This window comes from Pseudomonas sp. JAI111 (genome assembly GCF_024809425.1).
Taxonomy (GTDB): Bacteria; Pseudomonadota; Gammaproteobacteria; order Pseudomonadales; family Pseudomonadaceae; genus Aquipseudomonas.
Map to the genome: position 1 here is coordinate 519,045 of NZ_JANUCB010000003.1, position 57,671 is coordinate 576,715.

50 protein-coding genes (2 of these 50 cut by a window edge) are annotated in these 57,671 nt (G+C 59.2%); 16 read left to right on the top strand and 34 right to left on the bottom strand.

Annotated features, from left to right (window positions below; all coding sequences use genetic code 11):
• From tssM to HNR03_RS13415, 20 genes are all read right to left on the bottom strand, one after another.
• A protein-coding gene (tssM, locus tag HNR03_RS13320) for a type VI secretion system membrane subunit TssM (RefSeq protein WP_259154052.1) crosses the window boundary here: on the bottom strand, positions 1-3,104 show its 5' portion. 436 nt of this gene lie to the left of the window's left edge; 3,104 of the gene's 3,540 nt are visible here — the first part of the coding sequence; its start codon is at positions 3,102-3,104; its stop codon lies off the left edge, out of view.
• A gap of 13 nt (positions 3,105-3,117) precedes the next feature.
• The gene (gene icmH, locus HNR03_RS13325) at positions 3,118-3,993 is read right to left on the bottom strand and encodes a type IVB secretion system protein IcmH/DotU (RefSeq protein WP_208670851.1); all 876 of its coding nucleotides are present in this window, start codon (positions 3,991-3,993) and stop codon (positions 3,118-3,120) included.
• A 5-nt stretch (positions 3,994-3,998) separates the two neighbouring features.
• Positions 3,999-5,330: a type VI secretion system baseplate subunit TssK gene (gene tssK / locus HNR03_RS13330; protein ID WP_222589044.1), complete on the bottom strand. Its 1,332-nt coding sequence runs from the start codon at positions 5,328-5,330 to the stop codon at positions 3,999-4,001.
• 2 nt (positions 5,331-5,332) lie between these two features.
• On the bottom strand, positions 5,333-5,833 hold the full coding sequence (gene tssJ / locus HNR03_RS13335; RefSeq protein WP_090177940.1) for a type VI secretion system lipoprotein TssJ: 501 nt from the start codon (positions 5,831-5,833) through the stop codon (positions 5,333-5,335).
• A 5-nt stretch (positions 5,834-5,838) separates the two neighbouring features.
• Positions 5,839-7,035: a type VI secretion system-associated FHA domain protein TagH gene (gene tagH / locus HNR03_RS13340; RefSeq protein WP_259154054.1), complete on the bottom strand. Its 1,197-nt coding sequence runs from the start codon at positions 7,033-7,035 to the stop codon at positions 5,839-5,841.
• 17 nt (positions 7,036-7,052) lie between these two features.
• Positions 7,053-7,193 carry a hypothetical protein gene (locus HNR03_RS13345; protein ID WP_007894589.1) on the bottom strand — a complete coding sequence of 47 codons (141 nt, stop codon included), beginning with the start codon at positions 7,191-7,193 and terminating at the stop codon, positions 7,053-7,055.
• A gap of 93 nt (positions 7,194-7,286) precedes the next feature.
• Positions 7,287-8,804 carry a sigma-54-dependent Fis family transcriptional regulator gene (locus HNR03_RS13350; protein ID WP_259154057.1) on the bottom strand — a complete coding sequence of 506 codons (1,518 nt, stop codon included), beginning with the start codon at positions 8,802-8,804 and terminating at the stop codon, positions 7,287-7,289.
• Between the two features lie 10 nt (positions 8,805-8,814).
• The gene (tssH, locus tag HNR03_RS13355; protein ID WP_259154059.1) at positions 8,815-11,463 is read right to left on the bottom strand and encodes a type VI secretion system ATPase TssH; all 2,649 of its coding nucleotides are present in this window, start codon (positions 11,461-11,463) and stop codon (positions 8,815-8,817) included.
• Positions 11,464-11,476: 13 nt separating this feature from the next.
• On the bottom strand, positions 11,477-12,484 hold the full coding sequence (tssG, locus tag HNR03_RS13360) for a type VI secretion system baseplate subunit TssG (protein WP_222589047.1): 1,008 nt from the start codon (positions 12,482-12,484) through the stop codon (positions 11,477-11,479).
• Positions 12,448-14,235, bottom strand: coding sequence for a type VI secretion system baseplate subunit TssF (gene tssF / locus HNR03_RS13365; protein WP_259154061.1), 1,788 nt, complete (start codon positions 14,233-14,235; stop codon positions 12,448-12,450). The genes tssG and tssF overlap by 37 nt, the downstream gene beginning before the upstream one ends.
• A gap of 112 nt (positions 14,236-14,347) precedes the next feature.
• Complete coding sequence (locus HNR03_RS13370; protein ID WP_259154063.1) at positions 14,348-14,764, bottom strand: hypothetical protein; 417 nt, start codon at positions 14,762-14,764, stop codon at positions 14,348-14,350.
• A gap of 49 nt (positions 14,765-14,813) precedes the next feature.
• Complete coding sequence (locus HNR03_RS13375) at positions 14,814-15,743, bottom strand: DUF6402 family protein (RefSeq protein ID WP_259154064.1); 930 nt, start codon at positions 15,741-15,743, stop codon at positions 14,814-14,816.
• Between the two features lie 20 nt (positions 15,744-15,763).
• A complete protein-coding gene (locus HNR03_RS13380; protein ID WP_259154065.1) occupies positions 15,764-16,288 on the bottom strand; it encodes a PAAR domain-containing protein in 525 nt (174 codons plus the stop codon).
• A 10-nt stretch (positions 16,289-16,298) separates the two neighbouring features.
• Positions 16,299-16,706: a type VI secretion system baseplate subunit TssE gene (gene tssE, locus HNR03_RS13385; RefSeq protein ID WP_090177913.1), complete on the bottom strand. Its 408-nt coding sequence runs from the start codon at positions 16,704-16,706 to the stop codon at positions 16,299-16,301.
• A gap of 14 nt (positions 16,707-16,720) precedes the next feature.
• Positions 16,721-18,196 (bottom strand): type VI secretion system contractile sheath large subunit, encoded by a 1,476-nt coding sequence (tssC, locus tag HNR03_RS13390; RefSeq protein WP_222589052.1) that lies wholly within the window; start codon positions 18,194-18,196, stop codon positions 16,721-16,723.
• Between the two features lie 28 nt (positions 18,197-18,224).
• The gene (gene tssB / locus HNR03_RS13395) at positions 18,225-18,728 is read right to left on the bottom strand and encodes a type VI secretion system contractile sheath small subunit (RefSeq protein ID WP_222589053.1); all 504 of its coding nucleotides are present in this window, start codon (positions 18,726-18,728) and stop codon (positions 18,225-18,227) included.
• A 32-nt stretch (positions 18,729-18,760) separates the two neighbouring features.
• The gene (gene tssA, locus HNR03_RS13400; protein WP_222589054.1) at positions 18,761-20,317 is read right to left on the bottom strand and encodes a type VI secretion system protein TssA; all 1,557 of its coding nucleotides are present in this window, start codon (positions 20,315-20,317) and stop codon (positions 18,761-18,763) included.
• Positions 20,318-20,971: 654 nt separating this feature from the next.
• On the bottom strand, positions 20,972-21,247 hold the full coding sequence (locus tag HNR03_RS13405; RefSeq protein WP_003213368.1) for an HU family DNA-binding protein: 276 nt from the start codon (positions 21,245-21,247) through the stop codon (positions 20,972-20,974).
• Positions 21,248-21,439: 192 nt separating this feature from the next.
• Complete coding sequence (locus HNR03_RS13410) at positions 21,440-22,588, bottom strand: NAD(P)/FAD-dependent oxidoreductase (protein ID WP_259154066.1); 1,149 nt, start codon at positions 22,586-22,588, stop codon at positions 21,440-21,442.
• A gap of 20 nt (positions 22,589-22,608) precedes the next feature.
• On the bottom strand, positions 22,609-22,776 hold the full coding sequence (locus tag HNR03_RS13415; RefSeq protein WP_222589060.1) for a rubredoxin: 168 nt from the start codon (positions 22,774-22,776) through the stop codon (positions 22,609-22,611).
• A gap of 202 nt (positions 22,777-22,978) precedes the next feature.
• On the opposite strand from HNR03_RS13415, the gene HNR03_RS13420 reads away from it, so the two are divergent.
• Positions 22,979-23,542 (top strand): chorismate lyase, encoded by a 564-nt coding sequence (locus HNR03_RS13420; RefSeq protein ID WP_259154067.1) that lies wholly within the window; start codon positions 22,979-22,981, stop codon positions 23,540-23,542.
• Entirely contained in the window at positions 23,542-24,432 is an 891-nt protein-coding gene (gene ubiA / locus HNR03_RS13425) for a 4-hydroxybenzoate octaprenyltransferase (RefSeq protein WP_259154068.1), read from the top strand. Before HNR03_RS13420 ends, ubiA begins: the two co-directional genes overlap by 1 nt.
• Before the next feature lie 101 nt (positions 24,433-24,533).
• On the opposite strand, the gene HNR03_RS13430 is transcribed toward ubiA, so the two are convergent.
• Complete coding sequence (locus HNR03_RS13430; RefSeq protein WP_222589063.1) at positions 24,534-24,917, bottom strand: hypothetical protein; 384 nt, start codon at positions 24,915-24,917, stop codon at positions 24,534-24,536.
• Between the two features lie 153 nt (positions 24,918-25,070).
• Here HNR03_RS13430 and phoB point away from each other — a divergent pair, with 153 nt between their 5' ends.
• From phoB to HNR03_RS13445, 3 genes are all read left to right on the top strand, one after another.
• Positions 25,071-25,760: a phosphate regulon transcriptional regulator PhoB gene (phoB, locus tag HNR03_RS13435; RefSeq protein ID WP_007896474.1), complete on the top strand. Its 690-nt coding sequence runs from the start codon at positions 25,071-25,073 to the stop codon at positions 25,758-25,760.
• A gap of 130 nt (positions 25,761-25,890) precedes the next feature.
• Positions 25,891-27,177, top strand: coding sequence for a phosphate regulon sensor histidine kinase PhoR (gene phoR / locus HNR03_RS13440; protein ID WP_259154171.1), 1,287 nt, complete (start codon positions 25,891-25,893; stop codon positions 27,175-27,177).
• Positions 27,178-27,300: 123 nt separating this feature from the next.
• Positions 27,301-28,641, top strand: a complete 1,341-nt coding sequence (locus tag HNR03_RS13445) for a hemolysin family protein (RefSeq protein WP_222589065.1) — start codon at positions 27,301-27,303, stop codon at positions 28,639-28,641.
• 113 nt (positions 28,642-28,754) lie between these two features.
• On the opposite strand, the gene HNR03_RS13450 is transcribed toward HNR03_RS13445, so the two are convergent.
• From HNR03_RS13450 to HNR03_RS13485, 8 genes are all read right to left on the bottom strand, one after another.
• Positions 28,755-29,651, bottom strand: a complete 897-nt coding sequence (locus HNR03_RS13450; RefSeq protein ID WP_259154069.1) for a peptidoglycan DD-metalloendopeptidase family protein — start codon at positions 29,649-29,651, stop codon at positions 28,755-28,757.
• Positions 29,652-29,851: 200 nt separating this feature from the next.
• On the bottom strand, positions 29,852-30,811 hold the full coding sequence (locus HNR03_RS13455) for a response regulator (protein ID WP_259154070.1): 960 nt from the start codon (positions 30,809-30,811) through the stop codon (positions 29,852-29,854).
• Between the two features lie 167 nt (positions 30,812-30,978).
• On the bottom strand, positions 30,979-31,740 hold the full coding sequence (phoU, locus tag HNR03_RS13460; RefSeq protein ID WP_090177873.1) for a phosphate signaling complex protein PhoU: 762 nt from the start codon (positions 31,738-31,740) through the stop codon (positions 30,979-30,981).
• Positions 31,741-31,858: 118 nt separating this feature from the next.
• Entirely contained in the window at positions 31,859-32,692 is an 834-nt protein-coding gene (pstB, locus tag HNR03_RS13465) for a phosphate ABC transporter ATP-binding protein PstB (protein ID WP_027926300.1), read from the bottom strand.
• 114 nt (positions 32,693-32,806) lie between these two features.
• Positions 32,807-34,477, bottom strand: a complete 1,671-nt coding sequence (gene pstA, locus HNR03_RS13470) for a phosphate ABC transporter permease PstA (RefSeq protein WP_259154071.1) — start codon at positions 34,475-34,477, stop codon at positions 32,807-32,809.
• Positions 34,478-34,492: 15 nt separating this feature from the next.
• Positions 34,493-36,526: an ABC transporter permease subunit gene (locus HNR03_RS13475; RefSeq protein ID WP_222590312.1), complete on the bottom strand. Its 2,034-nt coding sequence runs from the start codon at positions 36,524-36,526 to the stop codon at positions 34,493-34,495.
• 470 nt (positions 36,527-36,996) lie between these two features.
• Positions 36,997-37,998 (bottom strand): phosphate ABC transporter substrate-binding protein PstS, encoded by a 1,002-nt coding sequence (locus tag HNR03_RS13480; protein ID WP_222589069.1) that lies wholly within the window; start codon positions 37,996-37,998, stop codon positions 36,997-36,999.
• 232 nt (positions 37,999-38,230) lie between these two features.
• The gene (locus HNR03_RS13485) at positions 38,231-39,529 is read right to left on the bottom strand and encodes an MFS transporter (protein WP_259154072.1); all 1,299 of its coding nucleotides are present in this window, start codon (positions 39,527-39,529) and stop codon (positions 38,231-38,233) included.
• Between the two features lie 366 nt (positions 39,530-39,895).
• Between HNR03_RS13485 and HNR03_RS13490 the strand changes: the two genes are divergently transcribed.
• Positions 39,896-40,300 carry an acyl-CoA thioesterase gene (locus HNR03_RS13490; protein ID WP_007896491.1) on the top strand — a complete coding sequence of 135 codons (405 nt, stop codon included), beginning with the start codon at positions 39,896-39,898 and terminating at the stop codon, positions 40,298-40,300.
• A 56-nt stretch (positions 40,301-40,356) separates the two neighbouring features.
• Positions 40,357-41,256, top strand: a complete 900-nt coding sequence (locus HNR03_RS13495) for a D-hexose-6-phosphate mutarotase (RefSeq protein WP_259154073.1) — start codon at positions 40,357-40,359, stop codon at positions 41,254-41,256.
• 132 nt (positions 41,257-41,388) lie between these two features.
• Here HNR03_RS13495 and HNR03_RS13500 read toward each other — a convergent pair whose 3' ends face one another.
• From HNR03_RS13500 to purE, 4 genes are all read right to left on the bottom strand, one after another.
• Complete coding sequence (locus HNR03_RS13500) at positions 41,389-41,925, bottom strand: DUF3299 domain-containing protein (RefSeq protein ID WP_259154074.1); 537 nt, start codon at positions 41,923-41,925, stop codon at positions 41,389-41,391.
• A gap of 87 nt (positions 41,926-42,012) precedes the next feature.
• Positions 42,013-42,258, bottom strand: coding sequence for a GlsB/YeaQ/YmgE family stress response membrane protein (locus tag HNR03_RS13505; RefSeq protein WP_090177848.1), 246 nt, complete (start codon positions 42,256-42,258; stop codon positions 42,013-42,015).
• A 110-nt stretch (positions 42,259-42,368) separates the two neighbouring features.
• Complete coding sequence (locus HNR03_RS13510; protein WP_259154075.1) at positions 42,369-43,451, bottom strand: 5-(carboxyamino)imidazole ribonucleotide synthase; 1,083 nt, start codon at positions 43,449-43,451, stop codon at positions 42,369-42,371.
• An 11-nt stretch (positions 43,452-43,462) separates the two neighbouring features.
• Positions 43,463-43,954, bottom strand: coding sequence for a 5-(carboxyamino)imidazole ribonucleotide mutase (gene purE, locus HNR03_RS13515; protein WP_019694319.1), 492 nt, complete (start codon positions 43,952-43,954; stop codon positions 43,463-43,465).
• Positions 43,955-44,427: 473 nt separating this feature from the next.
• On the opposite strand from purE, the gene HNR03_RS13520 reads away from it, so the two are divergent.
• Both HNR03_RS13520 and HNR03_RS13525 read left to right on the top strand, forming a co-directional pair.
• Positions 44,428-45,111 (top strand): reprolysin-like metallopeptidase, encoded by a 684-nt coding sequence (locus HNR03_RS13520; protein ID WP_259154078.1) that lies wholly within the window; start codon positions 44,428-44,430, stop codon positions 45,109-45,111.
• 312 nt (positions 45,112-45,423) lie between these two features.
• A complete protein-coding gene (locus tag HNR03_RS13525; RefSeq protein WP_259154079.1) occupies positions 45,424-46,098 on the top strand; it encodes a hypothetical protein in 675 nt (224 codons plus the stop codon).
• A gap of 42 nt (positions 46,099-46,140) precedes the next feature.
• On the opposite strand, the gene HNR03_RS13530 is transcribed toward HNR03_RS13525, so the two are convergent.
• Positions 46,141-47,049, bottom strand: coding sequence for a LysR substrate-binding domain-containing protein (locus HNR03_RS13530; RefSeq protein ID WP_090177832.1), 909 nt, complete (start codon positions 47,047-47,049; stop codon positions 46,141-46,143).
• A gap of 180 nt (positions 47,050-47,229) precedes the next feature.
• On the opposite strand from HNR03_RS13530, the gene aspA reads away from it, so the two are divergent.
• The 7 genes from aspA to HNR03_RS13565 all read left to right on the top strand — a co-directional run.
• Positions 47,230-48,654, top strand: a complete 1,425-nt coding sequence (aspA, locus tag HNR03_RS13535; RefSeq protein ID WP_222589076.1) for an aspartate ammonia-lyase — start codon at positions 47,230-47,232, stop codon at positions 48,652-48,654.
• A 473-nt stretch (positions 48,655-49,127) separates the two neighbouring features.
• Positions 49,128-50,579 (top strand): sodium:alanine symporter family protein, encoded by a 1,452-nt coding sequence (locus HNR03_RS13540; protein WP_222589077.1) that lies wholly within the window; start codon positions 49,128-49,130, stop codon positions 50,577-50,579.
• A 104-nt stretch (positions 50,580-50,683) separates the two neighbouring features.
• Positions 50,684-51,688 (top strand): asparaginase, encoded by a 1,005-nt coding sequence (locus HNR03_RS13545; protein ID WP_259154080.1) that lies wholly within the window; start codon positions 50,684-50,686, stop codon positions 51,686-51,688.
• A 163-nt stretch (positions 51,689-51,851) separates the two neighbouring features.
• On the top strand, positions 51,852-52,850 hold the full coding sequence (locus HNR03_RS13550; protein ID WP_259154081.1) for an AraC family transcriptional regulator: 999 nt from the start codon (positions 51,852-51,854) through the stop codon (positions 52,848-52,850).
• Positions 52,851-53,115: 265 nt separating this feature from the next.
• Positions 53,116-54,147 carry a histone deacetylase family protein gene (locus tag HNR03_RS13555; protein ID WP_222589080.1) on the top strand — a complete coding sequence of 344 codons (1,032 nt, stop codon included), beginning with the start codon at positions 53,116-53,118 and terminating at the stop codon, positions 54,145-54,147.
• Between the two features lie 13 nt (positions 54,148-54,160).
• A complete protein-coding gene (locus HNR03_RS13560; RefSeq protein ID WP_259154083.1) occupies positions 54,161-55,261 on the top strand; it encodes a polyamine ABC transporter substrate-binding protein in 1,101 nt (366 codons plus the stop codon).
• 148 nt (positions 55,262-55,409) lie between these two features.
• Positions 55,410-57,671: the 5' portion of a dermonecrotic toxin domain-containing protein gene (locus HNR03_RS13565; RefSeq protein WP_259154084.1), read on the top strand. 2,256 nt of this gene lie beyond the right edge of the window; the window shows 2,262 of its 4,518 coding nt (coding positions 1-2,262); its start codon is at positions 55,410-55,412; the stop codon falls past the right edge of the window.

Here is a 57,671-nt window from a genome sequence, read left to right on the forward strand (position 1 = left end):
GCCGCGGCCATCTGGTCGAGGTAGACCTTGGAGATCGGCATGCTGTGGCCGTCAATGCTGCGCAGGCGGTAGTTGCCCGGATCGCCACTGACGAACGGACGCATGTAGGTCTCGAAGAAGCGATCGTTGATGCCCTGCGCCTTGAAGAACTCGCGGAAGTCGCTGATCGCAACGTCGCTGGTGCTGTGGGCGCTGAACGGATAACGCTTGTTGATCGCCTTGCCGTAGAAACTGTACAGCTCGCTCTGGTAACGCTGGTTCAGGTACTGGTAGGAATCGTTGAGCACCAGACGCCAGGTGTCTTCAGCCAGCACGTTGAACCAGACGCTGACCGGACGCGGCAGACGGTTCGACGCATTGCGCAAGTTGCTCAGCGCATCACGCTGGCCACTCATGCGGGTCTTGGCCATTTCGAACGCGGCCTGATCCGGCGAGCTGGCACGCGCCAGGCTCGCCAGTTGCAGTTGCAGGTCATTGAGCGCTGCGAGTGCCGGGGTCAAATCAGCGGCAGGGCCGTTGTTGTCGTCCAGCAAACGGTGCAGCGGTTCGAAGCGACGTTGCAGGGATTTCTTCGCGGTGTCTGGCAGGTTTTTGATCGCCGCCATTTCCGAGGCTTGGCCCGCAGCGGCAGACGCCAGTTTGCCCAGCTTGCCCAACTTGCCTTTCTGCCCTGCCAGCGCTTCAGCGGCATCCGCCGCTTGATCAACCGGTTCGGCCTCTGCCGGGAAACGGGTGTTCTCGCGCACTTCCACCAGCAGTTGCAGCACCGGAGAATTGGCAGAGGTCAGGCCCGCCAGTTGCTCGGCGCCCTCGCCCGCGTCGTTGATCGGTGGCAAGGCCACCTGGCCGACCGCTTCACTCCAGAAGTTGGCGTAGTCGCGGAAGTACAGTTGCTCGAGTTCGACCATCAGGCGACGCAAGTCCATGCCGCTGATGCCCGAACCTTCGCCCAGTACCCAGTTGTCGCGCAGGATGTCACTGACCAGCGCACTGCCCTGGATCGAAAAATACTGCTGGTAACCCTGTTGGGTGTAGAAGCCCGGGATCACATAATCGGTGCCGACAAACAGCGAGGCCTGTGGGCCGATGTGTTGGCTCAAACGGTATTCCGGCAGGTTACGGGCCTGCTCGCGCAGCATCCGGTAAACCACGTTGGCCAGCGACTCGCTGCGAAGCACCTGGCGCGCTTGGGCCACCAGTTGATCGTTCAGCGGGTAGATAAACGGCTGCTTCAACAAGCGTTCGAAGTGCGTGTTCAAACCGTTCTGCACCGCGGTGTTGCCGGCGTAACGCTGGGACCATTCGGTGGCGACCCAATCCTTGAGCCATGGACCGTCGCGGCGATCCTTCATGTTCAGCATCAGGTACGCACGCAGGCTGTTCAGCAGGCGTTCGCGGTCATTCATGTTGGCGCGGATCTGCCCTTCCAGCAGCGTTGCAACCTTCGGCAGCAGTTGCGCTTCAAGCTCTCGCTCGTAGGCGTCCTTGACCACCGGATTGACCTCTTCGCCCTGATACAAACCACCGCGCTCGTGATACGACACGTCACCCTTGTTCGGGAAAACCTGGGTCGCCGCGTAGCTGCTGTCGAGGGGTTTGAGCACCGCCATGGAGTCGTCACGCGCGGTCAGCGCCGAACGTTGTTGATTCCAGTTGGAGGCCAGGTTGCGCAGGTTTTCCAGGCGCTCGTAGTTGGCGGAGAAACCGCCCGCCCACAACATGCCGAACAGTGCCAGTGCCGCCAGCGCGCCCACGTACAGCGCACGTTGGCCCCAATGGATGCGGCTGCGTTCGCGCTTGTCCAGACCGGCCAGATCGGCCTCGGGGAAAATCACTCGGCTGAGCAAATGGTGAATGAATCGCGAGCGGCCGCTGCGCAAGGTCGGCAGCACGCCGGCGTTCATGCCCAGGCTGGCGCCGATGCCAGCGGTGGTCTGGTCCATTTCCTGGTTCAGGTGCGGTGCGCTGGTCAGGTAGAAACCGCGCAACTGGCTGACACGCTGGTAGCGGTTGCCGGTGAACGCCATGTCGACGAACAGGCACAGGCGCTCGCCGATCTGCCCCAGTTGATGCGGGAAATCGAGGATGCGGCCACGGCGCTGGGTATCGCGCTCCTGGTGCATGCGCATGATCACCTGACTGTTCAAGCGACGCAGCAGCTCTTCGAATTCGGTGCGCAGGACGGCGACATCGGTGCCGCTCTGCTCTTTGCGGAAGCTTGTGCCGAGCACCTGATCGCTTTCTTCGCGGGTCAGCTGATCGAAGAACTCGTCGAAACCGAGCAGCTTGTCAGCCTTGCTCAACACCAGGTAAACCGGCACATCGACGTGCAGCTTCTGATGCACGTCCTGCAAGCGAGCACGCACCTGGCGCGCCAATGTGTCCAGATCCTGTTCGGTGTTGCCCAGCAGCATTTCCACCGGGATGGTCACCAGCACGCCGTTCAATGGACGGTTGCGGCGACGCTTGCGCAGCAGGTCGAGCAACGTGCTCCAGGCGCTGCCATCGACTTCGGAATCCGGCTGGGTCAGGTAACGCCCGGCGGTGTCGATCAGCACACCGTGATCGGCGAAATACCAGTCGCAATGCCGGGTGCCGAGGGTGTCTCGGGTCAGTTTGCGGTCGATCTTGTTGATCGGAAACTCAAGGCCCGAGAAGTCCAGCAAACTGGTCTTGCCGCTGCCCTGTGGGCCGATCAGCAAGTACCACGGCAGGTCACTGCGCCAGCGCTCGCTGCGACCGCGATACAGGCTAGATGTCTTAAGGGTTTTCAACGCATCCTTGAAGCGCACGCGAAGCTCTTTCTGCTCCTCGTCGATCAGCTCTTCACGGCGGATACGGTCCTGGCCATCTTCGGTGTCTTCGATAGCTTTTTTACGCACACCGGCGCGCCAGCTGACGAAGACCATGGTCAGGCCCCAGATCAGGAACAGCACACTGATGGTCAGCAGGCGGGAGGTCGAACCTTCCCAGAACTTGTAATCATCAACGGCCAGCAGCGGCCCGACGAACCACACCAGCAGTGCCAGAAACAGCACCACCAGCAAGGTCCAGACCCAGGTCTTGCGCAAGAATGCGCCGACTTTCTTGAAAAACTTTTTCATCACACGTCCCTGTTTACGGCTGCGACTGCGGCTGGACCGCGGCCGGATCTAGCTGCTGAAAAGGTTGCAGAACGGTTTCGCGTTGCTCGCCCAAGACCCAGGCGAAACCCGAATACATCACCACCAGGCAGACCACGGTGAACAGCACCACCATCCACGCCGGCACGATGCGCACCAGGCTGCGGCGCTGATCGTTCAAGCCTTCCCAATGCGGCGAAAGCTCGCGCGGCACGTCGCCACGCAGCTGACGAATCTGGCGATACAAGGCGTCGCGGATGCCTTCGAGTTCGAGCATGCCGCGCGCTTGCACGCGGTACTTGCCTTCGAAACCGAGGGACAGGCACAGGTACATCAGCTCCAGCATCGGCAGGTGCTTGACCGGGTTTTTCGACAGGCGATCCAGCAGCTGGAAAAACTTCTCGCCGCCGAAGGTTTCGTTGTGGAAGCTGCTGAGCAGGCTCATCTGCGACCACTCGCTTTCGTTGCCCCACGGCGTGGTCACGACAGCTTCGTCGACCACGGTGCAGAGCACGTAACGCGCGGCCATCACCTGGCTGCTTTCAGCGCCGTTGTGCAGGGCGCGTACTTCAAACAGCTTCAGCCCGGAAGTCAGTCGCTCGTTGAGCGCGTACATGTCTTCGCGGGTGTCGCTGTGCTTGAGCCGTACCACTTCCGACAACAGGTCCGAGGCGGCGGCCACCAGCGAATTGAGGCTGATGTTGAACGCTTCGGCCGGGCGCAGGCGCGCGGCGTAGATCATCCGTTCTTCGAGCTGTTCGAAACGCGGCGGTGCGGCGAAATCTGTCAGCGGACTCTGCGCCGGGCCGTGGCCCTGGCGGTCGAGCAGGACGGTTTTGTCGTCCTGGTTATGTTCCATGTCCTTGATCATGTCGGTCAGTTCCTGATGGCCCAGAATTTCAGTTCAAGCTCGGCAAATTCGCCGGACACATGGAACGCGAAGCCGCCGGAGCGCTCCAGTTGTGCCAGGTCTTCGGAACTGAGTTCGAGAATGAAATAGGTTTTGTTGGAGTGGAACGCGATCTGCCGCGGGGCCACCGGCAACGGTTTGACCTTGATGCCCGGCAGGTGCAGGTTGACCAGTTGGCGGATGCGCTCCACCGGGCCGACCTTGAGGTGCGCCGGCAAGCGGTGGCGCAGTTCTTCGGAGTCGCAGTTGGCACTGGCGGCGAGCACGAACGAGGCCGAGCCCAGCAGTTTGTGGTCGTGCAACGGCGAAACGATGATCCCGTACTGGCGCGCTTGCAGGACCAGTTCGATGGCGTGCTGTTCGAGCACCATCGACAGCACCTGACGAATCGCTTCCATCAGTTTGCGGAAACTCGCGCCCTGGTCGCTGTGCTGGTAACGGCTGTCCAGGCGCGGGCGTTTGGTGTCGCTGGAGAACGTCGCCAAGTCGCCCAGCATGGTCAGCAGCGTGCGGTACAACTCTTCCGGGTGAACCTGTTCCAGACCGAGGTAGTGACGCAGCAGCATTTCGGTGCGGTTGATCAGTTGCAGCATCATGAAGTCGCCGACTTCGGCGCCACCGACCTTGCCGTTGGAACGAATCCGTTCGGCAATGGTGTCGCCACGGTGGCCGAGCATGCTGATCACTTCTTTCAGGCACGACAGCAGGTAGCTGGAGGCATGCGCCTGAATGTAGGTCGGCACAAAATCCGGGTCGAGGCTGATCACGCCATCGGGCGTGGTGTCGAGCACTTCGCAGACCTTGAGTTTCACGTAGGCCTGATCGCTTTGCTGTTCGCCGAGCAACAATTTGAAGTCCGGGCGACCGCAGCTGACCTGGCTGGCGGAATCGTCGCCGGCATTGGAGTCCGCGACTTCCACTTCATACGCGGTGTAGCGCGCCAGCACATCGGATTGCTCCGGGCGACGGGCCTCGATGTGGTTGCCGGTGACCAGTGGCAGCGCCAGATAAATCGGCGTGTTACCGGTATTCGGCGGCACATCCAGCGCCAGCGGCTCGGTGTTGCCGCCGAGTTCGAACAGGCTGCCGTCCGGCAGAATCCCCGAGGCCTGGCTGATCACCAGTTTGCCCATGTTGAGGAACTGCAAATCGATTTCCAGATTGAGGAAGCCCCAGGTGTAGCTGCCCAGCAACCGGGTGAGGGTCTTCATCTGGTGTTCGTAATAGCGGTCGTTATGCTGGAAGTGCTGCGGACGCAGCAGCATGCCTTCCTGCCAAATGACTTTATGGGAGTTCATGATCAGTCATCCGCCTTGGCGAGCTTTTCGTTGCTGTTGCGGATGCCGGCCTGGTCGAGGGTCAAATCAGCGTCGGTGACTTCCACCGGAGTGACTTGCACCGTGTAGCGCCATTTGGTTTCCGGCAGGTCACGGTAGGCGGCGAGAATGCCGACGTAGCGACTGCCCTCCTCCACGCTGAGTTTCATTTCCACGGTTTCACCCGGGCGCAGTTCGATTTCTTCGCTGGCCACCAGGTCCGGGGCCAGGGATTCCTTGGCGCGCTCGTACAGGCTGAAGAAATCGGCGTTCTCGAAGGTCACCGGGTGCTTGAGCTCGAACAGACGCACGACGATCGGCGACGGACGCCCGTTGAGGTCCGGGTTCAACTGATCGCTGGCGGTGAGCTTCAGGTTGAGCTTGGTGACGTGGGAGTACGGCGACAGCGACGAGCAGCCGGCCAGCAGCACCAGGGCCGCGAACGCCGTCAGCGTCTTGAAAAAAGCGGTCGAGCAGCGAGACATGCGCATCATCCTTGGTGGTCGGTGTGAAGGGTGGAAATCAGGCGGATCTGTTCTTCGTAAGCCTGAGCAAAGTCGCGGGCCAGCAGGCGTTCGCTCCAGTCATCGTCCTGACGCAGGGCCTGGTGATAACGACCGTAGGCTCTCCAGCGGCTGCCGGAGGTGGCCAGCAACGGCTTGTTGTCGCGCTCGAAACGCAAGGTCAATTGCTGTGGCGAGAAGTGTTCCAGCGTGCCGCGAACGGCGGCGCGGCTGGCGGTCAGCAACGCCACCTGATGCGCCTGCAAATCGCGGAACGCCCGGGAGATCGCTTGCTCGGCCGGCAACTGCCCCGGCTTGTTCGGCTGCAACAAGATGCCCAGCGCTTCACCGGCATCGACGGCGAATTTCAACGGGTTCTTTTGCGTGCCTTGCACGGTGGTCTGGGCCAGGCGCAGTTCGTTTTTCAGTTCGCTGCGGGTGCGCAGGCTCTGCTGCAAACCACCGACGCTTTGCTTGAGCAAACGGGCAGCGTTCAGCGCCAGGGCTTCGCGGGCGTCGTGGTCGAGGCCTTTGAGGTCCACGCCCAGCGCCGCGCCGAAGTGCTCCCAGAAACCTTCGCTCTGACGCTCGACCGGTTTCGGCGGCGGCGTGGGAGCTGGCTCGGCCGGGGCGTTGATCAGCTCCGGGACCAGCAGGCTTTCCATGTCGATTCGCGCATAGTCGGCGCGCTGACGGGTGTCCTGTGGCGCGTTGTTTGGCGAGATCAGTTCGTCGATTTCCGAATACACGCGCTCTTGCTGATCGAGGGCGTTCAGCGGATCGAGATCAAGGAATGCGTCGTCCGGAATGATGCTGCCCGCCGCTTGCGGACGGCCGACTTCCACGTCGAAGGTCGCCGGGTCGCGCACCAGGCGCGCACGGATCTCGAAATCACCCAGCACGTAAACGCTGCCGTGTTCGATGCGCATCGCTTCGCCCTTGCGCAGGCGTGCGCCGCTTTCGCTGTCCGAAATACCGTTGCTGCTGGTATCGGTCAGGAAAAACGTGCCTTCGCGGTAGCTGATCAACGCGTGGTGGTTCGACAGGTGACGCTTGCGGTCGGGAATGATCCAGTCGCAATCCTCGCCCCGGCCGATCACGCCACCGGCCTGCTTGAAGGTCTTCTGGCACAAATCCGTGGGCACGAACTGCTTGGTGTTGAGCATTTCGAAAACCAGTTCCATGGTGATACTCCTTGCGGTCACTTGCCGCGATTGACCGCCTGCGGATCACCCAATGGGCGATAGGTGTTGTCGTTGTATTTGTAATTGCCGCTACAGCCGCCGAGGCCGCATAGAACGACGAGGGTCAGCAGGACGGCTTGCCAGTGACGAACAGGCATCAGAGGGTCTCCAGGGATAGACAAAGCACAAAGCGCCGACCCGTTTGGGCGGCGCTGTTAAAAGCGGTTGAGGTGAAATCGACGGTCATTTGCCTACCCATCGAAGTCGCCCAGGTTGATATTCAAGCGGCCAAGGCGGTACAGCAGCGTGCGGCGCGGCAGCCCGAGTTCGCGGGCGGCGAGGGTCTGGTTGCCGTCGTTTTTGCGCAGGCAATCGAGCAACAGGCTGCGCTCGACCTGCTCCAGGCGTTCGCGCAGGTTGAGGCTGTTGTCTTCCGGCATGGCTTCCATGCGCAGGGAGAAATGCTCGGCCAGCAACTCGCCGCCCTCGCACAGCAGAACCGCACGCTCGACCAGGCCTTTGAGTTCACGCACGTTGCCGGGGAAGGCGTAACCCGACAGGTGATCCAGCGCCGCATCGGACCAACGCACCGCGTCGCGCTGCAAGAACGAGCACGCCTTGTCGGCGAAATGCCGTGCCAGATCGAGGATGTCGCCTTCGCGCTGACGCAAGGCCGGCAACTCGATCGGGAATTGCGCGAGGCGGTAGTACAAGTCCTCGCGGAACTTGCCTTCGCTGACCAGCACCGACAAATCCCGGTGCGTCGCGGCGATGATGCGCACGTTGATCTTGTGGGTGTCGTTGGAACCCAGCGGGCGGATCTCGCCTTCCTGCAACACGCGCAACAACTTGGCTTGCAGCGACAACGGCATGTCGCCGATTTCATCGAGCAACAAAGTGCCGCCATTGGCCGCATCGAACAGCCCGGCACGGTCGCGGTCAGCGCCGGTGAAGGCGCCTTTGCGGTAGCCGAACAGCTCGCTTTCCAGCAGGTTCTCCGGAAACGCCGCGCAGTTCTGCACGATGAACGCCTGGGAACGGCGCGGGCCGCAGTCGTGAATCGCCCGCGCGACCACTTCCTTGCCGGTGCCGGTTTCGCCGCGCAGCAGCACGGTGTACGGGCTGTGCAGGACTTTGCTGATCAGCGAATAGGTCTCGCGCATGGCCTTGCTCTTGCCGATCAGGCCGTAACCACTGGCGCTCGGAACACTGGCCTTCACCGGTCGAGACTCCCCGGTCGGCTGACGCAAACGCTGCAGCAAATGCAGTTGACCGAGCACGAACGAGCCCAGTTGCCCGAGGGAATCGGCGAAGCCTTGCAGGTCGATGTGCCGGCGACTGGCGCACAGCAGCAAGCCTTCGACGGCCTTCTGCTGATTGACCATTGGCACGCACAGCAGCGACTGCCAAGGCGTGGCCTGAGGCGGTAGAAAACTGGTTTCGTGCAGGCTGCCGCTCAGTTCGCTGAGGTTCACCACGCGGTTCTGGCACAGGGCGAACTGCAGCAGTTGCTCACCGTTGTAATCCGCCGGCAGGCTCGCCGCTTCCCGGGGTTGCAGGATGCCGTTCAGGCACTCGGCGTTCATCCCCAGGCACGTGTGAGTCGCGTCCAGCAGGTACAACTGCGTCAACTCGCAGCCGCTGAGTTCGGCCAACCCGCGCACGAAGTCACCCAGCAGCGCAGCACCGTCCGCCGCCCGCGACAGGCTGGCGAATTGCGCCAGCAAGGCTTCGGCATAAACCAGCGGCTGGGGCACTTGAGTGAACATCACACCCACCTCAGGCGAACTCGCAATTCACGCTGGCGTTACCGTCGAGCGTCGCGTGGACACGCTTGAGGCTTTCACCGGTGGCCATCGCATCGAGCAAGCGGTCGGCCACCAGCGGCAGGACGTGCAGGTCGAGCAAATGGTCGATCAGGCGCGCGCCGCTGTCGCTTTGGGTGCAGCGTTCGGCCAGGTGATCGACGAGGTCTTGCGAGTAAGTGAAGTCCAGCTGACGACGGTTCAGGCGTTCGCCCAGACGACCGAGTTTGATTTCGATCAGCTCGCGCAGCACCGGGCCGCCGACCGGGTAGTAAGGCACCACGCGCATCCGTGCCAGCAACGCTGGTTTGAAGTGCTTGCTGAGGACCGGGCGGATGGTTTCTTCGAGGACTTCGGCCGATGGACGTGCGCCGTTTTCACAGAGTTCGCTGATGCGGTCGCTGCCCAGGTTCGAGGTCATCAGGATCAGCGTGTTGCGGAAATCGATCTCACGCCCTTCGCCGTCGTTGGCCACGCCTTTGTCGAAGATTTGGTAGAACAGGTTGAGTACGTCCGGGTCAGCCTTTTCCACTTCATCGAGCAGGACCACGGAGTACGGCTTCTGGCGCACGGCCTCGGTGAGCATGCCGCCCTCGCCGTAACCGACGTAGCCTGGCGGCGCACCGATCAGGCGCGAGACCGTGTGCTTCTCCTGGAACTCAGACATGTTGATGGTGGTGATGAAACGATCACCGCCGTACAGCAAGTCGGCCAGCGCCAGTGCGGTTTCGGTCTTGCCGACGCCGCTCGGGCCGACCAGCAGGAACACACCGACCGGTGCATCCGGTTTGTTCAGGCCGGCAGCGGTGGCGCGCATCGAGCGGTCCAGGGCGTGAACGGCTTGTTCCTGACCACGGATGCGGGTGCGCAGGTCGGTGGCGAAACTGGCGACTTTGGCGTTGTGTTCACGGGCCAGTTGCGCCAGCGGCACGCCGGTCCAGGCGCTGATCACCTCGGCGACCAGACGCGGGCAGACTTCGAAGCTCACCAGACGCTCTTTGACTTGCAACTCGGTCAGGGCTTTGTGAGTTTCGTTGAGCGCCGCTTCCAGGGTTTCGACACTCTGCGCTTCGTCTACGGGCAGCGTTTCGATCACGGTGCCTTCGGCGTCTTCCTCAACTGTGAGGGTTGGCGGGGCGGCGACCACTTCGCGAGCCTTGGCCAGTTGCTGACGCAGATCCAGCAGGCGCTCGGCCAATGCTTTCTGTTCGGTCCACAGGGTTTCCAGCGCGGCCCTTTCGTCTTCGGCGGCGGCCAGGCGATCTTCCAAGGCGCTCAGCGCTTCGTGATCGATCAGCAAACCAGCTTCGGCATCCCGGCGCAGAGCCTGGCGCTGACGACCACCTTCGGCCAGTTCACCGCGCAGGCGTTCCAGGCTTTCCGGAGCGGCGGCGAGGCTGATGCGGACGCGGGCGCAGGCCGTGTCGAGCACGTCGACAGCCTTGTCCGGCAGCTGGCGACCAGCAAGGTAACGCGCAGACAACTCAGCCGCCGCCACCACGGCGTCATCGCGCAGGTAGATGCCGTGGCTCTTCTCGTAAACCTGAGCCAGGCCACGCAAGATGGTCACCGCTTCGCTGACGGTCGGTTCGTGCAGCTGCACCGGTTGGAAACGACGGGCCAGGGCCGGGTCTTTTTCGAAGTATTTCTTGTACTCGGCCCAGGTGGTGGCGGCAATGGTGCGCAGCTCGCCACGGGCCAGGGCGGGTTTGAGCAGGTTGGCCGCGTCGGAACCTCCGGCATTGCCGCCCGCGCCGATCAATGTGTGAGCTTCGTCGATGAACAGAATGATCGGTTTCGGCGAGGCTTTGACCTCATCGATCACGCCTTTGAGACGACGTTCGAATTCACCTTTGACGCTGGCACCGGCCTGCAACAGGCCCATGTCCAGGGACAACAACTCGACGCCTTTCAACACGTGCGGCACTTCACCAGCGGCAATGCGCGAGGCCAGGCCTTCGACGATGGCGGTTTTGCCGACACCGGCTTCACCGACCACAATCGGGTTGTTCTTGCGGCGACGGGCAAGGATGTCGACCATCTGCCGGATCGCGCCATCGCGGCATAGCACCGGGTCGAGTTTGCCGTCGCGGGCCTGTTGGGTGAGGTTGTGGGTGAAGCGCTCCAGCAACGACTCGCCCTGCACGCCCGGTTTGCCGGTGGCCGGTTGTTCTTTCTGCGACAGGGCAAACTCTTTCAGGCGCTCGATGTTCAGCTTGGCCAGCAACGACTGGTAGCGGCTGCCGGCGTAACGCATCGGGTTGCGCAGCAGCGCGAGAATCAACGCGGCTTGCTCGACCTGACTCTGGCCCAGTTCAAGGTTGGCCACCAGCAACGCGTCTTGCAGCCACTGCACCAGTTCCGGGGCGAACACCGGGTTGCGCGAAGCGCTGTGCTCGACCCGCGATTGCAACGCGGCGCTCAGTTCACCGGCATCCACTTCGGCATCTTGCAGCGCGCGTGCGAGCAAGCCTTGCGGGCGCTCCAGCAGGCCGAGCAGCAAGTCTTCGACAAGGATCTTGCTGCCGCCACGGGCGACGCAGCGCTCGGCAGAACTTTCCAGATCACGACGGGTTTCGGCGTCCAGCGCCTGGATAAGTTGTTGCAGGTCTACGTTGATCATTGGTCATCTGTCCTTAATGAATTTTGCTGCCCAGGGTTACTACGCCGTCCGCTTTTTCGCGGCCCAGCCAACTGGTCCATCCCAGGCGACAGGCGTTCTGCTCACCGATGCGCAGTTCGCGGATTTCTTCCTGGCGCAACACCAGGCGAATGTCGTAATCGAGCGGGTCACGCAGGGTGAAGCGCACCAGCGCGCACAACGGCTGGTAGCCGAAACCGATCGGCAGGAATTCGTGGAAGCGTTGCCAGTCGAGTTCGCGGATGTGGATGCGGAATTTGCCGCTGCGGTCGCGCACGTGTTCACCCAGCACCAGGTCTTCGCCGAGCAGGCTGTTGGCGCGACCCAAACGATTGCGCTGCTCGTCGAGAATCTCCACGCGACGCTCGATGCACTGCTCGATGGTCAGTTCGGCGTGCTTGAAGTAGTAACGCAGTACCGCTTCGATCAACGCAGCCGAGTGTGCGCGCAAGCTGAGCAGGCCGAGGTACGGCAGCAGGCGTTTCCAGTTCAGTTCCTGAGCCTTGCGGATCTCTTCGCCGCCCAAGCCGATCAACGCAAACAGCTGCGCCGAGAACGGGTCGAGGGCGCCACTTTCGAAACTGGCGCGGTAGCGGTACTTGCGCCAGATCGGCAGCATCAGCCGTTGCAGGCGATGGTGAAACAGGTCGAGAAAGTTGCGAGTCGGGTTGCCGTCTTCGCTGTCGCCCAGGGCCTGTTCGCCATAGAACGCCGGCAGCGGCGAGCCAGAACCGACCAGGCCGATCAGGTTGAATCGCAGGCGCGCACGCATCTGCCCGTGCTCGTGGAAAAACTCCACGCGATCGACGTCGCTGCCCGGGAAGCCCAGGCTCGGGTTGGCCTGGAATTCCAGCTGATCGTATAAATCGTCCTGGCTCAGGTGCGGGTGGGCCTCGCGCAGCCGGTCAACCACCAGCAGCACGGCCTGAAACAGCGAGTACTCGCGTATTCCTCGGGTCAGTCCGCTTAAAGAAGCGGCTGAAGGCCCATACGTGGTGTCCATTGGTACACCTCTCCCTGTGTGCTTTTTACCCGCAGCTCGTGGTACGAATTGAGACTGGCGTAAAGCGCGAAAAACTCGTTAAGAACCGAGGCGAAAACGAACAGGTCGCCCTCGCCGATATACCCTTCCGGGTCGATGGTCAGCTCGGTGCGCAACCCTCGAACCGGCAACCCTCGGTGCAACCGATCAACGTGCTGGTGCTTGATCGACTTGAGCCCGCCCAACAAACGCTTACTGACTTTTTCCGCGTGTTGGTCGTAGTAGCGCGGCAGGTCGTAGGTTTCGAGAATCACCTTCAACGCATTGACGTCGGCCAGGGACAGGTAGTTGAGCGACATGTTGCTGATCAGCTTCCAGAGGAAGTCACGGTTCAGCGGCGGCGCATAACTTGGAGTGGCCGGGGTGATGTTGCGGAAACTCAGGAACTCTGGCGTGTCTTCGCATGCCTGGCTGATGTCGCCGAGCTTGAGTTTTTTGGGCAGGTTCTGGTTGGTGCACATCAGCTCGATCGACAGGGTTTCGTGGGCTTCGGTGTGGCGGATGCCGAAGCTCAGGTAGGTGTCGAGGCCGTTGTGCAACGAAGACGAACGCTGGCGGATGCTGTAATGCGGACGGCTGTTGGGCACGTCGAAACTCGGATCGTGCTCGAAGGATTCGAACGGCACGTATTCCTGGTAACCGAGGCCGCCGGGCTTCCAGCCGGTGACGGTTTCCACCGAGAACACGCCGCAGTTCTGCAGATCGAATTCGGCGGGCAACAGCAGGTATTCGTCTTGCTTGCCGTCGAGGCGGATCGGCAGTGCATCGTGCTTGAACAGGTTGACGATGGGCGTGCAGTAGAGCTTCACGTTGTCCAGCGTCGGACGCATGCGCAGGATGCCGCTCTTGCGAATATCGAAACGCAATTCGAGGCCACGCACCTGCTTGAGCGTTTCTTCCGGCAGCGCCTTGAGCAGGTCCAGGCCGTTGATATCGACAAAGAGGAATTTGTCCTGGAAGGCGAAGTATTCCTGCAGGTAGCGATAGCCACGGAAGGTGTTCAGCGGATAGGGAATCAACGCTTCTTCTTCGGCAAAACCCACCGGCTGCACACGGTCGCCGGGCATCTTGAACGCCATCGGCGTGCCGTTGACGCCGTTGATGGGTTTGCCGGAGCCATCCAGCGGGATCAGTTCGATGCCTTCCAGATTGCGCAACAGGCTCAGGTAGAGCATCTGGCTGATGTAGCGCTCACCGGCGAAGTGCAGACGCAAACGGCTCAGTTCCAGTTCGCCGAGGTGACCGTCAGCACTCATCTCCAGACGCAGGCTCAACAACGAACCGTCGCCCTTCACCGAGTAATTCAGCGCGGCCAGATCCAGCGGCAACACTTCGGTCGGGTAGCAGGTGCGAAAGCGGCAACGCACGTCATCGATCGGCACGCTCTCAACTGGAGTGTCGCGCTCGACCATCAACGCAGGACCCGAACGCTTCAGCGGGTCGAACTGCAAAATGCTGAATGCCGGCAGCGGCCGCATGTAGTTGGGCCACAGCAGATGCATCAACGAATGGCTGAGCTCCGGCAACTCGTCGTCGAGCTTCTGGCGAAGGCGACCGGTCAAGAAAGCGAAGCCCTCGAGCAACCGCTCCACGTCCGGATCCCGACCGGCCTGGCCCAGGAAAGGCGCCAACGCCGGGCTACGCTCGGCGAATCGACGACCTAACTGGCGAAGTGCGGTGAGTTCGCTTTGGTAGTAGTGGTTAAAGGACATCGTATGGTTGCCTGATCATAATTTAGAGTAAATTCCCGCGCTGACATAAGCCGTCGTTCACTTAGTGAGCTTAATTCGCGCCAACGTAGTCATCGAGAGGGATTCATCCGCCTCAATTAGGAATAACCTCATACGGTGTATTACTGATAAAGACATTCAGCCAACTCTCTTCCCATTGCGGCATGGAAACCGTGAACACTTTGGTTTTCTTGTTGAAGTCGATCCAAGTAATACCGACCTCGTTATCATCCTCGTACGCACGCATATCTAGCGATTGAGTATCGTACAACGGGCTTCGATATACTTTGGCTGAGTCCTTCGAATCAATAATTCTTAAGTACGCCATACCGCCAAGCATGAAAATTCTGCCGACACGCACATTCTCAATTACGTAATCTCCTGAAGGGCTGGCCTTAGTTGTACTTGCAGGAAATCCAAGCATTGCGTTTACGCAATAAACAAGCAATGCAAACAACAGCACCAACGAGAGACTGATAGACCACAACCACTTCCTGCTAAACGTGATCATTTTCTAACACCCACCTTTTCCGCAGCCACACCAACGCTAAATGTGCGCATTATTTATTCCAAACGTTAATTACTGTTAATGGAATACTCTGATAGTGCACATCAGATAAAACCTGAAAGTCGCCACCCTTACCGAACTCAGCCCGATACTTCACAAAGTGGGAGTTCGTAATATAAAAATAGCGCGCACTGTCTATTTCCTTAAACATAGCTTGAGAGTCTTCGGCACTGAGATACGGATTCGACGCGATGTCTGACCTCATCTGCGCCGCGCCGGCATTTGCAGTGGCTGCATAGGCAGGGTTGGCTACCCCATCAAAATTCCAAAAACCCAGTGGTTGACTGAAATTATCTTCCGGTGCGTCATTGAAGTCGTAGGCATCCTCAGCATAAAAGCCGATACGCTCAACAAATAGTTGAATGCTATCTACAGAGACGACTAACTTCCCTTCAGGAAATACGCGAACGTTAAAATTTGCCAGCGCAGCCCGGAGCTCATCGGTTTTTTCTATCAGGCCGAATTTGACCGCTCGATTATTACTGTATCCGAACTCTTCAACCTTTCTTGCACTTTCAAACTTGAAAGGGTAAACGCCTGGAGTCGAGCCAAGATACTTATCTTTGACTTTCTTGCTTATATTTTTTCGTCCAGCAGAATTATCCCAAACAGACTTCAACTCTTCAATTACAGCCTTGGCAGGTTCAAACCGCATCAGCCAAGCCATTTTCACGATGGTATCTTCTACATAATTGACGTCTGCAAGAGCGTCGTGGTCTTTGACCTCTTTGCTCATAGCGCCGTCTTTGGTTGGCCATGGCTTGCCATTGAACCAATGGCGCATGAGTTTCGCAGCAACTGGCCATTTCATCTTATCCATCGCGTCAGGTATATCTGTGATTTTGAATTGACGAACAACTGCAGACTTACCAGCCTGATTACTTGCTGGCGTCAGACTTGAAGCTATTGTTGTATCCGCCATATCAAAAACCCTCACTCGTCTTATCCAATTACAACTTCGGATTGCTGCTCAATAATCAACTCATACGTCTCAGCTTCCGATGACGAAATTTTCTGCGTCTTGCCGTCGGCGCCTGTGACACCACTGATTATTTTTCCCGAGGCTGTTTTGAAACTGTATGCAACTCCAGCCAACGGCTTCCCGGTGTCCTGGCAATTGATCACGTAGTGCTCGTTAAACGGCCACTGAATCTCCACCGGCAACGGCGCCACAAACGGCACCGGCGAATGCGAATTCCCGATAATCACCGTCCCGGAACCCGCCGTAACCTTGTTGCCATGAGTACCAACCGAATCCACCGTTGCCGCCGGTTTGCCGTTGATCAAAACCGTCGTCGCCAACCCGCCCGACATCGCACCACCACACGCCGAGGCATCGCCTTGGCGGGCGGCCGCGAGGCCGTCGAAGAAGACGTCGCCGGAACCAGCGGCGATCGGGTTGGTGCCGTGGCCGGGGAGCGGGCAAGCGGTGGGGTCGGATACGCGGGCTGCGGGTTTGCCGGACATACGAATCTCCTTAGTTGACCTTTACTTGACCGCTGCCATCCAGGCGCGCGGCGAAACTGACCTGACGCTTGAAACCATCAACTTCCAGCAAGCCTTCGATGCTGAAGGACAGGCGAAGCTGATCGTGATCACGCGGCAGGGAGATGACATGCACATTGCTCAAGCGTGGCTCGTAGGCTTCGATGAAATTTTCGATGGCCAGACGGGCCTGACTCAGGGAGTCGTGCAGGCTCAGACGCATGTCATTGAGATCGGGTAGCCCGTAGTCGGACAGCGTTTGCACGCTGCCCGCACGGGTGCTGAGCATCTTGGCCAGATGGGCAGCCACGGACGCCATGGCGGAGACCTCACGGCTCCAGCCGACGCGTTTTTCCGCGTCGCCACCCAGGCGTTCGAAAAGGCTGCCGTATCCAGTCATGACTCAGGCTCCTCTTACTCTTTGTCCAGCTTGCCAACCAGCGACAGGGTGAAATCGGCACCCATGTACTTGAAGTGCGGGCGCACGTTCAGGCTGACGCGGTACCAGCCAGGCTCGCCTTCGACATCGCTGACGATGATCTGGGCAGCGCGCAGTGGACGACGGCCACGGACTTCGGCGCTTGGGTTTTCCTGGTCGGCCACGTACTGGCGGATCCACTTGTTCAGTTCCAGCTCGAGGTCGGTACGTTCTTTCCACGAACCGAGTTGCTCGCGCTGCAGCACTTTCAAGTAGTGAGCCAGGCGGTTGACGATCATCATGTATGGCAGTTGCGTGCCGAGCTTGTAGTTCAGCTCTGCGGCCTTGCCTTCTGCGCTGATACCAAAGAACTTCGGCTTCTGCACCGAGCTCGCGGAGAAGAACGCCGCGTTGTCGGAGCCTTTGCGCATGGTCAGGGAGATGAAGCCTTCCTCGGCCAGTTCGTATTCACGACGGTCGCTGACCAGAACCTCGGTAGGGATCTTGGTTTCGATTTCGCCCATGCTTTCGAAATGGTGCAACGGCAGGTCTTCAACCGCGCCACCGCTCTGCGGGCCGATGATGTTCGGGCACCAGCGGAATTTGGCGAAGCTGTCGGTCAGCTTGGTGCCGAACGCGTAGGCCGTGTTGCCCCACAGGTAGTGCTCGTGGCTGTTGGCGACGGTTTCTTTGTACACGAACGACTTGACCGGGTTTTCTTCCGGGTCGTACGGGTTGCGCAGCAGGAAACGCGGCACGGTCAGGCCAACGTAACGGGAGTCTTCCGACTGGCGGAAAGTCTGCCATTTGGCGAACTGCGGGCCTTCGAAGTGATCTTTCAGATCCTTCAGGTCTGGCAGGCCGGTGAAGCTTTCCAGGCCGAAGAACTTCGGACCGGCAGCCGCGATGAACGGCGCGTGAGACATGCAGGCGACGCTGGACACGTACTGCATCAGTTTCACGTCCGGCGAGCTTGGGGACATGAAGTAGTTAGCGATGATCGCGCCCACAGGCTGACCACCGAACTGACCGTATTCAGCGGTGTAGATGTGCTTGTACAGGCCCGACTGCATCACTTCCGGCGAATCTTCGAAGTCGTCCAACAGATCGTCTTTGGAGACGTTGAGGATTTCGATCTTGATGTTTTCGCGGAAGTTGGTGCGATCGACCAGCAACTGCAGGCCGCGCCACGACGATTCCAGGGACTGGAAGTCCGGGTGGTGAAGGATTTCGTCCATCTGGCGGCTGAGCTTGGCATCGATCTCGGCGATCATGCGATCAACCATTGCCTTCTTGACCGGCTCACCGTTGTTCTGCGGCTTGAGCAGCTCTTCGATGAAGGCCGACACACCGCGCTTGGCGATGTCGTAGGCTTCGTCGTCCGGCGTCAGGCGGGTTTCGGCGATGATGCTGTCGAGAATGCTGTATTCGCCGTTCTCTTTGCTCTTTTGCTGTGCTGCGCTAGTGCTCATGGTGTTGGCTTCCTTGGCTGATAGAGACTCAGGCGTCCTGGGCTGCGGCGTTCAGGCCCAGCTCACCCAGTACGCGACCGCGGGATTCGTCGTCGGCGAGAACGCCTTCGATGGCTTTGCGGAACGCAGGCGCGTTACCCAACGGGCCTTTGAGGGCCACCAGCGCGTCGCGCAGTTCCATCAGTTTTTTCAGCTCAGGCACTTGCTCGACCAGGCTGGCCGGGTTGAAGTCCTTCATCGAGTTGACGCGCAGTTGCACGCCCAGCTCTTCAGTGCTGCCCTCTTCCTGAAGACGGTTAGGCACGCTCAACGTCAGGCTCAGCTCTTGCTTGGCCAGCACTTCGTCGAAGGTCGTCTTGTCGATGCTGATCGGCTTGCGATCTTCGACTTTGCGTTCGTCCTTGCGGTGCGTGTAATCACCGATTGCCAGTAGTTTCAACGGCAGTTCGATCTCTTCCTGTGCACCACCGGTGGCAGGTTTGAACGTGACGTTGATGCGTTCCTTGGGGGCTACCGAGCCTTCTTTGGCCATGGCTTTTCTCCTTGCGGTTGTGGCCCGGGGGCCTATTCGAGTACCACTTCGAGATCGAGGTGGCACAGCCTGCGATAAATCTCTTCCTTGCGTTCACGTACGGCATGGTTCTGCGGCAACAACTCGCAGCAGCTATGCAGTAAATGCAGCACTTCCAGCGCAAGATCGGGCTCCCAGGCGTTCAGGCCTGAGTCCTGTAATGTTTGGTCGAGGGTTTCGAGTTGGGTCTTGGCCAGTTCGTATTTCTTGGCCATGAAGCACAGCCGCGCGAGGGCGAACTGCCAGAAAAACCGTACGCGTCCGCCGTGGGCACTCTGCAGGCCCTGCTTGAGGATCTGCACGGCGGCCTTGAGGCCGTCCTTGCGCAAAATCGGCAGAACTTCTTCCAGGGCCACTTCCCAAGCCGGCTGGGAGTCGGCGACCTCGACCTTGCGTGGCGCAGTGGCGCTTTGCAGGTGTGGCATGACGTGGGCGCTGATCCAGGCGCGGGTGGCCGGATCAGCGAATGGTGCGCCGTCATGGAAACGCAATTCGATGATGCCGGGCAGGCGCTGAATCAACAGCGCGAAGTGGATTTCCACTTCGCGCATGGCCAATTCGGCGTTCAAGCCCTGCAGGCATTCCCAGACGATGCGCTGGCCATCAAACCAGAACGGCGCCTTCGCCAGGCTCGCCTCCAGTTCCACCAACAGGTCGGCGTACTTGGCCTGGTCGTAACGATCCTGATAGGACTTGAGCTTGTCGGCGGGCAAGCCGCGCAGAACGGTGATTTGTTCGGCGTTACGCTCGGGAACCGCATCAATCGGCAGCCACAGGAGTGTGCGATTGAGGCGCAGGGCGCGCAGGTCAGTGGCTTTCTGCTTGAGCCACCAGGCACACAACGGCCGCGCGCTTTCCTGTTGGGCGCGCAGGGCTTTGTGGGCTTCTTTTTCGTTATCGATCGGTGCGCCAGGGGTGAACAACTGCGTGGCGGCTTGCTTGACCTGGGCGACTGCGGCGCCGACCACACCGGGTTCCGGCTGGTTGTCAGCAGCGCGTTGCACCATGTTTTTCAGGCGGCGAGAGATCGGCAGCAGCAGTGGCGCATCGTCACCCAAGTGCTCGGTGCAGGCGGCGTCGAGGCCTTCAAGGTGTTCGACCAGGCGCCGGAACATCGGCAACTGCTCTTTGATCGCGATGTTTTCGGTCAACACCTGCTCAAGACGCGGCACCAGCCAACTGATCGCAGCGGAGCGGGTGCGAGCCTTGTTTGGGTGGACTTCGGCCCAGTGGCTTTCGCACAGGTAGTGCAACAAACCAAGGCCCGCCAGCAGTCCTTGAAAGGATTCGCGCTGGTACAACGCCCAAGTCAGCCAGGCACCGACCCGCAAGTCCTTGGACTGGGTACGCAGCAGGCTTTCGCTGTTTTCACGGATTTTCAGCCAGTCAATCTGACCGCTTTCATGCATCGAGGAGGCTTTGCCCAGCTCGCTTTCCAATGCCTCATATTCGCTCGAAAAACGAACGTCCTCGCCCGCGAAATTCTCTTTGGAAACAGAGGCTTTTGCGAGATCAAGGTAATGAGCAGAAAGTTTGCTTGAGTAGGACATCCATGGCCTTTATTTAGGATTACGGTCATACGCCCCCATGAAGATTTCAAGGGGCCAGGACAGTATCAAAGAGCTACGATGAGTCTCATCCAATTGAGTTCGTGCTCTTTCAAGTGCGCGCATCGTAATCACAATGATGGCCACTAGCAAGCATCTGATTAAACAACAAGACGAAGTGATCTTTATTGCACGTAGGAGATCTCCCTATATGTGTAAGGGGATTCCCTGGTAGCGATTTAATATTGAAGCCTCCCGAGCACACGCCCAAAACCCTTGAGCTAGAGCCGCCCGTCAAACTTTCCAAAAATCTTGGACAAGACCTTTCGATGCAGGCGCGGAGCATGCCAATATTCAGAGGGAATAAATGTAGGAATCGTCCGAAAGGTCATGGTCACTTTGGAACAGCGCGATGTGCGACAACAAAGAACCAAGAAAGTGCCATTACAGTGATGGCACTTAATATATGAAGGTAATCACGTAACACGGCAATGAACAAATGAGCGAAATGAATAATCAATTTCCAGAGTGTATTAATCAGTCCAATCCAGACTTAATACAGAACCGCATTACGCTCATAAAAAATGGGCACCCGATTTAATCGGCATGCCCATTTTTCAATACGGTTCTCCCCTTTATTCAGGGAGTTCGCCGCAATTACGGATTAACGCTGTCTTTCAACGATTTGCCTGGCTTGAACGCAACAGTGTTGCTGGCCTTGATTTTGACGGGCTCACCGGTTTGCGGGTTTTTGCCGGTACGGGCACCGCGGTGGCGTTGCAGGAAGGTACCGAAGCCCACCAGCGTGACGCTGTCTTTGCGGTGAAGTGCGCCGGTGATTTCTTCGAGAACGGCGTTGAGAACGCGGTTTGCCTGCTCTTTGGTGAGATCTGCTTTTTCAGCGATTGCAGCGGCGAGTTCTGGTTTACGCATTAGTGAAGCCCCTTTGACGGTTTTTTGTTGTTATGTCCGTGCTGTTCTCGTTGGAACAGCGCCCAAAGCGCCGCAGGTGCTCTACTCTGCGGCAGACGGGAGTGAGAATGGCACGCACGGAAGAGCCGCGCCAGTCTCGGCGCGACCTTTGTAGGGGCAAAAGAGGGGTGATTCCGACAGAACGACCGGTATTTACGCCAGCAGTGCCGGAAGCTCTTTGTTGAGGGCCAGTTTTTCCATCACCGCCGCGCCTGTCAGGGCATAACCGAGCAGTTTTCCGCCGGAATCGCGGCACAAAACCTTGACGTCAGTACCCTGCCCTTCGACCGTCCAGACGCCCTCCACACCCCGTGGCGGCGGCGAAACCACCAATGGGCAGACGGGTGTTTTCACCGTGATCGGCATCGGGCCATAGGTGACCGCGGTAGGGTTTCCGGCGAGGGTTTGCGCCAGCGCTCTCGCACAGCTCATCAGGGGCATGACGTACAGCAGATTCAGCCCATCGACCTCGGCACAGTCGCCCAGGGCGTAGATATTGGCGTGGGACGTTTTCAGGTGACGATCGACCACCACGCCACGGTTGACCTGCACACCGGCTGCCGCCGCCAGGTCGATACGCGGACGCAGGCCAATGGCCGACACCACCACATCGCAAGGAATCACCTGACCATCGGACAAGTGCGCCTCCAGGCCATCATCCACACGCTGCAAGCGATTGAGCACGGGGCCAAGGTGGAAGCGCGCGCCCAGGCTTTCCAGCCCGGCCTGCACCGCTGCGGCCGCCGCCGGGTGCAGCAAGGTCGGCATGACTTGTTCGCACGGTGCAACCAGTTGCACCTCGTAACCGCCCAGGATCAAGTCATTGGCGAATTCACAACCAATCAGCCCGGCACCCAGCAACAGCACCCGACGTTTGCCGGCCGCTGCCGCGCGAAAGCGCGCGTAATCTTCCAGATCGTTGATCGGGAAAACGGCGTCGGCGGCGTCGCCTTCGATCGGCACTCGCACGGTTTCCGCGCCCCAGGCCAGGATCAAGTCGCGGTAAATCACCGATTCCTCGCCGATCCACAAGCGTTTGTGGCCAGGATCGATACCGCTGATGCGCGTATGGGTGCGCACTTCGGCCTTCAGTTGCTCGGCCATCGCGCCAGGTTCGGCCATGCTCAGGCCATCGGCGTCTTTGTTCTTGCCGAACCCGGTGGAGAGCATCGGTTTGGAGTAGGAGCGCCCGTCATCGGCGGTAATCAGCAGCAGCGGGGTTTCGCCATCGAGTTTGCGAAACTCCCGGGCCAGGTTGTAGCCGGCCAGCCCGGTGCCGACGATCACGACAGGTGCGTTCATTCCTTACTCCTTTAAATGTCTTAGTTGATTTCGATCATTTCGAAATCCATCTTGCCCACGCCGCAGTCCGGGCAAAGCCAGTCTTCCGGCACGTCTTGCCACGGAGTGCCCGGCAAAATGCCGTCGTCCGGCCAGCCGTCGGCTTCGTTATAAATCAGGCCGCAGACCACACATTGCCACTTTTTCATTCAGGTAATTCCTCAGGATTCAGGCTTGATGCCGGCGCAAACGGTCGATAGATGCAGCGTTGCCGTTCGGCTCAGGGGCGTTTTGTACTGATCGGGCACGGCAGATGCAAGCGTGTTCGGCGCAACGGCGGCCCGGATCAATCAAAATCGCGGGCTGACATGTTAAGCTCGCCGCCTCATTTGCTGCCAATAATGACTCACTGTGCCGCACTCAAAATCCCCTTCCGCGACCCCGTTATGGCTCCCTCAAAGCCAACTGACGCCCCTCCCCGACACGTCTACCCTCGACTGGTTGTTTGATGAAGGCTCGCTGACCCGCCGCCTGATCCGTTTGTCGAATAATGCTTTCAGTGTCACGCCGCTGTTTGAAGGCTGGCAACCACTGCGCGCCGACGAATGTACCGCGCTGGAACTGGACGAAGGCAGTGAAGGCTGGGTGCGCGAGGTGTATTTGCGTGGCCATGGCGAAGCGTGGGTGTTTGCCCGCAGCGTGGCGGCGCGCAGTGCGCTGCAGGGCGATGGCTTGCACATGGACGAATTGGGCAGTCGCTCGCTGGGTGAGTTGCTGTTTTGCGATCAAGCGTTCCAGCGTCGGGCTATCGAGGTTTGCCACTATCCTCAGGAATGGCTGCCGATGGAGGCTCGCGCACCTGAGCTGTGGGGACGCCGCTCGCGGTTCGACCGTGGTGCCTTGAGCGTACTGGTGGCCGAGATCTTCTTGCCGACCTTGTGGCTCGCCACCCGCGCCCATCCGGAGAATTGCTGATGTATCAGAGCCTGCTCAAGTCCCTGAATCGCTTGAATCCACGGGCCTGGGATTTCATTCAACTGACTCGCATGGACAAGCCGATCGGCATCTATCTGCTGCTGTGGCCGACATTGTGGGCTCTGTGGATTGCCGGCAAAGGTTCGCCGTCCTTGGCCAACCTCGTGATTTTCGTACTGGGCGTGGTGCTGACCCGGGCCGGCGGCTGCGTGATCAACGATTGGGCGGACCGCAAGGTCGATGGCCACGTGAAACGCACCGAACAGCGGCCACTGGTGAGTGGCAAGATCAGCTCCAAAGAAGCCTTGGTGTTCTTCGCGTTGTTGATGGGCGTGGCCTTCCTGCTGGTGCTGTGCACCAATGCGAAAACGGTCTGGTTTTCGTTCGGTGGCCTGGCGCTGGCCTTCACTTACCCGTTCATGAAGCGCTACACCTATTACCCGCAAGTGGTATTGGGTGCGGCGTTCTCCTGGGGCATGCCGATGGCGTTCACCGCCGAAACCGGTGAGCTGCCTGCTGCGGCGTGGCTGCTGTGGATCGCCAACCTGTTGTGGACGGTCGGCTATGACACTTATTACGCCATGACCGACCGCGACGATGACCTGAAGATCGGGGTGAAATCCACCGCGATTCTGTTTGGCGATGCGGACCGGGTGATCATCCTGACGTTGCAAGGGTTGGCGCTGGGTTGCCTGCTGCTGGCCGGGTCGAAATTCCAGCTCGGCGGCTGGTTCCACCTTGGCTTGCTGGCGGCGGCGGGCTGTTTTGCCTGGGAGTTCTGGTACACCCGAGGCAAGGACCGGATGCGTTGCTTCAAGGCGTTTTTGCACAACCATTGGGCCGGGCTGGCAATTTTCGTGGGGATTGTGCTGGATTACGGGTTGCGCTGAGGTAATAAAGCGCAAAGATCGCAGCCCGTGACATCTCCTGATATTTACGTCCTATAGGAGCTGCCGCAGGCTGCGATCTTTTTACGGTTTCAGTGAATCATTTACTTATGCTCGCGCATCACATGCCACACGTCTTTCATGCCATCACCTTTCATTTCTCCAGGCTTTTCGTCCTTCACAAAGGTGTACAGCGGCTTGCCGTCGTAAGCGTATTGCATCGTGCCGTCATCACGCTTGATGACGGTCCATTTGCCCTCGGCCTTGGCACCCGCCGGAGCCATCATTGGCGGCCAGTTTTTAGCGCAATCACCGTTACACATTGACTTGCCGCCAGCGTCCTTGTCGAACGTATAAACGGTCATGCCTTTGTGATCCACCATCATCCCGTCTTTCATCATGGCGGGTTCGGCAGCGAAGGCCATTGTTGGCAAAGCAAGGACAGCGGCCAACATCAAAGCCTTAAGGGAGAACGTGTATTGACTCATGGAAACCTTCCTTTTGTGGTTGTCAGGATTCGGACTTAGAGCTTAGTTCAGGATCATGACAATCGCCGGGCTGCTAAATTGTTGTCACACGACTGCAATAATTCCGTTATCTAATGCGGCGCAAGACAGTTAAATGACAAGAGGATTAAAGGCATGGTTGGCAGGAGCATTCTGATCGTCGACGACGAAGCGCCCATCCGCGAAATGATCGCCGTTGCGTTGGAAATGGCCGGCTATGACTGCCTGGAGGCGGAAAACTCGCAGCAGGCCCATGCCATCATCGTCGACCGCAAGCCGGACCTGATCCTGCTCGACTGGATGCTGCCGGGCACGTCTGGTATCGAACTGGCCCGCCGCCTCAAGCGCGATGAGCTGACCGGGGACATCCCGATCATCATGCTCACGGCCAAGGGCGAAGAGGACAACAAGATTCAGGGCCTGGAAGTCGGCGCCGACGATTACATCACCAAACCGTTTTCACCGCGTGAACTGGTGGCGCGCCTCAAAGCCGTACTGCGCCGCGCCGGCCCGACTGATGGCGAAGCACCGATCGAAGTCGGTGGCCTGCTGCTGGACCCGATCAGCCACCGCGTGACCATCGACGGCAAACCCGCCGAGATGGGCCCGACCGAATACCGCTTGCTGCAATTTTTCATGACTCACCAGGAACGCGCCTACACCCGTGGCCAGTTGCTGGATCAGGTCTGGGGCGGCAACGTCTACGTCGAAGAACGTACCGTCGACGTGCACATCCGTCGCCTGCGCAAAGCCCTCGGCGATGCCTACGAAAATCTGGTACAAACCGTGCGCGGCACCGGTTATCGCTTTTCCACCAAAGCATAGAAGCAGCGGCAAGCTTTAAGCTATAAGCGGCAAGCACAGCCGCTCTAACTTGCGGCTTGCATCTTGAAACTGGAAGCTGCGTTAAGGACGCCCCGTGAACCAAAACTGGCATGGCACCCTGATCCGTCACATGCTGTTGCTGGTCACCGGCTGCCTGGTCATCGGTTTGATGACCGGCTACTACGGCTGGAGCCTAGCGGCAGGATTGGGCATTTACCTGGGCTGGACCCTCAAGCAACTGCTGCGCTTGCACGAATGGCTGCGCCTGCACAAACCCGATGAGGCACCGCCCGACGGTTATGGCTTGTGGGGCGAAGTGTTCGACAGCATCTATCACCTGCAACGCCGTGACCAACGGGTACGCGGGCGCCTGCAAGCGGTGATCGACCGCGTCCAGGAATCCACGGCTGCGCTGAAAGACGCGGTGATCATGCTCGACAGCGACGGTAACCTGGAATGGTGGAACCGCGCCGCCGAAACCCTGCTCGGCCTCAAGACACCGCAAGACAGTGGCCAGCCGGTCACCAACCTGGTGCGCCATCCGCGCTTCAAGGAATATTTCGAGCAGGACACCTACGCCGAGCCGCTGGAAATCCCTTCACCGACCAACGATCGCCTGCGCATTCAGTTGTACATCACCCGTTACGGCAACAACGAACACTTGATGCTGGTGCGCGACGTGACGCGCATCCATCAGCTGGAACAGATGCGCAAAGACTTCATCGCCAACGTTTCCCACGAGTTGCGTACGCCATTGACGGTCATCTGCGGTTACCTGGAAACCTTGCTCGACAACGTCGAGGAAGTGAACCCGCGCTGGACCCGTGCCCTGCAGCAAATGCAGCAGCAAGGGGGACGCATGCAGACCTTGCTCAACGACTTGCTGCTATTGGCCAAACTGGAAGCCACCGATTACCCCTCGGACAACCAGCCCGTGGCCATCGAAGGCTTGCTGCAATCGATCAAGGGCGATGCACAGCAGTTGTCCGGTCAGAAAAACCAGCGCATCACCCTGGAAGCCGATCCGACGATTCTGCTCAAGGGCAGCGAGGCTGAGTTGCGCAGCGCGTTTTCCAATCTGGTGTTCAACGCGGTGAAATACACGCCGGCCGATGGCAACATCCGCATTCGCTGGTGGGGTGACGAGCAAGGTGCGCACCTGAGCGTGCAGGATTCGGGGATCGGTATCGACAGTAAGCACCTGCCGCGCCTGACCGAACGTTTCTACCGCGTCGATTCCAGTCGCAATTCCAACACCGGTGGCACCGGTCTCGGCCTGGCGATTGTCAAACACGTATTGTTACGACATCGCGCGCGGATGGAAATCAGCAGCGTGCCGGGGCATGGCAGCACGTTTACCTGCCATTTCGCGCCGGTCCAGGTCACCAAATCCCGGGTCATCAGTGCTGCTGACTGATACCGGCCAGCACTCCCCCCTAGGCAATCGCCCGGTCAGCCGCTACATTGGCTGACTTGTGCCTGCCTTTCAGGTGCACTTTTTTCTTTCCTTTCGAATACACGGAAACCGCAAAACTCCATCATGGACCCTTCCCCTGGCTTGACCCTCGCGACACTCTTTGCCGACTTCGGCATGATTCTTTTTGCTCTGATCCTGGTTTTGCTCAACGGATTTTTCGTTGCGGCGGAATTTGCCATGGTCAAATTGCGCTCGACCCGGGTCGAGGCCATCGCTGAGAAAAACGGCTGGCGCGGACACATCCTGCGCACCGTTCACAGTCAGCTCGATGCCTACCTGTCGGCGTGCCAGCTGGGTATTACCCTCGCCTCGCTGGGTCTTGGCTGGGTCGGTGAACCCGCGTTCGCACATATTCTGGAACCGATGCTTGAAGCTGTCGGCGTGCAGTCGGCCGAAGTGGTCAAAGGCGTGTCGTTCTTTGCGGCGTTCTTTGTCATCTCGTACCTGCACATCGTCGTCGGCGAACTCGCGCCGAAATCCTGGGCCATCCGCAAACCCGAGTTGCTGTCGCTGTGGACTGCCGTGCCGCTGTACCTGTTCTACTGGGCCATGTACCCGGCGATTTACCTGCTCAACGCCAGCGCCAACACCATCCTGCGGATCGCTGGCCAGGGTGAACCCGGCCCCCATCACGAGCACCACTACAGCCGTGAAGAACTGAAACTGATCCTGCACTCCAGCCGTGGCCAGGACCCGAGCGACCAAGGCATGCGTGTGCTGGCGTCCGCCGTGGAAATGGGCGAGCTGGAAGTGGTCGACTGGGCCAACTCCCGGGAAGACCTGGTGACGCTGGAATTCAACGCACCGCTCAAGGAAATCCTGGCGATGTTCCGTCGCCACAAATTCAGCCGTTATCCGGTGTACGACAGCGACCGTCAGGAGTTCGTCGGCCTGCTGCACATCAAGGATCTGCTGCTGGAACTGGCGGCCCTGGACCACATTCCCGAATCGTTCAACCTCGCCGAGCTGACCCGCCCGCTGGAGCGCGTGTCTCGGCACATGCCGCTGTCGCAGCTGCTGGAGCAGTTCCGCAAGGGCGGCTCGCACTTCGCGCTGGTTGAAGAGGCCGATGGCAACATCATCGGCTACCTGACCATGGAAGACGTGCTGGAAGTGCTGGTCGGCGATATTCAGGACGAACACCGCAAGGCGGAGCGCGGGATCCTCGCCTACCAGCCGGGTAAATTGCTGGTACGCGGTGACACGCCGTTGTTCAAGGTTGAACGCCTGCTGGGCATAGACCTGGACCACGTCGAAGCCGAAACCCTCGCCGGGCTGGTCTACGAAACCCTGAAACGGGTGCCGGAAGAGGAAGAAGTGCTGGAAGTCGAAGGACTGCGGATCATCATCAAGAAGATGAAAGGGCCGAAGATCATTCTGGCCAAGGTGTTGATGCTCGATTGATGCACTGATCCGAAACCGGGTCGACCCCATCGCGAGCAAGCCCGCTCCCACAAGGACGACGTAAACCCTGTGGGAGCGGGCTTGCCCGCGATGGCGTCAGGACAGGCAACCCATCATTGCTTGCCCAACGCAAAGTTGGGCAACGACCCGACCGGTTGATTGAACTGGTACGGAATCGACACCAACCCCAGCCCCGTATTGCGCTGCACCACAAAATGCAGGTGCGGCCCGCTGCTGTTGCCGGTATTGCCCGACAACGCCAGCGCACTGCCCACCGACACTCGCTGCCCTTCTCGAACGCTGACCGAACCTTGCTTGAGGTGCAGGTACACGCCCATGGTTCCGTCATCGTGCAGCACTCGCACGAAGTTGCCCGATGGATCGGTGCCGCGCCCGGTCTGGGCATTCTCGGTTTTCACCACCACTCCGCCCCGCGCCGCAATGATCGGCGTGCCTTCGGGCATGGCAATGTCCATGGCGTAACGATTCTTGGCGCCGAAATGGCTGTATTGGCCATTGGCGCCCTGGCTCAGGCGAAACGGTCCGCCGCGCCAGGGCAATGGGTATCGATAGGCCATGGCGGCGCCTGAGGGATCGCCCAGGGAATATTCGAACCTTGGGGTATACGCCAGCGGTCTTCCAGGCTGCGTCGCCGTGAGCAGCGCCAGACGAAGGTTGCTGCGGGCCGGCATCACCCGACGGATCGGCCGGCTCGGTGCGCCACTGACATTACTCAGCCCGGCGAAACTCAACTCGATCTCGACGGGCGCATACAGATCGTTGCGCACGAACACGCTGTCCGCGCCCTTCTGCTTTTTGATGTCCAGATAAACCTGGCGCTCGAGGTGCTCGTCCATGCGATCTCGAAAAACGAACACCTGGGCGCCCTGGCTGGGGCGGTCGCTGTAGGAGACCACGCCATTGGCGTCTTTGGACTTGTAGATCGTCATGGCCACAGCCGAGGTGGAGGCCATGAAAAGACCACAGAAAAACAGCAGGCGCGCGAGCATGGGCAAAGAGTCTGTCGAGTAAGGCCTGGGAGGAGCCTAGCAGCTGCAATGGACCCGAGTCGTCGGCAGATGTTTCAAATGATCGTTCCCACGCTCTGCGTGAGAATGCAGCAAGGGACGCTCCGCGTCCCACCGAAGCAGACGCGGAGCGTCCCGGGAGGCATTCCCACGCAGAGCGTGGGAACGATCAGCGGTACGGATTATGCGCCCGGTACGAAATGCTTCTGTGCCGTACCACGTGCTATCAAGCGGGAGATGTAATCGAGCTTCTGCGCATCCTGATCGACGAAGCGGAAGGTCAGTTGCAGCCATTCGCTGTCGGGTTTCTGCTCGTGAGCGACGATGGCGTGCAAGTAGCCGTTAAGGCGGGCGGTTTCGGCGTTATCGCCCTGCTCGAGGTCGAGCACGGCGCTGTCGAGCACTTGCGGCAGGGTGTCGGTGCGCTTCACGACCAGCAGTGCTTCCTTGAGACTCAAGGCCTTGATCACGCACTGTTGAATGCCGTTCGGCAGACGCAACTGACCCTGGCCACGACCGCTAGCTGGCGCTGCGGAGGACGCTGCAGGCTTGATCGGCGGGCTATTGAGCAGACCGCGGGATGCAGCAGCCGCCGGGGCCGGGGCTGGCGCGGCGGCGGCCGCAGGTTTGGCGAACGGGTTGACCGGTGCCGCTGCAGGCGCGACTACGGCAGCCTTGCCGCCAGTCAACGCGCTCAGGGAATCGTTGCCGAACGCCGAGTTCATTTTGGTCGGCGCGCCGCTCATCAAGGCGTCCAGCTTGCCGACCTTGTTCAGCGCCTGCTTGACCTTGGTCAGCAGTTGCTCATTGGTGAACGGCTTGCTGACGTAGCCGGAAACGCCGGCCTGAATCGCCTGAACCACGTTCTCCTTGTCGCCACGGCTGGTCACCATCACGAAAGGCATGGTCTTGAGGTTGTCCTGCTCGCGGCACCAGGTCAGCAGTTCCAGGCCAGACATTTCGGGCATTTCCCAGTCGCACAGGACCAGGTCGAACGCTTCCTTGGCCAGCAGGGCCTGAGCTTTTTTGCCGTTGATGGCATCTTCGGTCCGGATACCGGGGAAGTAGTTACGCAGGCACTTCTTTACCAGGTCGCGAATGAATGCCGCATCGTCCACCACCAACACACTGATCTTGCTCATCCACCACCCCTCGAAAAAATCCCGGCAAGCATACCGTCTTACTGATGGCACATTGCCAAAAACCTTCAGTCACGCCGGGACTTTTCGTTCGCGGGTGCTGCGTTTAAAGTCGTCAACCCCATACAAAAACGCCCGGCCAAAGGACCGGGCGTTTTTCTTGGGCAGTCTTACTTATCGTCAGCTTTGCCCGGAACATTAGCGGTTTCGCCGCTTGTGCCTTCAACTTCTTCTTTCATGCGCTTGAGGCCCAGGTGACGCACGTCGGTGCCGCGCACCAGGTAGATCACCAATTCCGAGATGTTGCGCGCGTGGTCGCCGATGCGTTCCAGCGAACGCAGCACCCAGATAATGCTCAAGACCCGCGAGATAGAGCGCGGGTCTTCCATCATGTAAGTGGCGAGCTCGCGCAGCGCGGTCTTGTATTCGCGGTCGATGATTTTGTCGTACTGTGCCACCGACAACGCCAGGTCAGCGTCGAAGCGGGCAAAGGCGTCCAGCGCGTCGCGCACCATGTTGCGCACCTGGTCGCCGATGTGGCGCACCTCGACGTAACCGCGCGGCGCTTCGCCTTCTTCGCACAACTGGATGGCACGGCGGGCGATCTTGGTCGCTTCGTCACCGATACGCTCCAGGTCGATCACCGATTTGGAGATGCTGATGATCAGGCGCAAGTCAGACGCCGCAGGCTGACGACGGGCCAGAATGCGCAGGCATTCTTCGTCGATGTTGCGTTCCATCTGGTTGATCTGGTCATCGATATCACGCACTTGCTGTGCCAGGCCGGAATCGGCCTCGATCAGCGCGGTCACCGCGTCGTTGACTTGCTTTTCCACCAGCCCGCCCATGGCCAGGAGGTGGCTGCGCACTTCCTCAAGCTCGGCGTTGAACTGCGCAGAAATGTGATGGGTAAGGCCTTCTTTACTAATCATCTGTTTCGCTCCGCGAAAGTTGCAAGCTTCAAGCTGCAAGCTTCAAGCAGTTATGTAAGTCCTGATATCGCACCGCTTCTTTCTTGCCGCTTGAAACTTGCGGCTTGCAGCTGTACGGCTAGCCGTACCGCCCTGTGATGTAGTCTTCGGTCTGCTTCTTCGCCGGATTGGTGAACAGGGTGTCGGTGTCGCCGAATTCCACCAGTTTGCCCATGTACATGAACGCCGTGTAGTCAGACACCCGCGCGGCCTGTTGCATGTTGTGGGTCACGATGACGATGGTGAACTTCGATTTCAATTCGTAGATCAGCTCTTCGACTTTCAGTGTGGAGATCGGGTCGAGTGCCGAGCACGGTTCGTCGAGCAGCAGCACTTCCGGCTCCACGGCGATGGTGCGGGCGATTACCAGACGTTGCTGCTGTCCACCGGACAGGCCCAGTGCCGACTCGTGCAGACGGTCTTTGACCTCGTCCCACAATGCTGCGCCTTTCAACGCCCACTCGACGGCTTCATCGAGGATGCGTTTCTTGTTGATGCCCTGGATGCGCAGGCCATAAACCACGTTTTCGTAGATGGTTTTCGGAAACGGGTTCGGCTTCTGGAACACCATGCCGACGCGACGACGCAGTTCAGCCACGTCCTCGCCTTTACGGTAGATGTTGTTACCGTAGAGGTTGATCGCGCCTTCGACACGGCAGCCGTCGACCAGGTCGTTCATGCGGTTGAAGGTGCGCAGCAGCGTGGACTTGCCGCAGCCGGACGGGCCGATGAAGGCGGTCACGCGCTGCTTCGGGATGTTCATGCTGACGTCGTACAGCGCTTGCTTCTCGCCATAGAACAGGCTCAGGCCCGGCACTTCGATGGCCACGGTTTCCTGTTCAAGGCTCAGGCTCTGTTTGTCGCGGCCCAGGGCAGACATGTTGATGCCGTGGGTATGTGTTTCGTGCTGCATGGGGTCTCACTCCGTTCGTAGCTGCAAGCTTCAAGCTGCAAGCTGCAAGTTTTGAGCAAAGGCGGCGAGCAGCATTTTCTTGCCGCTTGTAGCTTGCCGCTCGTGGCTTATCAATCAGCTATCCAGCGCTTTGTACTTCTCGCGCAAGTGGTTACGGATGTAGACGGCCGACAAGTTAAGCGTGGCGATCACCAGCACCAGCAACAACGCCGTGGCGTACACCAGCGGTCGCGCGGCTTCGACGTTCGGGCTCTGGAAGCCGACGTCATAAATATGGAAGCCCAGGTGCATGATCTTCTGGTCCAGGTGCAGGTACGGGTAGTTGCCGTCCACCGGCAGCGACGGCGCCAGTTTCACCACACCGACCAGCATCAGCGGCGCCACTTCACCCGCGGCGCGCGCCACGGCGAGGATCATGCCGGTCATCATCGCCGGGCTAGCCATCGGCAGCACAATCTTCCACAAGGTTTCAGCCTTGGTCGCGCCGAGGGCCAACGAGCCTTCGCGCACAGTGCGGGGAATTCGCGCCAGGCCTTCTTCAGTGGCCACGATCACCACCGGCACCGCCAGCAGCGCCAGGGTCAAGGACGCCCAAAGCAGGCCCGGCGTACCAAAGGTCGGCGCCGGCAAGGCTTCAGGGAAGAACATCCGGTCAACCGAACCACCCAGTACATAGACGAAGAAGCCCAGACCGAACACGCCGTAAACAATGGCAGGAACGCCCGCCAGGTTGTTCACCGCGATACGGATGATCCGGGTCAGCACGTTCTGCTTGGCGTATTCACGCAGGTAAACCGCCGCCAGCACGCCGAACGGGGTCACGATCATCGCCATGATCAAGGTCATCATCACGGTGCCGAAGATCGCCGGGAAGATCCCGCCTTCGGTGTTCGCTTCACGCGGATCGTCGCTGAGGAATTCCCAGACCTTGCTGAAGTAGAAGCCGACCTTGGTGAAGGTGCTCATGGCGTTCGGCTGGTAGGCGTGAACCACTTTGCCGATGCCGATCTCGATCTCTTTGCCGTTCGCATCGCGGGCCGTGAGGCTGTCGCGGTTGAACTGGGCATGCAGGTCGTTCAGGCGTGCTTCGATGTCTTGATAACGAGCATTCAGCTCGGCACGCTCGGACTCCATGTCTGCTTGCGCCGTGGCGTCGAGCTGGCCGGCCAGTTCCAGTTTGCGACCGTGCAGGCGGACCCGCTCCAGACCGGCGTTGATCGCGCCGATGTCAGTTTTTTCCAGGCTCTTGAGCTGTGCGGCCAGCTTGTTCACGCGATCGACACGGGCCTGCAACTCAGGCCATGCGGCTTCGCCTTCAGCGATGACCTTGCCGTCCTGTTTGACGTTGACCAGGTAGCCGTAGAAGTTGCCCCACTCGCGACGCTCGATGGTCATCAGCTCGGGTGGCGTCTTCTGGTTGGTCAGCCACTCGCCGACGATCCAGGTGAAGTCGTTGCCGTTCAGGTCACGGTTACCGACCTTGATCAGCTCGCGGGTCATGAACTCGGGGCCCTGATCGGGCACCGGCAGGCCAGCGGTTTTCAGGCGCTCGCGTGGCACTTCTTCCTTCTGCACCACTTCGCCGATCACCAGGTGATTGGCCTGGCCCGGCACGTCGTAATTGGCGTGCACCAGGTCTGCCGGCCAGAAGTGGCCCAGACCGCGCACGGCAATCACCGCCAGCAAACCAATGGTCATGATGACCGCGATGGACACCGCGCCACCGCTGATCCAGACGCCGGGGGCGCCGCTCTTGAACCATCCTTTCAGGGAGTTCTGTTTCACAGACTTCTACCTTTCTTAAAGCGACGAGTATTTCTTGCGCAGACGCTGACGAATCAGTTCCGCGAGGGTGTTCATGACGAAGGTAAACAACAGCAGCACCAGCGCCGAGAGGAACAGCACGCGGTAATGGCTGCCGCCGACTTCCGACTCCGGCATTTCCACCGCAACGTTGGCCGCCAGGGTGCGCAGGCCTTCGAACAGGTTCATTTCCATGACCGGGGTGTTACCGGTGGCCATCAGCACGATCATGGTTTCCCCGACCGCACGGCCCATGCCGATCATCAGTGCCGAGAAGATCCCCGGGCTGGCGGTGAGGATCACCACGCGAGTCATGGTCTGCCACGGCGTGGCGCCGAGGGCCAGGGAGCCCAGCGTCAGGCCACGAGGCACGCTGAACACGGCGTCTTCGGCGATGGAGTAGATGTTCGGAATCACCGCGAAGCCCATGGCCAGGCCCACTACCAGAGCGTTGCGCTGGTCGTAGGTGATGCCCAGGTCGTGGGAGATCCACATGCGCATGTCGCCACCGAAGAACCAGGTTTCCATGTACGGGCTCATGTACAGCGAGAGCCAGCCCACGAACAGAATCACTGGGATCAGGATCGCGCTTTCCCAGCCATCCGGCACCTTCAGACGGACGGATTCAGGCAAGCGGCTGAAGATGAAACCGGCCACCAGAATGCCGATCGGCACCAGCATCAACAGGCTGAAGATGCCCGGCAAATGCCCTTCTACATACGGCGCGAGGAACAGGCCGGCGAAGAAACCGAGGATCACTGTTGGCATTGCTTCCATCAGCTCGATCACTGGCTTGACCTTGCGGCGCATGCCCGGAGCCATGAAGTAAGCGGTGTAGATCGCCGCAGCAACAGCCAAAGGCGCGGCCAGCAGCATCGCGTAGAACGCGGCTTTCAGCGTACCGAAGGTCAGCGGCGACAGGCTCAGCTTGGGTTCGAAGTCGGTGTTGGCGGCGGTCGATTGCCAGACGTATTTAGGCTCGTCGTAGTTTTCGTACCAGACCTTGCTCCACAACGCGCTCCAGGACACTTCCGGGTGCGGGTTGTCGAGCAACAGCGGTTGAATCTTGCCGCCCGCTTCCACGATCACGCGGTTGGCCCGTGGAGACAGACCGAAGATGCCTTGGCCGTCGACCACCTGATCCACCAGCAGGGTGCGGTGAGCGGTGCTGTGGAATACGCCGAGCTTGCCGGACGCATCGAGGGCGATGAAGCCTTTGCGGCGCTCTTCGGCTGTGATTTCAACGATTGGTGTGGTGCCCATCTGGAAGGTGCGGATCTGCTTCAAACGCAATTCGCCGTCGTGGTCGCGGGCCATGAACCACTGGGCCAGGCCACCCTTGGAGTCGCCAAGGATCAACGAGATACCGCCCACCAGTTGAGTACTGGCGGTGATTTGCGCTTCACCATCTTCGAGTAGCTTGTAGCGACCATTGAGGCTCTTGTCGCGCAGGCTGAATACGTCGGCTTGGGCGCGACCGTTGATTACATACAGCCACTGCTGGCGCGGGTCGACGAAGATGTTTTTCACCGTTTCAGTCATCTGCGGCAGATCGATACGCTTCTGCTCGTTGGTGACTTCGCCGGTCATCATGTTTTCTTCGCTGGTCAGCGACAGCACATTGAGTTGCGCACCAGTGGAACCGACCAGCATCAGCGTCGTATCGGTGGCGTTGAGGCTGACGTGCTCCAGCGCACCACCCGCCTCGTTCAACGCAATCGGGGTTTCGCCGTACGGGTATTCGATGGCCGGCGAAATGGTCTTCTTGCCGTCTGGATAGCTGACTTTATAAGTGTGGCGGAACACCAGGGCCTGGCCGTTGGACAAGCCGACCGCCACCAATGGATGACCTGGCTGGTCTTCAGCGATGGAGGTGACCGTGGTGCCGGCCGGGATCGGCAGATCGACGCGCTTGAGTTCAGCGCCACTGTCGATGTCGAAGAATAATGCCTGGCCCTTTTCGGAAACCCGCATGGCGACCTGGTTCTGCTCTTCCAGCGAGATCATCAACGGCTTGCCGGCGTCTTGCATCCAGGCGGGCGTGATGGCGTCTTTGGCGGTCAAACTGGCACCCTGGAACAGCGGCGCGACAACGTAAGCGAGGAAAAAGAAGATCAGCGTGATCGCACCGAGAACGGCGAGGCCGCCCACGAGGACATACCAGCGGGTCAGGCGATCCTTGAGCGCGCGGATGCGGCGCTTGCGTTGCAGCTCAGGCGTATTGAAGTCAATTCGCTTGGGGGGATTCGTAGTCATGGTGGAATTGGCCAGATCATTCATGCGCACACCCTAGCGATCCTGTATGACAGAAAGATGACAGTGCAGTGACGCAACAAATCCGCCGCCAGCGGGAACTGGCAGAGGATCGGAAATTTGGGGTGCGGGAGCGGGCTTGCTCGCGAAGGGGCCGTCACTTTCAACATTAATGCTGACTGAACCACCGCATTCGCGAGCAAGCCCGCTCCCACATTGAACCCGGGGACTACCCCGGGTTCAGGGCTTTACTTTTTTGCGACTTCAGCGCCGCCTTCCGCCAGACCCAGGTCAGCCAGTGCTTTTGCAGCAACCTTGGCTGGCAGTGGGATGTAGCCGTCTTTCACTACAACTTCCTGGCCCTGTTTGGACAGAACCAGTTTCACGAACTCGGCTTCCAGCGGGGCCAGAGGCTTGTTCGGGGCTTTGTTGACGTAAACGTAGAGGAAGCGCGACAGCGGGTATTTGCCGTTCAGGGCGTTTTCTTCGCTGTCTTCGATGAACTCGGTGCTGCCTTTCTTCGACAGAGCAACGGTTTTCACGCTAGCGGTTTTGTAGCCAATGCCCGAGTAACCGATGCCGTTCAGCGAGGAGCTGATCGACTGCACGACCGAAGCCGAACCCGGTTGTTCGTTGACGTTTGGCTTGTAGTCGCCTTTGCACAGGGCTTCTTCTTTGAAGTAGCCATAGGTGCCGGATACCGAGTTACGACCGAACAGTTGAACCGGCTTGTTGGCCAGGTCGCCGGTCACACCCAGGTCGCCCCAGGTTTTGACTTCGGTTTTAGCGCCGCACAGACGAGTGGACGAGAAGATCGCGTCGACTTGTTCCATGGTCAGGTGCTGGATCGGGTTGTCTTTGTGTACGAAGACGGCCAGGGCGTCCACGGCAACCGGGATAGCGGTTGGCTTGTAGCCGTACTTCTGTTCGAAGGCAGCCAGTTCGGTGTCCTTCATTTTGCGGCTCATCGGGCCCAGGTTAGAGGTGCCTTCAGTCAACGCAGGTGGCGCAGTGGCGGAGCCAGCGGCCTGAATCTGGATGTTTACGTTCGGGTATTCTTTTTTGTAGTTCTCAGCCCACAGGGTCATGAGGTTGGCCAGGGTATCGGAGCCGACGCTGGACAGGTTGCCCGACACACCAGTGGTCTTGGTGTAGCTCGGGATCGACGGGTCAACAGCGGCGAACGCGTTGGCGGTCGCAACGCCAGCAGCGACAAAAGTCATTGCCGCCATCAAACGCTTCAGTTTCATGCCTTACTCCTAGCAGATAGGGTGTGTTAAGTCGGGGCCAAGTATTAGCAGGCCGTGTGAACACTCTATGGCTGAAATATGACAATTGGATGAAAGGCCAGCATTCGGGTTTTTACCGAATAATTCCTGCGCCCCAATCGCCAGCAGGCTAGCCCCCACATTGGAATGCGTTTCAATGTGGGGGCTAGCCTGCTGGCGATTGGGGCCGATACAGCTACAGACAATTTCGGGATCAGCGGCCCTTCTTCCAAAGATACCCACCCACCAGAATCCCGACACCGCAAAGAATCGCCACGTAATATGACGGTCCCATCGGACTTTCCTTAAGCAACAGGCTGACGATCATCGGCGTCAGGCCGCCGAAGATGGCGTAGGCGACGTTGTAGGAAAACGACAGGCCACTGAAACGGACCACAGGCGGGAAGGCTTTGACCATCACGTACGGCACGGCGCCGATGGTGCCGACCAGCAGGCCGGTCAGGGCATATAGCGGGAACAGCCAGTCGGGATGCGCTGCCAGGCTGTGATAGAAGGTCCAGGAGCTGAGCAACAACGCCGCACAGCCAAACACGAAGACCCGTCCTGCGCCGAACCGATCCGACAGTGCGCCGGCAATGATGCAGCCAAAACTCAGGAATACGATCGCCAGGCTATTGGCTTGCAGCGCCGTGGTTGGTGAGAAGTGGTACACCGTCTGCAGCACGGTCGGCGTCATCAGGATCAACACCACGATAGCGGCGGACAGCAGCCAGGTCAGCAGCATGGAAATCAGGATCGCCCCACGATGGTCGCGCAACACCGCACGCAGCGGCACTTCTTCGGCCAGCGCTTTGCGCAGTTGCAGTTCGGCGAACACTGGCGTTTCGTGGAGCCAGCGGCGCAGGTAAACCGAGAACAGACCGAATACGCCGCCCAGCAGGAACGGGATTCGCCAAGCGTAATCCGCCACTTCCACCGGGGTATAAATGCTGTTGATCGCAGTGGCAACCAGCGAGCCCAGCAGGATGCCCGCAGTCAGACCGCTCGTCAGCGTGCCGCAGGCATAGCCGATGTGCCGCTGCGGCACGTGTTCGGAAACGAATACCCACGCACCCGGCACTTCACCGCCAATGGCCGCGCCCTGAATCACCCGCATCAGCAACAACAGGATCGGCGCCCACATGCCGATTTGTGCATACGTCGGCAGCAAACCCATGATCAGAGTCGGCACCGCCATCATGAAGATACTCAACGTGAACATCTTCTTGCGACCCAGCAAGTCGCCGAAGTGGGCCATCACGATGCCCCCCAACGGGCGTGCGAGATAGCCGGCGGCGAAGATGCCGAAGGTCTGCATCAGGCGCAGCCACTCGGGCATGTCGGCGGGGAAGAACAGCTTGCCCACCACCGTGGCGAAGAACACGAAGATGATGAAGTCGTAAAACTCCAGCGCGCCGCCAAGGGCAGACAGCGACAAAGTCTTGTAGTCGTTGCGGGTCAGCGGACGTGCGGGTTGAGCTGGCTGCGCGATGCTCGAGGGCGCTGTGGTCATGGCAAGGGCTTCTCTTATAGTCGGATCTGCAACCCCAACAACGCTGGCGGAGGCTTGGGCAGGTCCGGCACGATAGCAAATTGTTCGAAAAAGCACATAGATGAGCGTATTTGACGGTCAAAATGAGAACCGGACGGTCGTCTCGGAGTCTACCGACCGATATACTCGCAATCCTGGACCTGCTTGTAAGGGGTTGCTGTGCGAAAACGTCGTTGGTAACTGTCAGCCGATTTCGCAGAGTTTCCCTTTAGGCGCCTTACGAAAAACGTGACGAACAGAGCATGTTCGGGGTTGAATCGTTTTTCCTGGAGACGGCTATTCACCTGAAGTACTTATGAAGAGTCACGGGTCAGAGGCACCCCCGGCATGATAGAGCTCGAACAAGAAGATCCAATTCCGCAAGGCGACCTCGCCCTGCAAATCACCGCTCTCCCTCGCGAAACCAACGGCTTTGGCGATATTTTCGGCGGCTGGCTGGTAGCGCAGATGGATTTGGCCGGCACCGCAATGGCGAGCAAAGTCGCTGGCGGGCGCGTTGCGACCGTTGCGATCGATCGCATGGCGTTCCTAGTCCCTGTCGCAGTGGGCGCACAGCTCTCCTTCTATACACAGGCCCTGGAAATCGGCCGCAGCTCGATTCAGATGATGGTCGAAGTGTGGAGCGACGATCCGCTGTCCAGCGAGTGGCGCAAAGTGACAGAAGCCGTATTCGTATTCGTCGCCATCGACGGCAGCGGCCGCACTCGCTCGGTTCCACCACGAGCACGTTAAACGCTGCGACTGTTTTGCGGTCCATTGCAGTCCTGTTAGAGATCGAGAGTTGCCCCATGAGCACGCCCAACGTTGAAGCCGTGAAACTGGATGAACTGAACTGCTGGCGCATCCGCCACGGGCAGGCCGAATTGCTGGTCGCCCAGCAAGGCGCGCACATCCTCAGTTATCAGTTGGCCGGCCAGCCGCCGCTGATCTGGCTCAATGACGAGGCGGTGTTCCAGAACGGCAAGAGCATCCGCGCCGGTGTGCCGGTGTGCTGGCCGTGGTTCGGCAATTTTTCGCGCAACCCGCCGAGCGTCCAGGCCATGCGCGTCAGTCAGGAACCACCGACGGCCCACGGTTTTGTGCGGGCGATGGATTGGGAACTGGGCGGCATCGAAGCCGAGGGCGAGAGCCTGAAAGTGGAATTCATCCTGCCCTACCCCGAAGGCGGCTTCCCGGGCTGGCCACATCAAGTGGATTTGAAGCTGAGCATCCGCCTGGATGAGCAGTTGCACATCAACCTGACCAGCCATAACCAGGGCACGGACAGCGTCACCATCAGCCAGGCGCTGCACAGCTATTTCGCCGTCAGCGATGTTCGCAACGTGCACGTTGAAGGGCTGGATGGCTTGAGCTACATCGAGACGCTGGACGACTGGAAAACCGTCACTCAGCACGGCGATCTGCGGTTTAGCGGCGAGACTGACCGCATCTATCAAAATGTCCCGGCGACACTGAGCATCGTTGATCCGGCCTGGGAACGGCGCATCGAGCTGACCAGCAGCGGATCGCGCTCGGCGGTGATCTGGAACCCGTGGATTGATCGCGCCGCGGCGTTCAGCGACATGGCCGACGATGGCTGGCAGCGCATGCTGTGCATCGAGACGGCAAACGTGATGGATGACGTGGTGACATTGGCGCCGGGTGCCAGCCACACCCTTGGCGTGAGCATCGCCAGCAAATCGCTCTAACACCGTAAAACCAATGTGGGAGCGAGCCTGCTCGCGATGGCGGTATAACAGTCAACATAGATGCTGAATGTTATGGCCACATCGCGAGCAAGCTCGCTCCCACAGTTGTTATGCCAGGCCCACTGGCGTTGTTTACAAATCCGACTCTTTCACCACTCTGACCTTCTCCGCATCCAGCGCATATGCCGCATCCGCCAGATCGTTGTTGACCTTCTCGATCTTCAACGTGCCGGTGACCCACAGCGGGGTGTAGATATCGTTCAGCTTCAACCCTTTCGGATACCGCACCAGCACCAACTGGTTAGGCGGCGGTGGCGGCACGTGGATGCAAGCGCCCGGATAAGGCACGAGGAAGAACAGCGTGCTGCGGCCCTTGGCATCGGACTCCAGCGGCACCGGATACCCGCCGATGCGAATGTTCTTGTCGTTCATCGACGGCACGGTCTTGGTCGAATACATCACCGCCGGCAAGCCTTTGCTCTGCTTCATGCCACCCTTTTGGGTAAAGGTGCCATTGCTTTCGGGGGAGTTGTGATCGATCTCGGGCATGGCCTCAAGAGCTTTCTGATCCGACTTGGGCATCAGTTCGAGCCAGTCGGTTTCCGGCAGTTCGCCAGCTTGGGCCAAACCACTGCCCAGTAAGAGGAGAGTCAACAAAAGACGGCGCATGGAAGTGCTCGGTAATGAAAGGACTGTGTAACGCCGGGCATTCTAGCCCTCCCCGCGCGCCGCGCAGAGAGGACTTTGTCGCTTAAATCAGTTCTTTCTGATCAAGCCGTAGATCACCAGCAATACCACCGCACCGACCAGCGCACCGATGAAGCCTGCGCCTTGACCGGCCTGGTAGATGCCCAGAGCCTGACCACCATACGTGGCCGCCAGCGAACCGCCGATACCGAGCAGGATGGTCATGATCCAGCCCATGCTGTCATCGCCCGGTTTCAGGAACCGGGCCAGCAGGCCGACGATCAAGCCGATAAAGATGGTTCCGATAATTCCCATGGCATTTCCCTCTGATTTGGACACCTTGCGAAAGCCTAGTCAGACTTTCGCATCCTGCCATGAGAGAACGACATCCCCTGAATGGTTCCGCCGCTGCCACATGAAACTATTTATTCGGCGATCAGTGCTTCGACCTTGAGGATCTGTGCCGCCAGGGTCTCGCGGTCTGCACAACGCAGGTTGGCGTGACCGACTTTGCGGCCGACCTTGAACGCCTTGCCGTAGTGATGCAGATGGCAATCGGCGATGGCCAGGACTTTTTCCGTCTCGGGCACTTTGCCGATGAAGTTGAGCATCGCGCTCTCGCCGACCTTGGCCGTCGAACCCAACGGCAGACCGGCAATGGCCCGCAGGTGGTTTTCGAACTGGCTGCACTCAGCGCCTTCGGTAGTCCAGTGCCCGGAGTTGTGCACACGCGGGGCGATTTCGTTGGCCTTCAGGCCACCGTCGACTTCAAAGAACTCGAACGCCATCACGCCGACGTAATTCAACTGCTTGAGCACGCGGCTGGAATAATCCTCAGCGAGCGCTTGTAGCGGGTGGTCGGTGCTGGCCACGGACAGCTTGAGGATGCCGTTTTCGTGAGTGTTGTGAACCAACGGGTAAAACTTGGTTTCGCCATCGCGAGCACGCACGGCGATCAGCGAAACTTCGCCGGTGAACGGCACAAAGCCTTCCAGCAGGCAAGCAACACTGCCCAGCTCGGCGAAGGTGCCGACCACATCTTCAGGCTTGCGCAGGACTTTTTGGCCCTTGCCGTCATAACCCAAGGTGCGGGTCTTCAGTACAGCCGGCAGGCCGATGGAAGCCACGGCGGCATCGAGGTCGGCTTGCGACTGAATGTCGGCGAACGCCGGAGTCGGAATCCCCAGGTCCTTGAACATGCTCTTCTCGAACCAGCGATCACGAGCGATGCGCAGCGCTTCGGCACTCGGGTAGACCGGGACGAATTGCGACAGGAACGCCACGGTTTCGGCCGGGACGCTTTCGAATTCAAAGGTCACCAGATCGACTTCATCAGCCAGCTGACGCAGGTGATCCTGATCGCCGTAATCGGCTCGCAGGTGTTCGCCCAATGCGGCTGCGCAAGCGTCCGGCGCCGGGTCCAGGAAAGCGAAGTTCATGCCCAGCGGAGTACCCGCCAGTGCCAACATGCGACCCAACTGGCCGCCACCGATTACACCGATCTTCATCGTCAAAAACCTCAGGCGATGCGTGGGTCTGGATTGTCCAGGACGCTGTCTGTCTGCTCAGCACGGAAAGTTTTAAGCACCGCGTGGAACTGCGGGTGCTTGGCGCCCAGGATGCTCGCCGACAGCAGGGCGGCGTTGATCGCGCCAGCCTTGCCGATGGCCAGGGTCGCAACCGGAATGCCCGCGGGCATCTGCACGATAGAGAGCAGCGAATCGACGCCCGACAGCATCGACGACTGCACCGGGACGCCCAGCACTGGCAGGTGGGTCTTGGCCGCACACATGCCAGGCAAGTGGGCCGCGCCACCGGCACCGGCGATGATCACCTCGATACCCCGCGCCTCAGCCTCTTCGGCGTACTGGAACAGCAGGTCCGGGGTGCGGTGGGCAGAGACCACTTTCACCTCGTAAGGAATGCCGAGCTTTTCCAGCATATCGGCGGTGTGGCTAAGGGTGGACCAATCGGACTTGGAGCCCATGATCACGCCAACCAGTGCACTCATCGTCGTGCCTCTTCTCTCTGGGCGCCCGCAGGCGCGTCAAAAACAACAAGCCACGCAGAAATGCGTGGCTTGATTGTACGAAAAATGGCCGGACGAACCGGCCGAAGGCCGCGCAGTATACCTCAATGAAGCAGATAAAAAGCCCCTTGGCCGACCATCTGTCATAGATCACTAAAAGCCCAGGTTACTGACTCGAAAGTCAACCAAAAAAGCGCTTTGTCGTGGCAGTCGTACTGGCCTCTATAGTGCAAAAGCCCATAACTATTTTGAGCGCTGAGTTCTTACGCCATTAACACCCAAGACACATTACAGAACAACTTGAAACTTGCCACGGCAAGCAACCAAACTTAACTTACAACTTCAAATATAAACGCCACACAAACTATAAACCCCGCATCACCACAACTATAAACATCGTCGACACCAAACAACACCAATCCCTCCCCAGCGGGAAGTACATAAAGGACTATGACATGAACAAAGGCAAAGCAAGTCAGATCATCGACAATCTGAAAGACAACACAATTGAAAACAATGACAGCGTGCGACACAGACGTTCGCCGATAAATGACGGGCAACCTGAGCGCCTCAAAAAGCCCATTCTTTTACTCGTTTTTATCCACGACGATCTTGATGACTACGATAAAGGCAAGCTCTACGACAACTACTTTTCTTGGCTGGAGACCGAGCTTGAAGACATCTCCGGTCGCGCAGTTACGGTTATTTTCAACTCTCAATCCACCACTCCGAAAATGACCAATTACAACTACAGAAATGAAAACGCTGCAGAGGCCCTTCGGGGCTGGGAAAACAAGGTTAAAGAATTGAAAGCGAAAGCGGATACAACATTCCCTTTCAATCCTAATCTGGACAAATTTCTGTTACTCACTCGTAACGGGATGAACAGCCGCGTCGCGGGAATCGCTTCCAATAGAGGTCAGAGCGCAATGGCGACGATCGATTCCTACCTGACGCCTGCTCACGAAATAGGTCATATGTTCGGTGCCACCCATGAAGATTCGGATATCGTCTACAACGGCTGGTGGCATGACACAATTATGAAATATGACGCTAATTCTCCCGTTCGAGGTAATTACTACCATTTCAGCGAAAAGAACCGCGACAATATTCGCAACTATCTCAGTCAATTCGACTGACATCCGCAAAATCATTTATCCCAGGTGATAGGGATGGACTTGCCTTTCACCCATCTCAGTAGCAAGGCCAGCCGTGTCGCCCTCGAGTTCGCGACGGGACGAGCGACGGCCGCCTGGATCCAGCCCTTTACTATGGGCAGAAACGACAGGTCGCCCGCTGTTATAAATCAAGTTATTGATTCGAAGGTAAAGCACATAAAGCCTTCGCAAAAAAATACCAAGTAATGCCAAGCCTGTTTCAGCATCACTAACAACAAACAGACATCGTCCTCTTAAATTTTACCGAGAGCGATACCCCTATGAGACAAACTTATGCACTCACTATTAAAACCGATTCTTACATTTATCGCCGCACTCATGATTAACATGAACGCACACGCTGTCGACTCTCCAGACAAGCTTAACGATGACCCTGCGAATCCCATCCGGCTTTTTGCGATTTTCCACGATGATGTCCCGGCAGCGAAACGAAGCGCGACCTACGCTGATCATATTCGCCCTTTCACCGTTGAATTCGAGAACATTACCGGTCGAAAAATCCACCTTATCTTTGATCGAAACAGGCCTCCCTACACCAGCTTCAATTATAAATCCGAAGACCAAAGCGATATGTTCCAGGGTTGGCAAAAGCTGGCGTGGGAGTATCGAAAACTACGGCATGAGAGCAATGAATTCCCAATCTCAAGTAATGACCGAGTCCTGTTGATCACCAACGACTTCATTAACGGCGGCCCTATATTTGGCGGTGTGGGTGGTATCGCAAATCAGCCCGGATCTGCCGCTATTGCTTCGCTCGACTTCAAACAGGCGATTGGGCATGAATTGGGACATTCTTTCAATGCCATCCATGAAGAAGGAGAAGTGCTTTATAACGGCTGGTGGTGCGAGACGTTCATGTTCGAACCCTTGCCCCTTCGATCGAATTGTTTCGTCTTTAGCGAAGGCAACAGGAAACGCATCAAGGCCTATGTCGACAGCCGGTATTAAAACTAGCCAGAGGCGCGAGATGACTCTCGCGCCTCTGGCTCTTTATGCGCTCGCTGCCGCGCCACCTTCCAGTTTGCGCCATAACAAACGCACATTCGCCTTGCGCACCAATGCGCAGCGATACAGGCGAATCTCCAGCGGCACATGCCATTGCGGGCCGCCGCAGACGACCAGTTCACCGCGAGCCAGCTCGGCGCGTACGCTGAGTTGCGGCACCCAGGCGATGCCCAGCCCTTCCAGCGCCATGCTTTTCAGGCTGTCCGCCATGGCGGTCTCGTAAATGGTGGTGAAGCGTAGCGCCCGTTGGCGCAGCAACATGTTCACCGAGCGTCCAAGAAACGCGCCGGCACTGTAGGCGAGCAATGGCACGCTGCCCTCGCCCTCCAGATCGAACAGCGGTTTACCGTCGGCATCGGCGGCGCAAACCGGCAGCATCTCGGTATCGCCCAAGTGCAGCGACGGGAAAATTTCCGAGTCCATCTGCAACGCCGCGTCCGGGTCATAGAACGCCAGCATCAAATCGCAACCGCCTTCGCGCAAGGCATGCACCGCATCGCCGACGTTGGTCGCCACAAGGCGCGTCGCAATGTTCAGCCCCTCGTTGCGTAACTGGGCGATCCAGCGCGGAAAGAAACCCAACGCCAGCGAGTGAGCGGCGGCCACCTGCATGACCTCGCCCTGCCCGCCTTCCAGGTGATGGAGATGGCGCAGCACTTCACCGAGCTGCTCGACCACGGTGCGCGCCGTGACCAGAAAGAGCTGCCCTGCCGCCGTCAGTTCGATCGGCGTACGCGAACGGTTGACCAGTTGCAGCCCCAGCGCCGCTTCAAGGCTGCGGATTCGCCGACTGAAGGCCGGCTGGGTCACAAAACGTCGTTCGGCAGCCTGGGAGAAGCTGCGGGTGGCGGCCAAGGCACTGAAGTCCTCAAGCCATTTACTTTCCAGATTCATCACGCCCTCCCGGACACGCACCAATTTATGTCACACGCTCGCCACACACGTGGCGTCACATGGGCATTATGCCGAATGTGCATAGGCCAGTGTTTAACAGCATTGGCCGAAAATTCTCCACAAGCCTAGCATTTGCAGCGTTCCGGCACAGACCGGGTCCATATCGAGATGATTTCTATCATGTCCTCCGCTGCATCTTTCCGCACAGAAAAAGACTTGCTTGGCGTACTCGAAGTACCGGCTCAAGCGTATTACGGCATCCAGACCCTGCGAGCGGTGAACAACTTCCGTCTCTCCGGCGTTCCGATTTCGCATTACCCGAAACTGGTTGTCGGCCTGGCGATGGTCAAACAGGCCGCCGCTGACGCCAACCGCGAGTTGGGTCACCTGAGCGAAGCCAAGCACGCTGCCATCAGCGAAGCCTGTGCACGATTGATCCGCGGCGATTTCCACGAAGAGTTCGTGGTGGACATGATTCAAGGCGGCGCCGGCACTTCGACCAACATGAATGCCAACGAAGTGATCGCCAACATCGCGCTGGAGGCCATGGGTCACCAGAAAGGCGAGTACCAATACCTGCACCCGAACAACGACGTGAACATGGCGCAGTCGACCAACGACGCCTATCCGACAGCAATCCGCCTGGGTCTGCTGCTGGGTCATGACGCGCTGCTGGCCAGCCTCGACAGCCTGATCCAGGCGTTCGCCGCCAAAGGTCAGGAATTCGCTCACGTCCTGAAAATGGGCCGTACCCAACTGCAAGACGCCGTGCCGATGACCCTCGGCCAGGAATTCCGCGCCTTCGCCACCACACTGGGCGAGGACTTGGCCCGTCTGAAGACGCTGGCCCCCGAACTGCTGACCGAAGTGAACCTGGGCGGCACCGCAATCGGTACCGGCATCAACGCCGACCCGCGTTACCAGCACCTGGCCGTTCAGCGCCTGGCCGTGATCAGCGGTCAACCGCTGGTTCCAGCCGCCGACCTGATCGAAGCCACCTCCGACATGGGCGCCTTCGTGCTGTTCTCCGGCATGCTCAAGCGCACCGCGGTCAAGCTGTCGAAGATCTGCAACGACCTGCGCCTGCTGTCCAGCGGCCCACGCACCGGCATCAATGAAATCAACCTGCCAGCGCGTCAGCCAGGCAGCTCGATCATGCCCGGCAAGGTCAACCCGGTCATCCCGGAGGCCGTGAACCAAGTGGCGTTCCAGATCATCGGCAACGACCTGGCGCTGACCATCGCGGCCGAAGGCGGCCAACTGCAGCTGAACGTGATGGAGCCGCTGATCGCGTTCAAGATCTTCGACTCGATCCGCCTGCTGCAACGCGCCATGGACATGCTGCGCGAGCACTGCATCGTCGGCATCACCGCCAACGAAGAGCGCTGCCGCGAACTGGTCGAGCACTCGATCGGCCTGGTCACCGCGCTGAACCCGTACATCGGCTATGAAAACGCCACCCGCATCGCCCGTATCGCTCTTGAAAGCGGCCGCGGCGTGCTGGAACTGGTGCGCGAAGAAGGCTTGCTCGACGAAGACATGCTCGCCGACATCCTGCGCCCGGAAAACATGATTGCTCCGCGTCTGGTGCCTCTGAAGGCCTAACCGAACGCAACGCCGGCTCTTGCTCTTTTAACCAAGAGCAACGGGAGCCACGCTCACCAGGTCGAGGGACTAGACACCTCTCACCTTTTGAGGGCTTGGGGATTTATTCCCCAAGCCCTTTTTTTTAACTCTTTGGCAGTAAGACAGAATGTCTGGAAGCTGAAAATGCAAGAGCAGCTTCTGCATAAGCCTGGCGCCGGTAACGTCAGGTGCTTCAAAGGCTTCGTTTCATCGCTTGCACCACAATCGTGCAGACGGACGTCACTCTGGTAGGTATAGTGCCGCCCCTCTTCGCGTGAGCGGTCGTCGGTAACGAGGCCCAAACCCATGCGAAACCCGAACTAATAACAAACCCGCAATATGAAACCGGGACAAACGTTCGCCTTACCTGTCTTGCCAAGTGCAGACCGGTGTAACGCGATGTTTCGACTCGTCCAGCATTTGCCTAAACAAAAAACAGCGAGGAATAATCCATGCTCGAAGTCATCAACGACTTCCTCTCAGGGAAAGTACTGATCGTGCTCATTGTCGGGCTCGGTAGCTACTTCACGATCCGCTCGCGTTTCGTTCAACTGCGTCACTTCTTCCACATGTTCTCGGTGTTCCGCGACAGCCTCAAAAGCAGCGCCGGGCAACTCAGTTCGTTCCAGGCCCTGATGCTCAGCCTCGCTGGCCGAGTGGGTGCAGGCAACATCGCCGGTGTCGGCATCGCCGTGACCCTGGGTGGTCCGGGTGCAGTCTTCTGGATGTGGGTGACCGCTCTGGTCGGCATGTCCAGCAGCTTCTTCGAATGCTCCCTTGGTCAGCTGTATAAACGCGCCGATGCCGATGGCACCTACCGTGGCGGTCCGTCCTACTACATCCAGCACGGTCTGCAAAAACGCTGGTTGGGCATGATCATGGCCTTCCTGTTGCTGGTGACCTTCGGGTTTGCCTTCAATGGCCTGCAATCCCACGCCGTGACGCACTCGCTGAACAATGCATTCGGCCTCGACACCACCTGGACCGGCCTGGCCCTGGCGGTATTGCTGGGCCTGGTGTTCGTGGGCGGGATCAAGCGTATCGCCAAGGTCGCTGACCTGCTGGTACCGGTGAAAACCCTGGTGTACATCGGCGTGACGCTTTATGTGATCGTGCTGCAATTCGATCACGTTCCGGGCATGTTGATGACCATCGTCAAAAGCGCGTTCGGTCTGGATCAAGCCTTCGGTGGCCTGATCGGTAGCGCCATCGTCATGGGCGTGAAGCGTGGCGTGTTTGCCAACGAAGCCGGTTTGGGCAGTGCTCCGAACGTGGCCGCCGTGGCCTCGGTAGAACACCCGGTGGCACAAGGTGTGGTTCAGGCTTTCAGCGTGTTCCTCGACACCTTCGTGATTTGTACCTGCACCGCGTTGCTGATTCTTTTGTCGGGTTTCTATACCCCAGGCTTTGAAGGCGATGGCATTGCCCTGACCCAGAACTCGCTGGCCGCCGTGGTCGGTGACTGGGGCCGTAGTTTCATCTCCGTGGCCTTGTCGTTGTTCGTGTTCACCTCGATCCTCTACAACTACTACCTGGGCGAGAGCAACCTGCGCTTCCTGATCGGTGAAAACCGCAAGGCGTTGATCGGCTATCGCGCACTGGTGCTGGTGCTGATCTTCTGGGGTGCGATCGAAAACCTCGGCACGGTGTTCGCCTTCGCCGACATCACCATGACCCTGCTGGCGTTCGTGAACCTTATCGCGCTGTTCCTGCTGTTCAAGGTCGGCATGCGCATCCTGCGTGACTACGATGACCAGCGCTCGGCCGGCATCAAGACGCCTGTGTTCGATTCGAGCAAGTTCCCGGATCTGGACCTGGACTTGAAAGCCTGGCCTGCCAATCCGCCCGCTGCCACTCCCAAGGCCGCAGCACAGCCGCAAGGCGTACCCGCAGCGCAACGCTGATCGGTGAATGACGGGCGCATCCCCTGCGCCCGTCAGTTAAAGTGCACAACTTGTGTGAGCGAGCCTGCTCGCTCCCACATGTCATCTCTTGTGGAGACTTCCCCATGGTTGCCAATTCCTTTCCTGCCGCCCAGCACGTCATGGTGCTCTACACCGGTGGCACCATCGGCATGCAGGCCAGCGCCAACGGCCTGGCCCCGGCGTCCGGTTTTGAAGCGCGGATGCGTGACTACCTGCACAGCCAGCCTGACCTGGTTGTGCCGCAGTGGCGCTTTCGTGAAATGTCGCCGCTGATCGACAGCGCCAACATGTCTCCCACCTATTGGCAGCAACTGCGTGAAGCGGTGGTCGACGCCGTTGATGTTCAAGGCTGCGACAGCGTGCTGATTTTGCATGGCACCGACACCTTGGCTTACAGCGCAGCAGCCATGAGCTTTCAGTTGCTCGGCCTGCATGCCCGTGTGGTGTTTACCGGCTCAATGTTGCCTGCCGGCGTAACCGACAGCGATGCCTGGGAAAACCTCAGCGGCGCGCTGGTTGCGCTGGGCCAAGGTCTGCCATCGGGCGTTCATCTGTACTTCCACGGTGAACTGCTGGCCCCGACCCGCTGCGCGAAAGTGCGTAGTTTCGGGCGCCATCCATTCAAGCGTCTTGAGCGTCAGGGCGGCGGTGTGAAGGCCACTTCGCTGCCGACGCCATTGACCTACAACCAACCGAAGCAACTGGCCAAGGTCGCCGTGCTGCCGCTGTTCCCCGGCATCGGCGCCGAACAGCTGGACGGTGTGTTGAACAGTGGCATTCAAGGCCTGGTGCTGGAATGTTACGGCAGTGGCACGGGGCCGAGCGATAACCCCGAGTTTCTCGCCAGCCTGGAGCGGGCGCGGGACAAAGGCGTTGTGGTGGTCGCGGTAACGCAGTGCCACGAAGGCGGCGTTGAGCTGGATGTGTATGAGGCCGGCAGTCGCTTGCGCGGTGCTGGTGTGCTGTCGGGTGGCGGCATGACCCGTGAGGCAGCGTTCGGCAAGTTGCATGGGTTGCTGGGTACCGGACTGGACACCGCCGAAGTACGCCGACTCATCGAGCTCGACCTCTGCGGCGAACTCATCTGAAACACCACAAAACCTGTGGGAGCGGGCTTGCTCGCGAAGACGGCGCCACATTCAGCATCGACGTGACTGCCACACCGCCTTCGCGAGCAAGCCCGCTCCCACAGGGTTTTGCGCTCGGCATATAACTTGCTGCGGTTCCAGCATCCAATGGCTGGAACCACCCATGCTCCACTCCCACCTCACCACGCTCAACGCCGTCTCACTGGTGCTCAACACCTTCAAGGCCGAAGGCCTGTCCAGCGAAGCGCTGCTCGCGGGAAGCGGCATCAGCGCGGCGGATCTGAGCCGGGCGGACACGCGCATCACCACCAACCAGGAGATGCAGGTCTGTGCCAATGCGGTCGCGCTAAAGCGTGACATCGGCCTGGAACTGGGGCGGCGGATGCATGTTTCCTCCTACGGCATGCTCGGTTATGCGCTGCTCACCAGTGCCACCTTCGGTGACGCGTTACGGCTGGCGATGCGTTATCCGGCGCTGTTGGGAACACTTTTCGAGTTGAGCCTGGAAAGCGATGGCGAGCGCGTCTGGTTCGTGGCCGCCGATTACCGGGAAAGTCCGGCGATGGCCGTATTCAATGCCGAATTTTGCCTGGTGTCCTTGAAAGTCATCTGCGACGACTTGATCGGGCATCAGCTGCCGTTGCTGGCGGCCCGCTTCGAACATGCCGCGCCCGACTACGAGGCGACCTACGCGCAGCACTTCGATTGCCCGCTGCACTTCGACGCGCGGGACAACGCGTTTGCCTTCGACAAAAGCTGGCTCGACCTTCCCCTGCCGCTCGCCGACGTCATCACCCACCAGGCCATGGCCGAACGCTGCCGCAAACAAAACACCGAGTTCACCGGGCGTCAGGCGTGGCTGGGACGGATTCGTCAACTGCTCAGCGCCCAACTCAATGCGGCGCCTGGTCTTGAAGGATTGGCCGAGCAGATGAATTGTTCAGCGCGGACGTTGCGTCGGCATCTCAAGGACCTGGGGTGCAGTTACCAGGAATTGCTCGACGAACTCCGGTTTGAACAAGCCAAACATATGCTGTGTGAAGACCAGATGCCGATCTACCGGATCGCCGAGGCGCTGGGCTTCAGCGAGACCGCGAGTTTCCGCCATGCCTTTGTGCGCTGGAGCGGTGTGGCGCCGAGTCAGTTCAGGCCACACGGATAACCCTTGTGGGAGCGGGCTTGCTCGCGAAGAGGCCAGCACATTCGACACATTTCCATTGACCGAAAGAACGCCTTCGCGAGCAAGCCCGCTCCCACAGGTTCAACAGCACATGCTCTGAACCGGGGCACCATCGCGCCAATAAGGGGCGAATTTCGGTCAGGTATTTTGGCCATATTTATCCCCTTTTGGCCTTTCCTGCCGTTCTCCGAATCGCGCCGCGCCGCAAGACTGTGTTCAACCGAATCAGCCTGCGGAGAACAAGAAAATGCTGACGATCTACTCGGACGATCACCACCTGCACCACGGCCGTTGCGAATTGATGGACGGGCAATTGATGCCCTGCTTCGAGATGCCCTCACGTGCCGACCACGTATTGCAACGTGTGCAAAACCAGAACCTGGGCCCGGTCCAGGCGCCACAGGATTTCGGCCTCGATCCGATCGCGCGCATCCACAGCCGCGACTACCTCGATTTCTTCAAAGGTGCCTGGGCACGCTGGACCGAATTCAATACCGACGGTGACTTGCTGCCCTACACCTGGCCGGCCCGCACCTTGCGCCGGATTCTGCCGACCAGCCTGCACGGCCAGCTCGGTTATTACAGCTTCGACGGCGGAGCTCCGATCACCGCCGGCACCTGGCAAGCCGCGTACAGCGCAGCTCAGGTCGCCCTCACCGCACAAGCCGCCATTCAGAATGGCGCCCGCAGTGCCTTCGCCCTGTGCCGCCCGCCTGGACACCATGCCGCCAGCGATTTGATGGGCGGTTATTGCTACCTCAACAACGCCGCCATCGCCGCTCAGGCCTTCCTCGATCAAGGCCATAAAAAGGTCGCGATTCTCGACGTCGATTATCACCACGGCAACGGCACGCAATCGATTTTCTATGAGCGCAGCGATGTGCTCTTCACCTCGATCCACGGCCATCCTGAAGCCGAGTTCCCGTTCTTCCTCGGCTATGAAGACGAGCTGGGTGAAGGCGCCGGTGAAGGCTTCAACTTCAACTACCCTTTGCCCGCCGGCAGCGGGTGGGACAGCTGGAGCGCAGCGCTGGAACACGCCTGCAAGGAAATCGAGAAATACGGCGCCGACATCGTCGTCGTGTCCCTGGGCGTCGACACGTTCAAGGACGACCCCATCTCCCAATTCAAGCTCGACAGCCCGGATTACCTGGCGATGGGCGAGCGCATTGCGGGCCTCGGCAAGCCGACGTTGTTCGTGATGGAAGGCGGCTACGCCGTGGAAGAAATCGGCATCAATGCCGTGAATGTTCTCGAAGGTTTTGAAAGCGCCCAATGAGGAAATTAGAACAATGAACAGACTCAAGCGTTTTATCGCCCCGGCACTGTGCGCCACAGTGCTCAGTGGCGCCGTCCATGCTGAAGAGCGAACGTTGCGCGTCTACAACTGGTTCGACTACATCACGCCCAAGGCCCTGGAAGATTTCAAGGCGCAGAACACCCAGACCAAACTGGTCTATGACATCTTCGACACCAACGAAGCGCTGGAAGCCAAGCTGCTGACCGGCAACTCCGGCTATGACGTGGTGGTGCCGTCCAACGTGTTCCTCGCCAAGCAGATCGAGGCCGGCGTGTTCCAGCCACTGGACCGCAGCAAACTGCCGAACTGGAACCACCTCGATCCCAAGTTGATGAAGCTGCTGGAAGGCAACGACCCGGGCAACAAATTCGCCGTACCCTACATGTACGGCACCATCCTGATCGGCTTTAACCCGGACAAGGTCAAAGCCGCCCTGGGTGACAACGCGCCAGTGGACAGTTGGGACCTGATCTTCAAGGAAGAGAACATCAGCAAACTCAAGCAGTGCGGCGTTGCCCTGCTCGATTCGCCATCGGAGATCCTGCCGCTGGCCCTGCAACACCTTGGCCTGGACCCCAACAGCAAGAAGCCGGCGGACTACGACAAGGCTGAAGCGCTGTTGATGAAGATTCGTCCGTACGTCACCTACTTCCATTCTTCCAAGTACATGGCCGATATCGCCAACGGTGACATCTGCGTCGCGGTCGGTTATTCCGGCAGCTTCTCCCAGGCCGCCAACCGCGCCAAGGAAGCCAAGAACGGCGTCATCGTCGACATGCGCCTGCCAAAAGAGGGTGCGCCGATCTGGTTCGACATGCTCGCCATCCCTAAAGGCGCGAAGAATCCGGACGATGCCTACACCTTCATCAACTACCTGCTGCAACCGCAGGTGATCGCCCCGGTCAGCGATTTCGTCGGCTACCCGAACCCGAACAAGGACGCCACGGAAATGGTCGACCCGGCCATTCGCAACAACCCGAACCTGTACCCGACCGAAACGGCGATGGGCACGCTCTACACCCTGCAACCGCTGCCGCGTGATGCCGAGCGCGCGCGGACCCGGGCCTGGACCAAAATCAAGTCCGGGACCTGATTTTCCCTGCCAAGATCAAAGACCCGCGCGATGGCGGGTCTTTTTTTGAAGGCATAAATAGTTACCACCCCGGGCTCCCGGCGCCCCATTACCGTTGGTGCAATCAAGAGGTCCTTCTCGTCCTCCTCCCTGCTCCAAGGTAGCCGTCATGAGCAATATCATTCCATCCGAGTCCCTGGATGACGCCACGCTTTTAGTAGAAAAAAGCGAGCTGATCGGGCAGATCAGTCACGGTCCTTTGCCAAAAGAAGTGGCCTCACAGCTGTTGCGCCAGGCATTGGGAACGCTCTATCCGCAACTGAACATCGACCCGGACCAAACGACCATCGCTACACCACAATGGAACGTCGTGAACGATCAGGTCGAAGCAGGCCCGATCGAATTCCAGTCACTGACCTTCACACTCTTGCGCAATAGCCTGTTCGGAACAAAAGCCAATTTCCTTGAAGGGCAGCATTTCCTGACACTGGAACCCGACGTCAAGAACCCGGTTCACCTTGCGGTCAGCATCGAGGAAATTGCCAAGGTGCTGAACGACACCGCGCCGCAGCTGTTCATCGAGCTGCAACGTCAGCAACTGGAATTCTGGAACCACAAAGGCAGGAAAATGGCTCGCTGGCTGGAGCTCTCCGACTCATTGCGCAAAACACTGAACGTGCAATCGGTCAAAGGCTGGGACGCCGATGAATGCGCCATGGCGCGTGCAGTGTTCAACGATCCGGATCGAGCCACCCGCCAACATTCAATCAGCGGGCTGTCGGCGATCCAGGCATGCCTGATTGATATCGATACCGTTGAAAACGATGTCGCCAGCCATCTGCTGATCGGTGGCGCCCTGGTGCTCAGGGCCACCCGCGGTAAACGCGAATTGCTGATGATGTACACGATCGAGCGTGGTTATGAGTCCTTCGCTTCAATGGAACAACTGGGCGACTCGCTGCCCGCTCGCCTGGACGATCAACCCACAGGGTGGGCCCTCAGGTGGCAGTTGTTCGAGCCTGACGGCAACGTCTTTGACCATATGGCCTGGGCGTTAGTGACGTCACAACTCGATGCCATAGACTCGATGAGGTCCATTGATGCGCCTGTCGGTGACGCCGCTTTGCCCGAGACCGGACCGGACACCCTCGAAAACGCTCGCTTCCAGCATCTGGATTCGGCCATTCCCGACTGGTTGCGCGACGCATCGACCACCGATATTCAAGACTATGGTCGTTACATCAGCGCGCTGGGCATGCTCTATCGGGAACCGCAAAACAAAGCCGCCAGAGCCGAGATACCTTCCATTACCGACTATGCACAACGCCTGATGCGTGAAGCGATCATCGCTGATCCTCGCGCCATCGGCGCTGCGAGCCTACCGCTGGATGACCTGCGAATCCGCGTCACCAGCAGCTTCACTGCCGATAATCTGACGCTGCCAAATCCGCTCGACCAGCGCATCGAAACCCTGGCCGACTTCGCGCTGGAAAACGAGGCGCCTTACATGGCGACGGTTTTTTTCATCCCCGACCATCCGCTGCCGCAATGGCTGACGCCTGCGTTTCTCTCCAGCCTGGCGGCGCAGGTCAACGTCGGCGAAGCGTACCCCACACTGATCAAGCGCAAACTGATCGATGACCCCGTCGAATCCCGTCGCCAGGAATCTTTCTACTGCGATCAGTTGCGGTTGCTGCTGCCGCTTCTGGCGCTGGAGGGCAAGGTCAAACAAGAGGCAGGGATCGATGAATACTGCTATCGATACGTCAGGGAGTTGTTTGATCCCGACAACGAAACAACCCGGTCCATTGCCATCTACCCACTCACGCTGACACCGCAACATCGCTTGATCAGCGCCAGCGACACGGTCGCAAACATGTTCATCATCAGCCCTCGAAATGCCCGCAGCGGCCCTTGTCTGCTTTATCGCCCGATGCTGGATCAGCCCTTGTTGCAGTTTCCCTCCAGGCAAAACCTGCTGTACGCGCTGCACCAACCCGGCGAACTCAGGGACTCGCTACTGGCATGGCTGCCCGACAAAACCCTGAGCTTTGAATACGCTCAGTCTGTTTTCCCGGTGGGCCTGCCTTCCCCTTGGCTGGTGGCCGAACAGTTGGTCAATCCATTGCAGCGCGCGGACCGCTTCGGGCGCGTGGTGTTCGAGAGTGAAGAAATCACCGGCAACATCCTGTCGGTGCTGTTCAAGAGCAATGCGCAGGCATTGGTTGATCTGGCTGACCGCCAGTCGCAATCGAATGCGGAGCGACGCTGGAGCCTGCTCAAAGACAGCAGCTGGGCTTTGTTCAACGCAGCTTCGAATGTCCTCAGCGGCGCCGTTGGAACGGCCGTCTGGGTATGGCAGAGCATCAACGAAATCCAAGAAGCTCTCGACGCCAGTGACAAGGGCGACAGCGTTATCGTGTGGACTTCC

Bases quoted from the DNA above. Each gene is read 5' to 3' on its own strand.
- icmH (WP_208670851.1), bottom strand. From the start codon at position 3,993: ATGATCAAGGACATGGAACATAACCAGGACGACAAAACCGTCCTGCTC.
- tssK (WP_222589044.1), bottom strand. From the start codon at position 5,330: ATGAACTCCCATAAAGTCATTTGGCAGGAAGGCATGCTGCTGCGTCCG.
- tssJ (WP_090177940.1), bottom strand. From the start codon at position 5,833: ATGTCTCGCTGCTCGACCGCTTTTTTCAAGACGCTGACGGCGTTCGCG.
- tagH (WP_259154054.1), bottom strand. From the start codon at position 7,035: ATGGAACTGGTTTTCGAAATGCTCAACACCAAGCAGTTCGTGCCCACG.
- HNR03_RS13345 (WP_007894589.1), bottom strand. From the start codon at position 7,193: ATGCCTGTTCGTCACTGGCAAGCCGTCCTGCTGACCCTCGTCGTTCTA.
- HNR03_RS13350 (WP_259154057.1), bottom strand. From the start codon at position 8,804: ATGTTCACTCAAGTGCCCCAGCCGCTGGTTTATGCCGAAGCCTTGCTG.
- tssH (WP_259154059.1), bottom strand. From the start codon at position 11,463: ATGATCAACGTAGACCTGCAACAACTTATCCAGGCGCTGGACGCCGAA.
- tssG (WP_222589047.1), bottom strand. From the start codon at position 12,484: ATGGACACCACGTATGGGCCTTCAGCCGCTTCTTTAAGCGGACTGACC.
- tssF (WP_259154061.1), bottom strand. From the start codon at position 14,235: ATGTCCTTTAACCACTACTACCAAAGCGAACTCACCGCACTTCGCCAG.
- HNR03_RS13370 (WP_259154063.1), bottom strand. From the start codon at position 14,764: ATGATCACGTTTAGCAGGAAGTGGTTGTGGTCTATCAGTCTCTCGTTG.
- HNR03_RS13375 (WP_259154064.1), bottom strand. From the start codon at position 15,743: ATGGCGGATACAACAATAGCTTCAAGTCTGACGCCAGCAAGTAATCAG.
- HNR03_RS13380 (WP_259154065.1), bottom strand. From the start codon at position 16,288: ATGTCCGGCAAACCCGCAGCCCGCGTATCCGACCCCACCGCTTGCCCG.
- tssE (WP_090177913.1), bottom strand. From the start codon at position 16,706: ATGACTGGATACGGCAGCCTTTTCGAACGCCTGGGTGGCGACGCGGAA.
- tssC (WP_222589052.1), bottom strand. From the start codon at position 18,196: ATGAGCACTAGCGCAGCACAGCAAAAGAGCAAAGAGAACGGCGAATAC.
- tssB (WP_222589053.1), bottom strand. From the start codon at position 18,728: ATGGCCAAAGAAGGCTCGGTAGCCCCCAAGGAACGCATCAACGTCACG.
- tssA (WP_222589054.1), bottom strand. From the start codon at position 20,317: ATGTCCTACTCAAGCAAACTTTCTGCTCATTACCTTGATCTCGCAAAA.
- HNR03_RS13405 (WP_003213368.1), bottom strand. From the start codon at position 21,247: ATGCGTAAACCAGAACTCGCCGCTGCAATCGCTGAAAAAGCAGATCTC.
- HNR03_RS13410 (WP_259154066.1), bottom strand. From the start codon at position 22,588: ATGAACGCACCTGTCGTGATCGTCGGCACCGGGCTGGCCGGCTACAAC.
- HNR03_RS13415 (WP_222589060.1), bottom strand. From the start codon at position 22,776: ATGAAAAAGTGGCAATGTGTGGTCTGCGGCCTGATTTATAACGAAGCC.
- ubiA (WP_259154068.1), top strand. From the start codon at position 23,542: ATGTATCAGAGCCTGCTCAAGTCCCTGAATCGCTTGAATCCACGGGCC.
- HNR03_RS13430 (WP_222589063.1), bottom strand. From the start codon at position 24,917: ATGAGTCAATACACGTTCTCCCTTAAGGCTTTGATGTTGGCCGCTGTC.
- phoB (WP_007896474.1), top strand. From the start codon at position 25,071: ATGGTTGGCAGGAGCATTCTGATCGTCGACGACGAAGCGCCCATCCGC.
- phoR (WP_259154171.1), top strand. From the start codon at position 25,891: ATGCTGTTGCTGGTCACCGGCTGCCTGGTCATCGGTTTGATGACCGGC.
- HNR03_RS13445 (WP_222589065.1), top strand. From the start codon at position 27,301: ATGGACCCTTCCCCTGGCTTGACCCTCGCGACACTCTTTGCCGACTTC.
- HNR03_RS13450 (WP_259154069.1), bottom strand. From the start codon at position 29,651: ATGCTCGCGCGCCTGCTGTTTTTCTGTGGTCTTTTCATGGCCTCCACC.
- HNR03_RS13455 (WP_259154070.1), bottom strand. From the start codon at position 30,811: ATGAGCAAGATCAGTGTGTTGGTGGTGGACGATGCGGCATTCATTCGC.
- phoU (WP_090177873.1), bottom strand. From the start codon at position 31,740: ATGATTAGTAAAGAAGGCCTTACCCATCACATTTCTGCGCAGTTCAAC.
- pstB (WP_027926300.1), bottom strand. From the start codon at position 32,692: ATGCAGCACGAAACACATACCCACGGCATCAACATGTCTGCCCTGGGC.
- HNR03_RS13475 (WP_222590312.1), bottom strand. From the start codon at position 36,526: ATGCAAGACGCCGGCAAGCCGTTGATGATCTCGCTGGAAGAGCAGAAC.
- HNR03_RS13480 (WP_222589069.1), bottom strand. From the start codon at position 37,998: ATGAAACTGAAGCGTTTGATGGCGGCAATGACTTTTGTCGCTGCTGGC.
- HNR03_RS13485 (WP_259154072.1), bottom strand. From the start codon at position 39,529: ATGACCACAGCGCCCTCGAGCATCGCGCAGCCAGCTCAACCCGCACGT.
- HNR03_RS13490 (WP_007896491.1), top strand. From the start codon at position 39,896: ATGATAGAGCTCGAACAAGAAGATCCAATTCCGCAAGGCGACCTCGCC.
- HNR03_RS13495 (WP_259154073.1), top strand. From the start codon at position 40,357: ATGAGCACGCCCAACGTTGAAGCCGTGAAACTGGATGAACTGAACTGC.
- HNR03_RS13500 (WP_259154074.1), bottom strand. From the start codon at position 41,925: ATGCGCCGTCTTTTGTTGACTCTCCTCTTACTGGGCAGTGGTTTGGCC.
- HNR03_RS13505 (WP_090177848.1), bottom strand. From the start codon at position 42,258: ATGGGAATTATCGGAACCATCTTTATCGGCTTGATCGTCGGCCTGCTG.
- HNR03_RS13510 (WP_259154075.1), bottom strand. From the start codon at position 43,451: ATGAAGATCGGTGTAATCGGTGGCGGCCAGTTGGGTCGCATGTTGGCA.
- purE (WP_019694319.1), bottom strand. From the start codon at position 43,954: ATGAGTGCACTGGTTGGCGTGATCATGGGCTCCAAGTCCGATTGGTCC.
- HNR03_RS13520 (WP_259154078.1), top strand. From the start codon at position 44,428: ATGAACAAAGGCAAAGCAAGTCAGATCATCGACAATCTGAAAGACAAC.
- HNR03_RS13525 (WP_259154079.1), top strand. From the start codon at position 45,424: ATGCACTCACTATTAAAACCGATTCTTACATTTATCGCCGCACTCATG.
- HNR03_RS13530 (WP_090177832.1), bottom strand. From the start codon at position 47,049: ATGAATCTGGAAAGTAAATGGCTTGAGGACTTCAGTGCCTTGGCCGCC.
- aspA (WP_222589076.1), top strand. From the start codon at position 47,230: ATGTCCTCCGCTGCATCTTTCCGCACAGAAAAAGACTTGCTTGGCGTA.
- HNR03_RS13540 (WP_222589077.1), top strand. From the start codon at position 49,128: ATGCTCGAAGTCATCAACGACTTCCTCTCAGGGAAAGTACTGATCGTG.
- HNR03_RS13545 (WP_259154080.1), top strand. From the start codon at position 50,684: ATGGTTGCCAATTCCTTTCCTGCCGCCCAGCACGTCATGGTGCTCTAC.
- HNR03_RS13550 (WP_259154081.1), top strand. From the start codon at position 51,852: ATGCTCCACTCCCACCTCACCACGCTCAACGCCGTCTCACTGGTGCTC.
- HNR03_RS13555 (WP_222589080.1), top strand. From the start codon at position 53,116: ATGCTGACGATCTACTCGGACGATCACCACCTGCACCACGGCCGTTGC.
- HNR03_RS13560 (WP_259154083.1), top strand. From the start codon at position 54,161: ATGAACAGACTCAAGCGTTTTATCGCCCCGGCACTGTGCGCCACAGTG.